The organism is Streptomyces sp. NPDC047869 (genome assembly GCF_040704065.1).
Lineage (GTDB): Bacteria > Actinomycetota > Actinomycetes > Streptomycetales > Streptomycetaceae > Streptomyces.
In genome coordinates this window covers 1-56,728 of record NZ_JBEYRK010000038.1, presented here as the reverse complement: position 1 = coordinate 56,728, position 56,728 = coordinate 1, and the positions used below count along the sequence as shown (strand labels likewise).

Genomic DNA, 56,728 nt, shown 5'->3' with positions numbered 1-56,728 from the left:
CGGGGCGGGCGCCGGCTGGGGCTGTACATGGGCGCCGGGCACCCACACCGCCAGGAGCAGCACGAGCACCCGCAGCCAGGTACGGCTGCGGGGGATGCGCGCGGTCCTGCTCACACCGGGTCTGTGCCCGCCCGGCCACCCCGCCGCATCGCGCCGCGCCCGGGATACGCCCGTTCGGCGTACCGCCGGCCTCACACCGTGCGCGGGACCTGACGGGCCATGCCCCGGACGCGGATCGCGGTGACGATCTCCACGATGCCTACGATCACCAGCCACCAGCCGGCGACCAGGGTCAGCACGGCGACCGAGGTGAAGGGCGAGTCGATCAGCACGATGCCGGCGACGAAGGTGACGATCCCGAGGAAGATCTGCCAGCCCCGGGCATGCATACGGGAGTCGGAGGCGGCGGCCAGGGTCTGGGTGATGCCCCGGATCAGCCAGGCGATGCCGATCCACAGGGCGAGCAGCAGGGACGACTGCATCGGCCCGCGGAAGCAGAACAGGCCCAGCAGGATCGACAGGGCGCCGCTGATGAAGGCGAGCACGCGCAGCGAGGTCCGCTGGTGGGTGCCGAAGGCGGCGGCGAGCTGGAAGACGCCGCTGATGACGAGGTAGAGCCCGAACAGCACCCCGGCGACGAGCAGGGAGGGCCCCGGCCAGATCAGCACCAGGATGCCGAGGATCAGCGAGGCGATCCCGGTGCCGAGGACGGCCTGCCAGGCGGCCCGGGAGAGGGCGTGCAGGGGGCCTTCGAGGGGCGGTTCGGGCTCGTGGTGTCCCTGTGGGGCATGGCCCCCGTGGACGCTCCGGTCGTCGTACTCACGGTCCCAGGAGGGGCCGCCGCTGGGTGCCTCGGTCATGGTTCATGCTCGACTCGTCCCGGGCGGCCCCGCCACCCGGGCGGGACCATCCGGCTGACGTCTACTTCGAGGTCTGCTTCCCGGTGGTCTTCGCCGCCTTGGCGGCCTTGGCCGCCGCCTTCGCCTCCTGCTTGTGCGCCCGTACCTTCGCCAGCGACTCGGGCCCGGTGATGTCGGCGACGGACCGGAAGGACCTCTCCTCCCCGTACGCCCCCGCCGCCTCCCGCCAGCCGGTGGGCCGCACGCCCAGCTGCTTGCCGAGCAGCGCCAGGAAGATCTGCGCCTTCTGCCTGCCGAACCCGGGCAGGTCCTCCAGCCGCTTCAGCAGCGCGGCCCCGTCGCCGGCGTCCCGCCAGACGGCCTCGGCGTCACCGTCGTAGTGCTCGACCAGGTACTGGCACAGCTGCTGGATCCGCTTGGCCATCGAGCCGGGGTAGCGGTGCACGGCGGGCTTCTCCGAGAGCAGCGCGGCGAACGCCTCCGGGTCCATGGCCGCGATCTCGTGGGCGTCCAGGTCCCGGGCGCCCATCCGGCCCGCGATGGTCGCCGGGCCCTTGAACGCCCACTCCATCGGGACCTGCTGGTCCAGCAGCATCCCGGTCAGCGCGGCGAGCGGGCTGCGCCCGAGCAGCGCGTCGGCCTCGGGGTCCTGGGCGAGGTGCACAGTCGCGTCCATGGCTCGATGGTGCCCCGGCGCCGCGCCCGGCGCAGCCGGGCGGCGCCGGGCGCGGTCACATCTCCACGTGCTCCGCGGCCGCCGCCGTCCCGCTCACCCCGGTGGCCTCCGCCGCCGCGCCCTGCAAGGGGGCCAACACCGCCGCCGTCCAGGACGACTTCAACGGCGACGGGTACCGCGACCTGGTCGTCGCAGCGCCCTACGCAGCCAATGGGACAACGGGACTCCTCGACTTGGTGAACGCTGCCCCACTGGACCCGTGGACCCCGCGGAAGGTTGCCCTCCCAGGCCCGCCGGGCGTCGCGTACGATTCGCAGCAACTTAGGCAAGGCTTACCTAAAGCAAAGAGGTGCTCCGAGGTGACCAGCGAGATCCACCGCGATGCCTGGGGCATCCCCCATCTGCGGGCCGCCGACGCCCGCTCCCTGGCCCGCGCCCAGGGCCGGGTGACCGCCCTGGACCGCGCCTGGCAGCTCGAGGTCGAGCGGCACCGGGCCCGGGGCACCTCGGCCTCCTTCCTGGGCGCGGCCGCCCTCCCCTGGGACGTGTTCGCCCGCCGCGCCCGCCTCGACGACACCGCCCGGCGCTGCTTCGGCGCGCTGGAGAGCCGGGACCCCGAGACGTCGGACTGGGTCCGGGCGTACGTCGACGGCGTCAACGAGGGCCTGGCGGACGGCGCCCGCCGGGCACCCGAGTTCGCGCGGTCCGGCCTCGCCCCGGGCCGCTGGGAGCCCTGGACCCCGCTCGGGGTCTGGCTCGCCACGCACATCCTGTTCGCCGGTTTCCCGGCCAAGCTGTGGCGCGAGGAGGCGATACGGCACCTCGGCCCGGAAGCGGCCGGCCTGTTCGCCACCGACGGCCCCGGCACCGCCGGCAGCAACGGCTGGCTCCTGTCCGGCGACCGCACCGACACCGGGCGGCCCATCGTCGCCGGTGACCCGCACCGCTTCATCGAGGACCCGGGCGTCTACCAGCAGATCCGCCTGTCCTGCCCGGAGTTCGACGTCGTCGGCCTCGCCGTCCCCGGCGTCCCCGGCATCGCCCACTTCGGCCACACCGGCACCGTCGCCTGGGCCATCACCAACGCCATGGCCGACTACCAGGACGTCTACCGGGAGCGGCTGCGGCGCACCGGCGCGGGCGTGGAGGCCCTCGGCCCCGACGGGGTCTGGCGCCGGGCACTGCGGCACACGGAGACCGTGGAGGTCGCCGGGGAGGCCCCGGTCGGGATCGAGGTGCTGGAGACCGAGCGGGGACCGGTGATCGCCGGCGGCCCGGAGGGTCTGGAGGCGGGCGTCACGGCCGACCCGCCGAACGGCCGGAACGCCGCCGACGACACCGGCCCGGCCGGGCCGCCCACGCCCACCGCCCTCGCCCTGCGCTACCCGCCCCGCGTCACGGAGGACCTCGGCTTCGGCTGCCTCCTCCCCCTGCTGCGTGCCCGCCGGGTCGGCGACGTCGACCGGGCGCTCGACGGCTGGGCCGAGCCGGTCAACGTCGTGCAGGCCGCCGACACCGAGGGCGGTCTGCTGCACCGGGTCGCCGGCCGCGTCCCCGTGCGCGCGGCGGAGAACCGGGTCCGGGTGGTCCCCGCCTGGCGCCCGGGCCACGAGTGGCGCGGCTGGCACGAGACGCCGTACGCCTCCCTGACCGACGGCATCGCCGTGATGGCCAACCAGCGCGGCCCGGCCGCCCCCCTCGGCGTCGAGTTCGCGCCGCCGCACCGCGCCGACCGCATCCGCGCCCTGCTCCAGGAGCGCCCCACCTGGTCCGCCGCCGACCTGCACACCGTCCACACCGACACCCACCTCGCCTCGGCCGGCCCGCTCCTCGACCGCGTCGCCGCCCTCGACGGCCTCACCCCCGAGGCGGCCCGCCTCCGCGACCGGCTGCTGGCCTGGGACCGCCGCATGGACGCCGGCAGCACCGGCGCCGCGGCCTACGCCGCGGTCCGCACGGCGGTCGTCCGCGGGCTCGCCGCCCACCCGGCGTTCGCCGCCCTCACCGAACCGCCCGCCTACCCCGAGGTCCTGCTCCCCTGGCTGGCCCTCGTCCCGCGTATCGGCCACGCCCTCGAACACCTGCTGACGGCCGAGGAGATGTACGGCGTCGACCGGGACGCCGTCGTACGGGACGCCCTGACGGCGACCGCCGCCGCGGAGCCGGCCGGCACCTGGTCGGACACCCACCGGCTCGCCCCCTGGAAGGCGCTGCCGGGGGAGGCGCCGTACCCGGAACCGGGCCTGGCCGGCGACCACGACTGCGTGCTGTGCACCTCGGCCGTCCCCGGCCTCACCGACCTCGCCGCCCGCGGCCCGGCCGCCCGCTACGTCTGGGACCTCGCCCGCCGCGAGGACAGCCGCTGGGTGGTCCCCTTCGGCGCCGACGGCGTCCCCGGCGCACCGCACCACCGCGACCAGCTCCCCCTTTGGCTCGAGGGGGAACTCGCCCCGGTCGTCACCGACTGGGCCCTGCTCACCCCCGAAGACACCCAGGAGAACGATGTCTGACCTGTTCGAACGGCACATCGACGGCTACGGCACCGTCCGCGTCCGCCCCCTCGACCCGGCGGGCGACGCGCGGCTGCTGCACACCTGGGTGAGCGAGGAGCGCGCCGCGTTCTGGGGCATGGCCGGCCTGACCCGCGCCCAAGTGGCCGAGATCTACGCCCACATGGCGACCCTCGACACCCACCACGCCCACCTCGTCACCAAGGACGGTGAACCGGCCGCCCTGCTGCAGACCTACGAACCCGGCGCCGACCGGGTCGGCGAGACCTACGAAGTCCGCCCCGGCGACATCGGCGTCCACGTTCTCCTCGCCCCCGCCGGACCCGCCGGCCGGCGCCCCGGCTGGACCTCGGCCCTGCTGACCGGGGTCACGGCGTACGCCCTGCTGGGGCTCGGCCGCCGCCGGATCGTGGTCGACCCGGACGTCCGCAACACCAGGGCGGTCGAACGCTTCCGGCGCGAGGGCTTCGAGCAGGGCCCCGCCGTCGTTCTGCCCGAGGTTGACGTCCCCGATGTGTACCTGCCCGAGAAGCACGCCCAACTGGCCTTCCTGGAGCGGGAGGCGGCCTTCCCGGACGATCCGGCCTGACACGCCGCCCGGGCGAGTACCGTGCGTCCGGACACACCGGGCGGCCGGTGCGGTGAGCACGGTGGCCGATCGCCGCGTACGTATGCGGAGGGCTGACGTGCCCGGGGCGCATGCGGCCGCCCGGGCCGGTGGACGGAGGGGTGAGGTGCGCGACGCACACCGGTGGCTGCGGCGGCTGACCGTGCTCGGCACGGGCCTGCTCCTGCTCCTGCTCGGCACCGCGGTCCCCGCCTCGGCCCACGCGGCCCTGCGCGGGACCGACCCCGCCGACGGCACCGTCCTGAAGTCCGCCCCGCGCCGGGTGACGCTGACCTTCACGGAGTCCGTCGGCCTGCTCACCGACTCGTTCCGCGTCTACGACCCGGAGAACCACCGCCTGCGCACCGGCGAGGCCGACCACGCCCCCGGCCGCTCCGACACGGCCCGCGTCCCGCTGCCCGCCGGGCTCGCCACCGGTACCTACACGGTGACCTGGCGGGTGGTCTCGGCGGACAGCCACCCGGTGTCCGGCGCCCTCACCTTCTCGGTGGGCAAGCGCACGGCCGCACCGGCCGCCCTGCTCCCGGACCGCGCGGAGAACCGGGCGACGACGAGCCTTTACGACATCGCGCGCTACCTCGCCTACCTGTCCGTGGCGCTCCTGCTCGGCACGGTGGCGTTCGTGGCGTACTGCCGCCCGCCCGGCCGGGCCCGGCTGTACCGTCCGGCACTGGCCGCCTGGTGGGTCCTGCTCGCCTCGACCGCCGCCCTCTTCCTGCTGAGGGCGCCCTACGAGGAAGGCACCTCTCCCGCACGGGCGTTCGCGCTGTCCTCGCTCACCCGTACGGCCACGACCCGGCCCGGTGAGCTCCTGCTCGCCCGCATGACCCTGCTGCTCCTGGCGGCGGCCTGCGTCGCGCTCCTGCGCGGGGGCCTGCGGCGGCGTGTCCCCCGCCGGGCCCTGCCGGCCCCGGCCGCGCTCGTCTCCGTCGCCCTCGCCCTGACCTGGGCGGCGGCCGAACACGCCTCGGCGGGGCCGCAGGTACCCGTCGCCGTCGTCTCCGCCGCGCTGCACCTGCTGGCCATGGCCGCCTGGCTGGGCGGCCTCGCCGCCCTGCTGCTGATACTGCGCCGGGACGCCGCGGCGGAGCCCGGTCCCGCGGGGGCGCCGGAGCCGGTGGCGCGGACCGTCGCCCGCTTCTCCCGTCTGGCCTTCGCCTCGGTGACGGTCCTCGCGGTGACCGGCGTCTACCAGTCCTGGCGGGGCCTGGGCTCCCTGGAGGCGCTCACCGGCACGACGTACGGACACATCCTGCTGGCCAAGCTGGCGGCGGTTGCGCTGCTCCTCGCGGCCGCCTCCCGCTCCCGGCGCTGGACGGCCCGCCTGGTCGCTCCGGCCCCGGCGGCTCACCCGGCCCGCGTCCCCGAGCCGGCCACCGGCCCGCCGCTGCCCGCCGAACCCCGGCCGGATCCCGGACCGGACATCCCCTCCGTTCCCGAGCCGCACCACCTGCGCCGCCCGGTACTGGCCGAACTCGCCACCGGTGTCGTCGTCCTCGTCCTGACCACCCTCCTGACCAGCACCCTGCCGGGACGGGCGGCGGCCGAGGCGGCGCGGTCCGAGGCGGCCGCACCGGCCGGCATCCCGGCCGCCTCGGTCACCACGATCCCGTTCGACGTCGGCACCCCCGGCGGCCACGGCAAGGTGCAGATCACCCTCGACCCCGGCCGGGTCGGCACGAACTCCGTCCAGGCGGTGGTCTACGGCCCCGACGGCGGCCTGGCCTCCGTCCCCGAACTCCGTCTCGCGATGACCCTCCCCGCCCAGCGGGTCGGCCCCCTGGACGCCAAGGTCACCGACCGCGGCGGCTACTGGGCGGCCGACTCCTTCGCCCTGCCGATCCCCGGAGCGTGGACCATGAGGGTGACGGTGCGGGTGTCGGACGTGGACCAGGTGACCGTGTCGAAGACCGTACGGGTGGTGCGGTGACGGTCCCGGGGGAGAGGGCGAGATGGAGCACGGCGAGCGAGTGGTCATCGAGGACGTGGAGTTCGAAGCCGCGCTGACCGTCCGGTCGGACATCGGCCTGCTGGCCCTGCACGGCTCCAAGGAGGGCGGCACGGCGGAACTGGCCCACGAGGTGGCGGCCCGCACCGGAGCGACCGCACTGGTCTTCACCCAGCCCGCCGGCACTCCGGTCCACATCCCCTCGCACCGGATGTCCGAGGCCCCCTGCGAGGCCCTGCGGAAGTTCCTCTCCCATGTGTCCCTGACCGTCTCCCTGCACGGCCACCTGCGGCCCGACGCCCCCCGCTCGGTCTTCCTGGGCGGCGCCAACCGCGCGGCGGCACTGCTCCTCGGGCGCCCGCTCGCCCTGCTCGCCCCGGCCTTCGACACCGTGACGGATCTGGAGCTCATCCCGGCCGGCCTGCGGGGCCTCAACCCGCGCAACCCCGTGAACCTGACCCGCACGGGAGGCGTCCAGGTGGAACTGCCGCTGGCCGCCCGGACCTCGTGCCCGGAGAAGGTCCAGGGAGCGCCCGAGACACCCCCGCGAGCGGTGGCGGACGCCCTGGCCGCCGGGGTCGGGGAGCTGACGGCGCGGCGGCCGGGCTGACCGGCCGCGCGAGCACTCGGCCCGGCTCACAGCTCCAGGTCGTCGAACTGTTTGAGGAGGAAGTCGACCGGCACGTGTCCGGCGGCGGAGGCCGCGCCGTCGTGCAGCAGCTGCTCCGTCCAGATGACCTTGCCGCGGCTGGTGTACCGGGTGCCCCAGCGCTGGGCGAACTGCGCGACCAGGAACAGGCCCCGGCCGCCCTCGTCCGTCGTCGCCGCCCGCCGCAGCCGTGGCGAGGTACTGCTGCCGTCCGACACCTCGCAGGTCAGACAGCGTCCGTGCAGCAGCCGTACGGTGATGGGCGGAGAGCCGTACCGGATCGCGTTCGTGACCAGCTCGCTGAGGATCAGCTCCGTGGTGAACCCGATCTCCTCCAGCCCCCACTCCCGCAGCGTCTCCCGGCAGCGCGCCCGCGCCGCCGGGACCAGCGCCGGGTCCGCCGGCACGTCCCACTCGGCCACCCGCGAGGGCGGGAACCGCCGGGTGCGGGCCGCCAGCAGCGCGATGTCGTCGGAGGAATGGGCCGGCTTCAGGGTGTCGATCACCGTCCGGCAGGCCTCCTCCGGAGTGCGGTCCCCGAACCCGTCCAGCGCCCGGCGCAGCCGCTCCATGCCGACGTCGATGTCCTGGCCGCGGTCCTCCACCAGGCCGTCCGTGTACAGCAGGAGCTGTGAGCCCTCCGGCAGGGACAGCTCGGCGGTCTCGAAGGGGTAGCCGCCCAGGCCGAGCGGCGCCGACGCCGGTACGCCCGGGCAGGCGACCGCGCCGTCGGGGGTCACGAGCACCGGTTCCGGGTGCCCGGCGCGGGCCATGGTGCAGGCGCCCGTCACGGAGTCGTAGACCGCGTACAGACAGGTCGCCCCGGTCACCACCCCTGCCTCCAGGCCCTCCGCGGCCTCGGGCGCGCCCTCCTCGTTGTCCATGCGGGCGACCATGTCGTCCAGGTTCCCGAGCACCTCGTCCACGGGCAGGTCCAGGGTGGCGAAGTTGTGCACCGCGGTGCGCAGCCGGCCCATCGTCGCCGCCGCGTGCAGTCCGCGGCCGACGACGTCACCCATCACCAGGGCCACCCGGGCGCCGGGCAGCGGGATGACGTCGAACCAGTCGCCGCCCACCCCGCCCTCCGCGGGCAGATACCGCCAGGCGACCTCCAGCGCGTCCTGCTCCGGCTGCCCGCGCGGCAGCAGACTGCGCTGCAGCGTCACCGCCATCGCGTGCTCCCGGGTGAACCGGCGGGCGTTGTCGATCGCGACCGCGGCCCGCGCGGCCAGCTCCTCGGCGAAGGAGAGGTCGTCCGGCTCGAACGGCTTCGACTCGCGCCGCCGGTAGAAGTTCGCCACGCCCAGCGGCACGCCCCGCGCCCGCAGCGGCACGGTCACCAGCGAACGCAGCCCGCACTCCAGGGCCCGCCGGGCTCGCTCCGGGTCCTGCTCCCACCAGCCGGGGGCCTTCCGCAGATCCGCCTCCAGCATGCCGTGCCCCTCCTGCAGCGTCCGCATCTGCGGGGCCAGGGGCGAGAAGTCGATCACATCGCCGACTGGGTACACCGGCACCTTCCGCCGCTCGCCGGCGATCGCCGCGCGCCGCAGATGCCGCCAGCCCTCCGCCGTCGGCTCCCACCCGCGCAGCACCGCGTCGAGCAGGTCCACCGTCACCAGGTCGGCGAACCGCGGCACCGCCACATCGGCCAGCTCCTGGGCCGTACGCTCCACGTCCAGCGTCGTACCGACCCTCACCCCGGCGTCGTACAGCAGGTTCAGCCGCTGCCCCGCGATCTCGGCCCGGCCGGTGATCGCCGCCAGCTCCGTGGTGTCCCGCAGCGTCACCACGCTGCCCCCGCGTCCGGTCCGCGGGTACGTGGGCCGCTTGTTCACCGCCAGCAGCCGGTCCCCCGCGAGATGCACCGCGTCGGTGACCGCCTCGGGTGAGGCCAGCAGCCGCTGTACCGGCTCCGGCAGGTCCAGCTCACGCACCGGACGCCCCCGCGCGTCGTCCGGCAGGCCGAGCAGCCGCATCGCCTCCTCGTTGGCCAGCAGCAGCCGGCCCTCGGCGTCGGTGATCAGCACGCCCTCCCGCACCGCGTGCAGCACCGCCTCGTGGTGCTCGTACAGCTCCGCCAGCTCACCGGGGGCCAGGCCGCGGGTCTGCTGCAGCAGCCGCCGGGACACCAGGGCCGTCCCGGTCACGGCCAGCGCCAGAGCGGCGGCGCCCGCGCCCAGGGTGATCGGGAGCTCCGGCAACCACAGCGCCGCCACGTTCCGGACCGTGATCCCGGCGGAGACCAGCCCGACGACCTTGCCCCGCGCGTCGGTCACCGGGACCACCGCCTGCACGGCCGTCCCCCTGCCCGTCGGCAGCGGCGGCCCGCCGGCCTGCTCGACGACCGTCTTCCCCCGCAGCGCCGGCCCGATGGTGCCGACGAACTTCTTCCCGATCTCGCTCGGGTACGGATAGGTGTAGCGAATGCCCTCCGTGTTCATGGCCACCACGAAGTCGACGCCCGAGCGCTTGCGGGCCGCCTCGGTCCGCGGCTGGAGCACCGCCGTCGGATCCCGGCTCTGCAGCGCCCTGGCCACACCGGGGGCACTGGCGAACGTCTCGGCCGCGACGACCGACTCCCGGCGTCCCTCCCGCAGCGCGTTCTGCGCCGCCTGGAGCACCACGGCCGCCACCGCGGCCAGCACCAGCAGCACCACGACCACGATCTGCAGCAGGAGCACCTGCCCGGCCACGGTGCGCAGGTCCAGCAGGGAGGTACGACCCCTCCGCCGGCGCCCGGCGGACCAGTGCTCCGTCGAGCCCGGAGGCTGCCCGGAAAATACCTCCATATCCCCTTGATAGCACCACTGGCCGCCCCGAGAGCGGGCGAGGCCGCCCTGCTCCGGCCGGACCGCTCGTCACAGTGGGCTGTACCGGCGTCCTCGTGATGCCGTGCCTCCCCGCCCGGTCCTCAGCGGGGTACGGTCAAGGTCCCCGCAGAGCCGGCCCGGTGTGACGGCGCCGTCCGGTGCCGCTGCCGAAGGGCGGGAAAGGGGTCTCGGATGAGCCGGGCGAGCAGCGCGCGGCCCGCGTCGGCCCGGCGGATGTGGCCGCTGTACGCGGCCGGGTTCACCACGGCCTTCGGCGCGCACGGGATCGCCGCGAGCCTCGGCAGTGACACCGAGGGTGCGGTCACCTCTCTGCTGGCACTGGGAGGACTGCTCGCCCTCTACGACGGCGCCGAGGTCGTCCTCAAGCCGGTGTTCGGCACCCTCGCCGACCGGATCGGCGCCCGTCCGGTCCTGCTCGGCGGGCTCGTGGCCTTCGCCGCCGCGTCCGCGCTGTACGCGGTGGTGGACAGCCCAGGCCGGCTGTGGGCGGCGCGCCTCGGGCAGGGCGCCGCGGCCTCCGCGTTCTCGCCGTCCGCCGCCGCGCTCGTCGCCCGGCTGAACCCGGCGGTCGGGCACGGCCGCGCGTTCGGCGGCTACGGCTTCTGCAAGTCCGTCGGCTACACGCTGGGTCCGCTGCTCGGCGGCGTCCTGGTCCGGGTCGGCGGGCTGCGGCTGCTCTTCGCCGTCCTCGCCGTCCTGGGCGCGGTGGTCGCCGTCTGGGCCGCGGCCGCCGTACCCGTCGTGGCCCCGCTGCCCAGGGCCCGGCAGACGGTACTGGACCTGGCCCGGCGGCTGACCGACCCGGCGTTCCTCGTCCCGACGTCCGCGCTGGCCGCGGCGACCGCCGCGCTGTCGGCCGGGGTGGGATTCCTGCCGGTCTCCGGCCGGGCCGCCGGGCTCGGCCCGGTGGCCACCGGTGCCGCCGTGTCGGTGCTGGCCGCGTGCGCGGCGGTCGTCCAGCCGAAGGCCGGACGGGCTCTGGACGAGGGACATCTCACCGCGCGGAGCGGACTCACGGCGGGTCTGCTGCTGGCGGCCGCCGGCTTGGGCTGCGCCATGCTGCCCGGCCTGGCCGGCGTGCTGTCCGCGGCGGCCCTGATCGGCGCCGGCACCGGCCTGATCACCCCGCTGGGCTTCGCCGCCCTGGCCTCCTCGACCCCGGCGGAACGTCTGGGCCAGACCATGGGCGCCGCCGAACTGGGCCGTGAACTCGGCGACGCGGGAGGCCCGCTGCTGGTCGCGGTGGTCGCCTCGTGGACCACCCTCACCCACGGCTACGCGGCCCTGGGCGCCCTGCTCGCCCTCGGCGCGGCGCTGGGCCCCGCCCGTCGCCGTGGCCGGGGGGAGCGGCGGCCCCGGAGCGGTTGAGGCGGGCCCCGGCTCGCTCGTCCTGTGCCGTACCGGTGCCGATTCGCCCGCTGGCCGTGCCGCTCGTCCGTGCCGCTGAGTCGGACCGCCGCAGTGGCCCCAAAAATCGAACACGTGATTGAATTCGGTCATGCGAACGTTTCCCGACGACCTCGCGCAGGCTCAAAAGGAGTGGAGCGCCACGTACCGGCAGCTCGCCGGACATCCTGGCCGCACCGATCTGCGCCGGCGTCTGTACCGGCTGTCGACCCAGACGTTCTTCCATCCGTACTGGCAGTGCAGGCGTCCCGGCCCCGCGGCGTGGTGGGAACTGCGTGAACTGGGGCGGGCGGACGGGCCCGTGAACGAGCGGCTTCACCGATGACGCGCTGGAACGCGGGCCCTGATGTCCCGGACGAGTCCGAAGGCGCGTCCTCCGGGCCGATCCGTGTGACCGTGCATCCGCCGTCGCCCTCAGGAGGCCGACGCGTGCGCGTGGACGGGGAATTCCTCGGCCTGGCCCACAACATGGCCGACATCGTCGAGTTCCTCCGCCGGGCCGGACTGGAGATCGACCCGGCGGACGTGGCCGCGGCCCCGTGGATCGACTGGCGCGGAGCGGGGCCGCAGTGGTGGGGCCCGGAGACGGCCGGCTGACGGCTGCCGGCCGTCGGGTGTGCTCACAGGCGAGGTCGGGAGGATGCCAATCGCTCAGGCCGGCAGTGCGGCCTCCAGTTCTGCCGGTTCCACCGCGTCGAGCTCGACCGCCGTGGCCTCGGCCGAGTCCCGGATCGAAGCCGGGCGGCCTGCGCCCGGTACCGGGATGACCGACGGAGAGGTGTCGCCGCCGCAGCGGGCCAGGGCGCGGGCGATGAGGAGTTCGTTGTGGCCGCGCTCGTCGGCGTGCCAGTGGTGGCTGTCGGCGGTGTCGATGAGCGTGACGCCGGCGTCGAGGGCGGCGTGGACGGTCGCGCGTCGGCCGCGCGGGAGAAGGTGAAGCCCAGTCGCTTGGCGCGGGTGTTCCTCGCCGTGCTGCGCGACTGCGACCACCCCTCGGTCGTGACGCTGGTCCAGGCCCTTCGGGAGCAGGTGGCGGCGGCCGGCGGGAGATGACCTTCAGGAGCCGCCCGGCTTCGGAGACGACGACTGAGACGGAAAACGTCGAAGGCCCCACTGCGAGCAGTGGGGCCTTCGACATCGTGCCCGGTGAGGCACTGGCGGAGGATACGAGATTCGAACTCGTGAGGGGTTGCCCCCAACACGCTGTCACAGTGACCGACAGGTCCGCTGGCCGTCGGCCCCAGCGAGTGTCAGTCCTGGTGCCTGGCGGCGTCGATCTCGGTGATCAGCGCCACGATGCGGGTCTTGATCTCGTCGCGGATGGGCCGGACGGCCTCGACACCCTTGCCGGCCGGGTCCTCCAGGGCCCAGTCGAGGTACTTCTTGCCCGGGAAGATCGGGCAGGCGTCGCCGCAGCCCATGGTGATGACGTAGTCGGACGCCTGGACGGCCTCGGTGGTGAGGATCTTCGGCTTGGCCTCGGAGATGTCGACGCCGATTTCCTTCATGGCCTCGACCGCGGCGGGGTTGACCTGGTCGCCGGGGATGGAACCGGCGGAGCGGACCTCGATCCGGTCGCCCGCGAGGTCGGAGAGGAATCCGGCGGCCATCTGCGAGCGCCCGGCGTTGTGGACGCAGACGAACAGTACGGAGGCGAGCGGGCTGGAGGACATCGGTTCTTCCTTCATGAGCGGACCGAGCGGGCCTCTTCGGACCGTCGCCGTCGGTACGTGGGATACGGCTCCCTTGGATCAGCCTGCACTGGTATCAGTCCAGGCTGATGTGAAAGTATCAGCCCATGCTGACGTCAGTCGATACTGATCTGATTCGGGTGCTGGCCGACCCGCTCAGGCTCCAGATCGTCACCTTGCTCGCCAAGGAGACGCTCTGCACCACGCACCTGATCGAGGAGACGGGGGCCAAGCAGACCAACCTCTCCAACCACCTCAAAGTGCTGCGCGAGGCCGGGGTGGTGGAGACGGAGCCATGCGGCCGGTTCACCTACTACCGGCTCAGGCCCGACGTCATCGCTTCGCTGGCGGGTCAGTTCGCCGACCTTGCGGAGACCGCGCGAGCCACCGCCGAGAACAACACCAAGCGGTCCTGCCCCTGAGTCGGCCTCCGTCCCGGCGCAGCGTCCCGTCACCATTCGCACGCATCGAGGAGACCTGTTGAGCGCCACCGAGGCCGCTGAGCACGAAAGAGCAGAAGAGTCCCCCATAGCCCCGGCCGACCGGCCTCAGCCTGCCCCAGGTGCCACCCCGCCCCAGATCCCTCCGCTGCTCGCCAGGGCGGCGGCCGAGCTGGTCGGCACGGCGGCACTCGTGGCGGTCGTGGTCGGCTCCGGCATCCAGGCCACCGAACTGACCAAGGATGTCGGCCTCCAGCTGCTGGCCAACTCCACGGCCACCGTCTTCGGCCTCGGCGTCCTGATCACCCTGCTCGGCCCCATTTCCGGCGCACACTTCAACCCGGCCGTCACCCTGGCCGAGTGGTGGACCGCCCGGCGTGGCGGCGCCGGCGTGAGCCTGCGCGAGCTGGGTGTCTACGTCCCCGCGCAGATCGTCGGCGCGATCGCGGGCTCCATCCTGGCCGATGCGATGTTCGGCGAGCCGCTGGTCAAGTGGTCCACCCACGACCGATCCGACGGGCACCTTCTTCTCGGTGAGGTGGTTGCGACCGCGGGGCTGATCCTGCTGATCTTCGGTCTCGCCCGCACCGACCGGCTTCACTTCGCCTCCGTCGCGGTCGCCTCCTACATTGGCGCCGCGTACTGGTTCACCTCGTCCACGTCCTTCGCCAACCCGGCGGTGACAGTCGGCCGTGCCTTCACCGACACCTTCGCGGGCATCGCTCCCGGCTCGGTCGCGGGCTTCGTCGCCATGCAGCTGATCGGCGCCGTGGTCGGCCTGGCGCTCGTGGCTCTCATCTTCCAGTCGGCCCGGAAGGCTGGTGAGTGACCACGGCGTCTTGACGGGTGGTGATCGGCGGCCGTCTGTGCTCGCCGATCGCCGCAACGGGGCGAGCGTCAGACCGCAGCGGGTGCGAAGGTCAGCAGCTTGCCCATCGCTGCCAGTACCGACGGCTCGACCCGGTAGTACACCCACGTGCCGCGCCGCTCGGAGGTCAGCAACCCGGCTTCCTTGAGCTTCTTCAGATGGTGGGAGACGGTCGGCTGGGAGACGCCGACATCAGAGATGTCGCACACGCACGCTTCCCCGCCCTCATGGGAAGCCACGGCGGAGAACAAGCGCAGCCGGACCGGGTCGCCCAACGCCTTGAACATCCGCGCGGCCGTCTCGGCCTCGTCTGCGGTGAAGGGCCGCTCGGTGAGCGGCGGGCAGCACGGCGCCACGGCGTCGGCAGGCTCAGGCTCTATCAGCGGCAGGACCCTCGTATTCGACATCTGTCTATGTTGACACATGTCGAAACCAAGAGGCCAGGGCCGGATGGCACAGCTCGGCCGCCAGGGCTTCCAAGGCTGCCACCGGTGGTCACTTTCGCCTTCGCGTCTTCCTCTGCGGGCTCGGATTCGATGAATGTCTATGTTGACGTTCATCGAATCGGGTGCCATGCTGGCGGCGCAACACATCGACAAACGTCGAAACAAGCAAGGAGTCGCCGTGAACGCGCCCGTCACCACCGAGCTGCCCGTCGTCGTCATCGGAGCCGGACCTACCGGTCTGGCCGCCGCCGCCCATCTGGTTCAGCGCGGTATCGAGCCGCTGGTGCTGGAAGCCGGTCCGGCCGCCGGTGCGGCTGTGCGCGAGTGGTCGCACGTGCGGCTGTTCTCCACGTGGGGCGAAGTGGTTGACCCCGCCGCCGAAAAGCTCCTCGCCCCCACCGGCTGGAGCAAGCCGGACGCGGGCACCTACCCGTCGGGCGGGGACTGGGCCGACCTCTACCTGAAGCCCATCGCGGACGCGCTCGGCGACAAGGTCCGCACCGGCGCCCGGGTGACCGGCGTCTCGCGCACCGGCCGCGACCGGATCGTCGACGCCGACCGCGAAGCACAGCCCTTCGTCGTCCACGTCGAGCACACCGACGGCCGGGAAGAGCGCCTGTTCGCCCGCGCCGTCATCGACGCATCCGGCACCTGGACCCTCCCCAGCCCCGCCGGCGGCAGCGGCCTTCCGGCCCTCGGCGAGCGGGCAGCCGCCGAGCACATCACCTACCGCGTCCCCGACCTCAAGGACCCTGCCGTACGCGCCGGGTACACGGGCAAGCGCACCGCCGTCATCGGCTCCGGAGCCTCCGCCTTCACCGCGCTCGCCTACCTCGCCGACCTGGCCAAGACCGACGGCACCACGGAAACGAAGGCCGTGTGGATCCTGCGCCGAGGCATCTCCGGGTCGACCTTCGGCGGCGGCACCGCCGACCAGCTCCCGGCCCGCGGCGCGCTCGGCCTGGCGGCTAAGGCAGCAGTGGACGACGGGCACGCGGACGCGGTCACAGGCTTCCGCACCGAGGTGATCGAGCGCGACGGGAACGGCCGCCTGGTCCTGGTCGCCGAGGACGGCCGCCGCCTGGAGCCGGTGGACGAGGTAATCGTGCTAACCGGCTTCCGCCCCGACCTGTCCTTCCTGTCGGAGATCCGCCTCGGCCTGGACGAACGCCTCCAGGCCCCGACCGCGCTCGCCCCGCTGATCGACCCCAACCAGCACTCCTGCGGCACCGTCTACCCGCACGGCCACCAGGAGCTGGCCCACCCGGAACAGGGCGTCTACCTGGTCGGCATGAAGTCCTACGGCCGCGCCCCGACGTTCCTCGCGATGACCGGCTATGAGCAGGTCCGCTCCGTCGTGGCCGCCATCGCCGGCGACCTCGAGTCCGCCAACCGCGTCGAACTCACCCTCCCGGAAACCGGGGTGTGCGGCGGAGCGGGCCTCTTCGACGCCCCCGAAGCAGACCAGACCGGCGGCGGATGCTGCGCCCCGGCACCCCAGCTGATCCAGCTCGGCGCGAACGCCCGCGCCGAAGAAGCTGCCGCGGGCGGCTGCTGCGGCTCGTGAGCAGTCTCAACACCCGCCGCCGCGGGGTCGCGACCGGATCGGGGGACCGGTCGCGGCCCCGCGCGGTTCTGCCTGCCCTCTGCCTCACCCAGATCACCAGCTGGGGCATCGTCTACTACGCCTTCCCCGTCCTCGACCCACAGATCAACGCTGAGACGGGCTGGTCCACCAGCGCGACCACCGCAGCGTTTTCCTGCGCCCTGATCGTCTCCGCGCTCGCTGGTATCCGCGTCGGCCGTGTACTCGACCGGCGCGGCCCGCGTACGGTCATGACCGCCGGATCGGTACTAGGGGCGGTCAGCCTCGTCGTAGTCGCCGTGGCCCCGAACCCCTGGCTCTTCGTGACCGGTTGGGCCTTGGCCGGGCTTGCGATGGCCTCCACCTTCTACCAGCCTGCATTCGCTGCACTCACACGCCTTCACACGCCACACGGGCCCAACGGCTCGCACTGCGCTGCTCATCGCTCTCGGGGGCGTCACGACCGCCGCCTTCGCCGCCGTGCCCGGCCCTTACGCGTTGGTGCTGGTCGTGTCCGTCGCGGCCGACATGGTCCGCGGAAACCTGACCCTGCTCCAAGCGACCGCCATCACCGACAGATGGGGCGCCACTCACTACGGCCGCTTGTCCGGACTGCTCGCAGCACCCGCAACCACGGCCGCAGCCCTGGCCCCCCTCGTCGGAGCCGCCCTCGCACCACTCCTCGGCGGATACATCCACCTGTTCGCGCTACTCTCCGTCGCTTCTCTGATCGCGGCGCTGCTCGCGCCCCGGACACGTTCGCATGGGGCCTGACGGCCATCGTCCGGCGTCGTCGATGCAGAGGGCTTTTGATCCGTAGCTCTATGTGGATCGGTCAGAGACGGTCATTGCAGTTGCTGCGCAGTCCCGCACGGTGGCTGCCGGACGCTTGTGGTTGCTGTACTTCCCTGCTGTACGGGGCAAGGCAGCCACCCTACCTTTGTTCCTTTATGTAGCGATTGGCGATATCTTGTCAGGTGAGTGGTCTGTTCGTCGTCCGACGAACGCCACGCGGCGGTGGGGCTCGCCGTACCCGAACCGCGGCATTCGGTGCCGCCAACAGTCCCTACTCGTGAAGTGATCTGTTGCCCCGTTCGTGGGCCCGCGCGAGTAGGAGGGTTACGGCATGAGAAGGAAGCGCATCGTAGCCCGCGCCATCTGTCAGTTCCGTGGGCGAGCGCAGGGGTGTGTGTCCGGCGCAAACGCTGCGGAGCGCGGCTGTCAGGCCGCGTGCGTGACAGCCAGGAGGGCACCATGATGCCGACGGAGAAGGCCCTGCAACTGACGATCTTCATCGAGGAATGCGACACCTGGCATCACAGGCCGCTGTACGCCGAGATCGTGCATCGGGCCCATGAGGCGGGGCTGGCTGGGGCGACCGTCCTTCGCGGTGTGGAGGGATTCGGGGCTTCCTCGGTGATGCACGGTTTCCGGCTGCTGTCGATCAAGCAGGATCTACCGCTGGCCATCGTGATCATCGACGACGAGGAGCGAATCCGCCGTTTCCTGCCGACACTGCGGGAACTGATCGACGAAGGACTCGTGATCGTCGAGGACGTCGAGGTCGTGCCTTGTGCAGTACCGCGGCAGGCGCAGGGCGGAGTAAGGGCCTGAAGGCGATGTCGGCAGTGTTCCGGCGTCCGGCGCCGACTGCCGGCTACCCGAATACTGCCTGGGCGAAGGTCAGACCGAGGAATACGGCCCCGAGTCCGGCGATGACCGAGGCCACCACGTTGGCCACCGCGAGAAACCGTGCTCCAGTCTCGGCCAGACTCAGCGTCTCGTAGGAGAACGTGGAATACGTGGTCAGGGCCCCGCATAGGCCTGTGCCCAGAAAGAGCTGCACGTCTTGCGGCGCAGCCCCGGCCAGGGCCGCACCGGTCAGCGCGCCCAGGATCACCGACCCGGTGACGTTCGCGGCGAAGGTGCCCCACGGAAAGGCGGTGTCGTGGCGGGCCTGGACCGTCCGGTCGATGAGGTACCGCATAGGGGCGCCGATGACGCCGCCCAGTGCGACGAGCAGGAACCTCATGTGCTCGCGGCTTCCCGACCTTTGTAGTGGACCACTTCGACCTCTTGTACGGTGACCAGGCCTTCGATGCCCAGCTCCTCCAACTGTGGCATGAAGGACCGGATCCTTTCCTCCTCATCGACGATGACGACCGTCGTCGGCAGGTCGTCGGCCATGGACAGCAGCCTTGTCGTATGCACGACTGAAGTCGCCCCAAAACCCTCCACGCCGCGGAACACCGTCGCCCCGGCCAGCCCCGCTTCGCGCGCGCGGTGCACAATCTCCGTGAACAGGGGCTTGTGATGCCACATGTCGGTGTCATCGACAAAGATCGTCATGCGCAGCGCGCGTCCGCTGAGTCTCATTTCGATCCCCTCATCACCAGGACAACACGGCGGGCGATGACCACGCCGATCTTCACGGCGACCATTGCGAAGACCACGGTCGCCACCAGGTAGGCCAAGGCGATGCCGGCCCTGTCCTCGCGCACCAAGCGCTCAATGTCGGCGCAGTAGGTGGAGAAGGTCGTGAAGCCACCAAGGACCCCCGTGGCAAAGAACGGGCGCAGCAACGGATGAGCGGTCCACCCCTCGGTGATCGCCACCAGGAACACGCCGATGATCAGGCACCCGACAGCGTTCACGCCCAGCGTCGTCCACGGGAAATCCGCCTTGTCCGTCGGCCACACCAACGCAGCCGCATAGCGGGCACAGGCTCCTACCGCTCCGCCCGCGGCGACAACTGTGAGCACCTGCAATTGCCTGTGACGAGCGTCCCGGCGCTGCCTCGCCTCTTCCGCGGCGGAGATTTCCACCGCGGTCGCCGCAGGATGCTGGGCTCGTTGATCACTCACGTCGTCTTCCCCCACACGCCGCTGCACATGGCCCTTGTGGGGCTACTTCTGCCCGTAACCAGCACTGACAGCGGTTGCTCAAGCGCTGCACCGCCGCCCGGCCATCAGGCCGCTTCCCGGACAAATTCCACCTTAAGCCTTGGGTCAGGTGGTGCAGCAGGGCGCCGATCACGACAACCTTGAAAACCGTCGTGCCGCGAGTTGAACGCGGTCGTAGGCGGGAGGCCGGGGCTCTCCTGCGCAGGCGCCGAGGACACACCGCCCGCCTGGGCCACCACATAACTACTCACCGACGTGATCCGCTCCGCCGCCCGACTCGCCGAGACACCCGGCCCCGTCCTCGACGGCCAGGCCTACACCTTCAGCTTCGGTGAACAGCTCGACATCCGCCCCATCCGCTCCGCCGACTTCGCGGGCACCTCGGAACTGTCCAGCCGCGCCGTGGCCGCCTACATCGCCAAGTACGCCACCAAGGGCGCCGAGACCGCAGGCACTTTGGACCGCCCCATCCGCAACCCCATCACGGACCTGATCGGCTCCGGCGTCACCGACCACGCCCGGCGCATGATCCATGACGGTCGAAGAGGCCGCGCGACGGCTCCGGATCGGCCGTACGACGTGCTTCCGGCTCGTCATGTCCGGCGAGATCGAGTCCGTGACCGTGGGGCGGCTGCGGCGGGTTCCGGTCGACGCCCTCTCTGTGTACGTGGCGGAGCTGCGGCGCCCGGCTGCCGCTGCGTAGGGGGAGGGGACACGGGAGAGCAGAAGCGCACCCGTCAACCCAACGGGGCCTCGTCCATCTACCTCGGCAAGGACGGCAAGTGGCACGGCCGGGTGACGGTCGGCGTCCGCGACGACGGCAAGCCCGACCGCCGTCACGTCGAGCGGAAGACCGAGGCCGAGGTGACCAGGGCCGTCCGGGAGATGGAGCGGGCGCGGGACGACAAGAAGCTCAGGAAGCCGGGGCAGAGCTGAACCCTCCAAGCCTGGCTTGAGCACTGGGTCGAGAACATCGCCAAGCCGTACGTCTCCGAGAACACGTACGACGGGTACGAGGTCGACGTGCGCGTGCACCTGGTGCCCGGCCTCGGTGCCCACAAGCTCGACCGCTTGGAGCCCGAGCACCTGGAGCGCTGCTACCGGAAGATGCAGGGGTCCGGGAGCTCCGCCGGCACCGCACACCACGTCCACCGGACGATCCGGGTCGCCCTCGGTGAGGCGGTGCGGCGGGGGCACGTCCCGACCAACGCGGCCGGAGATCGCCAAGGCGCCCCGGCTCGAAGAGGAGGACATCGAGCCGTACACGATCGAAGAGGTTCAGAGCCTGCTCGTCGAAGCGGCCAGGCTCCGTAACAGCGCGCGATGGGTCGTTGCCCTGGCACTCGGCCTGCGGCAAGGGGAAGCGCTCGGGCTGCACTGGGAGGACGTCGACCTCGACGCGGGATACGTCCGCATCCGCAAGAACCGGCTGCGCCCCAAGTACGCGCACGGCTGCGGCGCCTACCCGTGCGGCCGGAAGGCGGGCTAGCGCCCGAAGCGGGAGCAGGCCCGGCGCGAGCACAAGTCCACCAAGTCCCGAGCCGGACGGCGCACCATCGGCCTGCCTGATCCTCTGATCAAGATCCTGCGCCAGCACCGGGAGGCCCAAGAACGGGAGCGGATCGCGCCTGGCGCCGACTGGGAGGGCAAGGGGTACGTCTTCGCCTCGCCGACCGGCGGCCCGCTGAGCCCGAACACCGACTTTCACGTCTGGAAGCGCCTGCTTCGGGATGCCGGTGTCCGGAATGGCCGTCTGCACGACGCTCGCCACACCGCAGCGACCGTCCTCCTGATCCTCGGTGTCCCGGACTTCGTGATCGACTCGATCACGGGCTGGGAGCCCGGGGGAGCGGCCCGCATGCGGGCCCGGTACATGCATGTGACGGGAGTCATGCTCCGCAAGGTCGCCCAGCAGGTAGGTGACGCGCTCTGGACGCCTCCCGGCTCCGGGGAAAAACCCGATGGAGACGGAAACTGAGACGGACAACGACGAAGGGCCCCACCGCAAGCGGTGGGGCCCTTCGACATCGTGCCCGGTGAGGCACTGGCGGAGGATACGAGATTCGAACTCGTGAGGGGTTGCCCCCAACACGCTTTCCAAGCGTGCGCCCTAGGCCTCTAGGCGAATCCTCCGCCAGGAACATTACATGACCGAGGGGAGTGCTCGCGAACTCGTTCTCGCAGGCCGCCATCGGGTACTGTGGGCGCAGCCCCTCACGCGGCGCTATCTGACTGAACTCCCCCAGGGCCGGAAGGCAGCAAGGGTAGGTTGGCTCTGGCGGGTGCGTGGGGGGCGCTTGCGTTCGCGGGGCGGGGCCGGGTCCGGGCGGGAGCCTCGGGCGGGGTGGGTTGTCGGTGGGCGCCTATAACCTCGTATGCGTGTCGTCTCTCGCGCTGTACCGCCGCTATCGCCCGGAGACCTTTGGCGAGGTCATCGGGCAGGAGCATGTCACCGACCCGCTGCAGCAGGCGCTGCGGAACAACCGGGTCAATCACGCGTACCTGTTCAGCGGGCCGCGTGGCTGCGGGAAGACCACCAGCGCGCGCATCCTGGCCCGCTGCCTGAACTGTGAGCAGGGCCCCACCCCGACGCCGTGCGGCGAGTGCCAGTCGTGCCGGGACCTGGCCAGGAACGGGCCGGGGTCGATCGACGTCATCGAGATCGACGCGGCGTCCCACGGCGGTGTGGACGACGCCCGTGAGCTGCGCGAGAAGGCCTTCTTCGGGCCCGCGAGCAGCCGGTACAAGATCTACATCATCGATGAGGCCCACATGGTCTCCCCGCAGGGCTTCAACGCGCTGCTGAAGGTCGTGGAGGAGCCCCCGGAGCACCTCAAGTTCATCTTCGCCACCACCGAGCCCGAGAAGGTCATCGGGACCATCCGGTCGCGGACCCATCACTACCCCTTCCGGCTCGTCCCGCCGGGAACCCTGCGGGACTACCTGGCCGAGGTGTGCGGCCGGGAGGCCATCCCGGTCGAGGAAGGCGTGCTGCCGCTCGTCGTGCGGGCCGGCGCCGGGTCCGTACGTGACTCGATGTCCGTCATGGACCAGCTCCTCGCCGGCGCGGGAGAGCAGGGTGTGACGTATGCCACGGCCACCTCCCTGCTCGGCTACACCGAGGGGTCGCTGCTCGACTCCGTCGTCGAGGCCTTCGCCACCGGTGACGGGGCCGCCGCCTTCGAGGTCGTCGACCGGATCATCGAGGGCGGCAACGACCCGCGCCGGTTCGTCGCCGACCTGCTGGAGCGGCTGCGGGACCTGGTGATCCTGGCGGCGGTCCCGGACGCCGTCGAGAAGGGGCTCATCGACGCCCCGGCCGATGTGCTGGAGCGTATGCAGGCACAGGCCTCCACCTTCGGCGCCGCCGAGCTGAGCCGCGCCGCCGACCTCGTCAACGACGGCCTCACCGAGATGCGCGGCGCCAACTCCCCGCGCCTGCAGCTCGAACTGATCTGCGCCCGGGTGATGCTCCCCGCCGCCTACGGCGACGAGCGCTCCCTCCTGGCCCGTCTCGACCGGCTGGAGCGCGGCGTCGGCTTCTCGGGCGGCGGCGGTGCGCCCGCCATGGGGTACGTCCCCGGTCCCGACGCCCACGCCGGCATGGCCCCCGGTGGCGCGCCGGTGGCGCCCGGCGGCGGTCCCGCCGCGGCCCGCGCGGCCGTACGGGGACCGGGCGGACAGCCCGCCGGGGCCGGTGTCCCCGGTGGCTCGGGGGCCGGGGAGCCCCCGGCCCCCGCACCCGCCCCCGCTCCCGCTCCGGTGGCACCCCCCGTTCCGGCGGCTCCCGCACCCGTGGCGCAGGCCCCTGCGCCCGCCCCCGCCGCCCCCGAACCTTCGGCCCCTGCCCCTGCCCCTGCCGCTGCCCCGGCCCCCGGCGCCTGGCCGACCGCCGCCGCGGCCGGTGGCGGGCGGAGGCCCGGCGGGTGGCCCACGGCGGCCGCGACGGGCGCGCAGCAGGGTGGCGCCGCTCCGGCCCGCTCCCAGCCGCAGCGCCCGGAGCAGCCCGCTCCGGCGGCTCCCGCGGCGAGCGCCCCGGCCCCGGCGGCCCCCCAGGCCGGCGGGCCCGACCCGCGCATGCTCTGGCCCAACATCCTCGAGGCCGTCAAGAACCGCCGTCGCTTCACCTGGATCCTGCTCAGCCAGAACGCCCAGGTGGCCGGCTTCGACGGCACCACCCTCCAGGTCGGCTTCGTCAACGCCGGGGCCCGGGACAACTTCGCGAGCAGCGGCAGCGAGGACGTGCTGCGACAGGCGCTGACCGAGCAGTTCGGCGTGCAGTGGAAGATCGAGGCGGTCGTCGACCCCTCGGGCGGCTCCGCATCCCCGCCGCCCGGCGGCGCGCCGGGCTTCGGCGGAGGCGGCGGAGCCGGTGGCGCGGGCTACGGCGGCGCACCCGCCGGCGGCTACGGCGCCCCGGCCGCCCCCCGGCCCGCGGCACCCCAGCCGGGCCCGCCCGCGCCCGCCCCGCCCCAGGGCGGCGCTCCGGCCGCCCCGCCGCAGGCCGCCCCCGCTCCACAGCCGGCCCGGGCCCCCGAGCCGCCCCCCGTCGCGCCCGAGGACGACATCCCCGAGGAGGACGACCCCGACCTCGACGAGTCCGCCCTGTCCGGCCAAGGCCTGATCGTGCGGGAGCTGGGGGCGACGGTGGTGGAGGAGATCACCCACGAGTAGCGGGGCCGCCCGGACAGCGGGTCCGGCCCGCCGTTCGTAGGAACCCACAGGAAACCCGCCCGGCGGACTTCGGCAACCTTGCCATTAGGCTGAGCACCGTGAAGGTCCTCGTCATCGGCAGCGGTGCCCGCGAACACGCCCTGTGCCGCTCCCTGTCCCTCGACCCCGACATCACCGCCCTGCACTGCGCACCCGGCAACGCCGGCATCGCCGAGGTGGCCGAGCTGCACCAGGTCGACGCGCTCGACGGCAAGGCCGTGGCCGCGCTGGCCGGTGACCTCGGGGCCGACCTCGTCGTCGTGGGCCCGGAGGCCCCCCTGGTCGCCGGTGTTGCCGACGCGGTGCGCGAGGCGGGCATCCCGGTGTTCGGCCCCTCCGGAGAGGCCGCGCGGCTCGAGGGTTCCAAGGCCTTCGCCAAGGACGTGATGGCGGCGGCCGGGGTGCCGACCGCTCGGTCGTACGTCTGCACCACGGAGGCCGAGGCGGCCGAGGCCCTGGACGCCTTCGGGGCGCCCTACGTCGTCAAGGACGACGGCCTCGCCGCCGGCAAGGGCGTCGTGGTCACCTCCGACCTCGCCGCCGCCAAGGAGCACGCGGCGGCCTGCGAGAGGGTGGTCATCGAGGAGTTCCTCGACGGCCCCGAGGTGTCGCTGTTCGCCATCACCGACGGCCGGACCGTCGTACCGCTCCAGCCCGCCCAGGACTTCAAGCGCGCCCTGGACGGCGACGAGGGCCCCAACACCGGTGGCATGGGCGCCTACTCGCCGCTGCCGTGGGCGGACCCCAAGCTGGTCGAAGAGGTGCTGGAGACGGTGCTGCGGCCGACCGTGGACGAGATGCGGCGCCGGGGCACCCCGTTCTCCGGGCTGCTGTACGCCGGTCTCGCGATCACCTCGCGCGGCGTGCGCGTCATCGAGTTCAACGCCCGCTTCGGCGACCCCGAGACCCAGGTCGTGCTGGCCCGTCTGCGGACCCCGCTGGCCGGCGTGCTGCTCGCCGCCGCGAACGGGACCCTGGCCGACCTCGAGCCGCTGCGCTGGAGCGAGGACGCGGCCGTCACCGTCGTCGTCGCCTCGCACAACTACCCCGGCACCCCGCGCACCGGCGACCCCATCACCGGTCTGCACGAGGTGGCCGCCGAGGACGCCCCGCACGCCTACGTCCTGCACGCCGGGACGAAGCGGGACGGTGACGCGGTGGTCAGCGCGGGCGGGCGGGTGCTCTCGGTCACGGCGACCGGCGAGGACCTGGCCGGGGCACGCGAGCGGGCGTACCGGGCGGTGGACCGCATCAGCCTCGACGGCTCCCAGCACCGCACGGACATCGCGGCACGGGCGGCGGGCGCCTGACCGGCCCTCCCCGATCCTCCCGCACACCCCAGGCCCCGGACCCCGAATCCGGGGCCTGATCCTTGCTGCCTGTCACCCACCTCTGACCAAAGCCATTCCATCGAGTGAGCAATCCCCCATACGGCTGACTAGGGCCGGAGCCCCAACTATGGTGCGGCGCAAGCGCTCCGGCACTTGGCCCACCGGCATTGCGATGTCAGTGACGGGTGCCACAGTGGGGGAGTGAGCAACGCCAGGACAGCGCGGGATCGGCAGGGAGGGGGTGAGGTCCGATCATGACCGGAACCGGAGTTGAGGCGGGCGCGCAGGCCGCGCGCTCGTGGGCCCTGGCCGTGCTGCGCGTCCGCGGCCGGGCGCTGGGCGTGGCCCTGCTGCCCGCGGCCGTCGAGGTGGTCCTGCTGACGGGCGGAGCCACCGGCCGGCTCACCGGTCCGGGCTGGGACACCGCCCGCTGGTCCGTGGGCGTGCCGGCCGCGCTCGTACTGCTGGCCGCGGCCGGTGTCGCGCTGGTGGTGGCCCGTGCCCGGCCGGCCGTCAGTCCGACGGTCCCGGTCGCCGAGGAAACGGCCCCCGACCTGTACCGGCTGGTGCGCGACCTCGCGGACCGGCTCGACGTGCCCGCGCCCTCGGCCATAGCGCTCACCCCGGACTGCGACAGCTGGCTGGAGGACCGGGCCCACCCGGCCCACGGCCCGCCCCCGCGGCCGGCGCACGACGAAGCGGCGGGACCCGGCCCCGGACCGGGCCTCGACGGCCGGCGGCGGGACGCCACCGCCCCGGTCCTCGTCATCGGTTCCCCGTTCCTGTGGTGGATGCGCGTCGGTGAACTGCGCGCGGTCCTCGCCCCGGTGGTCGCCGGTACGGGCCCCTCCGCGCACCCGGACATAGCCGCCGCCCGCCGCTTCGTACGCGGTCTCGACGCCGCGGTGGCGGTCGCCTCGACGCCCGGCCGCTGCGCGCTGACCCGGGTCGTGTGCGCGGCCCTCGGCTGGGCCGCCCGGCTGATGCTGCGCGGTTGCCGCGAGCACGCGGCCCTGATGGAGCGCGGGGTCGCCGCGGCCGCCGCCGAGCGTGCGCAGACCGTGGACTACGGGCTGCGGATCGTCGCCCAGGAGCAGGTCGGCCTCGCCTACGCGGGCTGGGACCGGCTGCTGACCAAGGTGGCGCTGCCCGCCTGGCGCATGGGCCGCTGGCCCTCCCGGCTGGACGCGGGTGTCGTGTCCGCCCTGACCGAGCTGTCCCGGCGCGACCGCCTGGCCGAGGGCTTCGCCTCCCGCCTCGGTGAGCGCCCCGCCTGCGACCTCCTGGAGGAGCCCGGCGCGGTGGACGAGGCCGCCTCCCTGCTCGCCGCGCGCCTGTTCCACGGCGGCCCGGCCGAGACCGGCTCCGACTGGGCGCCGGTGGACTGGCAGGCGTACCCGGAGGAGGTCGTCGACCGCACCTGGCGCGCCCACGCGGCACGGCTGCACCGGGTCCTGGACTCCCTCGGCGTCCGGCCCGCGCCCACCGCTCCCGGCCAGGGCGGCCCCACGCTGGCCCGGGTCCTGGACCACCTCACGGAACACGGCCGTCCGCCCATCGGCTCCGCGTCCGGCCCCGCCGGGAGCCTGGACGGCGGCCGGGCGACGGCGCGGGAACCGGTCGCCGACGACGAGCCCCACGCCCCCTTGGACCACCCCGGCCCGGCCGTCGACCGGGCCGCCGCCGCGGACACACCCGCCGCGCAGGCGGGCACCGCCACCGCCGACGTGGACGCCGCCCCGACCGGCCGCTCCGCCCCGCCCGCCGAGCCGGCCACCGCCGCCGAGGACGACGCCCCCGCCGCCGAGGACGACGACACCGACCCCGGCACCGAGCGCGGCGCGGTCCTCGCCGCCGGACTGAGTGCCGAGCTGGCCCGGGAGGAGGCCGTGGCGCCGAAGGGCGCGACCGCCGCCGGGCTGTTTCCGGACAGCTCGCTCTGGGACGACGGTGCCCTGCCGCTGTTCCCGCTCCAGCCCCCGCGCACCGGACGCGACCTGCTAGCCGATCACGTCACGGCGATGGTCTGCTGTGCCGCCGTGGACACGGCCGGCGCGGCCCCCGCCCTCGACTGGCTGGACGGCCCCTCCCTGCTGCTGGACGGCGAGCGGGCCGCCGACCTCGGGCCCAAGGTGCTGCGCCTGATCGAGGAGGGCGACCCCGGCCCGCTGCGCGACTGGCTGAGCGTGTCCGGGATACGCCCGGAGAAGCCGGTGCGGCTCGTCTGACCCCCCGCCCGGCGCCGCTCGGCACTTCGCCGGGCGCCCTACCGGAACCGGCGCTGTAACGGAGGGTGGACTTCCAGTTCAGGTCAATTCGCAACGAACAGTGACCAGATCCGTGCGTTATGTGATGTGCTGGGACCGACCGCGCACATGGCAGAGGCATGCGACATACGACAGCACGACCGAGCAGCACGCACCACGCTGGCAACGGGGGCATGAGGGAGGGGAGCGTCCATGGCCTCGGACCACATCCGCCGCTGGGAGTCCGGAGCGCTCGCGCACGCCGTCACGGACCCCTTCGGCCTCGGGCCGGTTCCCTGGCTGCGCGGCAGTGAGACGTACTTCGACGACACCGGGCACGTCGTGCCCTGGTACGTCGACCCGAGCCCGCAGCAGCCCGCCGGCGAGCGGCCGCGCGTCCCCGCGCCGCGCACGGCCGGGCCGGGCCCCCGCTCGGCCGACGACGTGCACCGCCAGATCAAGGGCTTCACCTCCACCGGGGCGGTCGCGCCCGGCGAGGCGATCGACTTCCACATCACGGTCGACCCGCCGCAGCAGTTCGGCGTCGACATCTACCGGATCGGTCACTACGGCGGCGACGGCGCCTCGAAGATCACCACGAGCCCCCGGCTCTCCGGCATCGTCCAGTCCCCGCCGCTGGCCGCCGACCGGACGGTGTCCTGCCACCACTGGTGGCTCTCCTGGCGCCTCCAGGTGCCCTCGCACTGGACCGTCGGCGCCTACGTGGCCGTCCTCACCACCGCCGACGGCTACCGCTCCCACGTGCCCTTCACGGTCCGCGACAACCACCCGGCCGACCTGCTCCTGCTGCTGCCCGACATCACCTGGCAGGCGTACAACCTCTATCCGGAGGACGGCCGTACCGGCGCCAGCCTGTACCACGCCTGGGACGAGAAGGGCTGTCTGCTCGGTGAGGCGGACGCGGCCACCACGGTCTCCTTCGACCGCCCGTACGCGGGGGCCGGACTGCCCCTGCACGTCGGCCACGCCTACGACTTCATCCGCTGGGCCGAGCGCTACGGCTACGACCTCGCCTACGCCGACGCCCGCGACCTGCACGCCGGCCGTGTCGACCCCACCCGGTACCGGGGGCTGGTCTTCCCCGGCCACGACGAGTACTGGTCGGTGCCGATGCGCCGGGCCGTGGAGAACGCCCGCGATCACGGCACCTCCCTAGTCTTCCTGTCCGCGAACACCATGTACTGGCAGGTGGAGCTGGGCCCGTCGGCGTCCGGCGTCCCCGACCGGCTGCTGACCTGCCGCAAGCGCAAGGGCCCCGGAAAGCCGGTGCTGTGGCGCGAGGTCGACCGGCCCGAGCAGCAGCTCGTCGGCATCCAGTACGCGGGCCGCGTCCCCGAGCCGCACCCGCTCATCGTCCGCAACGCGGGCCACTGGCTCTGGGACGCGACCGGGGCGCACGAGGGCGACGAGATCGAGGGCCTGGTGGCGGGCGAGGCGGACCGTTACTTCCCGCGCACCCCACTGCCCGAGCACGACGAGCGCATCCTGCTCGCCCACTCCCCCTACACCGACGGCGACGGCGTACAGCGGCACCAGGAGACCTCCCTCTACCGGGCCCCCTCCGGCGCCTGGGTGTTCGCCTCCGGCACCTTCGCCTGGTCGCCGTCCCTGGACCGCCCCGGCCATGTGGACCCCCGCATCCAGCGGGCCACGGCGAACCTGCTGGACCGCATCTGCAAACGGGACTGACCCTGGGCGCACCCCGATCACCCGCATACGGGAGAATCGAGGCACTTGGACAGAACCACGGGGAGGAACCGTGTCCGGATTCGTAGAAAAGCCCGAGCCGATTCAGGTTCCGGGCCTGGTGCACCTGCACACCGGCAAGGTGCGCGAGCTGTACCAGAACGAGGCGGGCGACCTCGTGATGGTCGCCAGCGACCGCATGTCCGCCTACGACTGGGTGCTGCCCACGGAGATCCCCGACAAGGGCCGTGTCCTCACCCGGCTCTCCCTGTGGTGGTTCGACCAGTTGCGTGACCTGGCGCCGAACCATGTGATCAGCACCGAGCTCCCCGAGCACGCCCCCGCCGACTGGGCGGGACGCACGCTGGTCTGCAAGTCCCTGCGGATGGTCCCGGTCGAGTGCGTGGCCCGCGGCTACCTCACCGGCTCGGGCCTCGCCGAGTACGACCAGTCCCGCACCGTCTGCGGGCTGGCCCTGCCCGAGGGCCTGGTGGATGGCTCGGAGCTGCCCGCCCCGATCTTCACCCCGGCCACCAAGGCCGAGGTCGGCGAGCACGACGAGAACGTCTCCTACGAGGAGGTCGCCCGGCAGGTCGGCGCGGACACCGCCGCCCAGCTCCGGCAGGCCACGCTCGCCGTGTACTCCCGCGCCCGGGACATCGCCCGCGACCGCGGAATCATCCTGGCCGACACCAAGTTCGAGTTCGGCTTCGACGGCGACACCCTGGTCCTCGCCGACGAGGTGCTCACCCCGGACTCCTCCCGCTTCTGGCCGGCCGACCAGTGGCAGCCCGGCCGCGCGCAGCCGTCGTACGACAAGCAGTACATCCGGGACTGGCTGACCTCCGCCGAGTCCGGCTGGGACCGCCGGAGCGAGCAGCCTCCGCCGGCGTTGCCCCAGCGGGTGGTCGACGCGACCCGGCAGAAGTACGTGGACGCGTACGAGCGGCTGACCGGCACCGCCTGGTCCTGACGCCCTGGCCCCCGGAGAAGCTCCGGGGGCATGCGAAAAGCCCCCGGCCGGAACCGGGGGCTTCTCCATGGAGCGGACGACGAGGCTCGAACTCGCGACCTCAACCTTGGCAAGGTTGCGCTCTACCAACTGAGCTACGTCCGCACTGCGCCGTGGCGCGAGAGCAACTATACCCAACCTCGTGGGTGCGCGGGACGCACTGCCGCACGGCGGTCCCGGCACCGGACCGCGTCGCGTCCGGGGAAGGCCGGTCCCGGACGACCGGAGAGTCTCCGGCGGGGGCCAACTCCACGTCGGCGCAGTGCTTTCCGGGGTGCGTGATGCGGATGGTGCCCGTGAGCCCTCGCGCACCGTCGACGCCCGGCACCGGCCGTGCGGATGTGGCGACCCTCACATGTCCGGTGCCCGCGGAGAGCGTTCGGGAAGGGCCGGGCGCACGAAAAAGCCCCGGTCCAGAAGACCGGGGCTTTTTTCCCGAGCGGACGACGAGGCTCGAACTCGCGACCTCAACCTTGGCAAGGTTGCGCTCTACCAACTGAGCTACGTCCGCACTGCTCCCGACCGGCTCCCACCGATCGGTGCGAGCACCAGCCTACCTGATCCACAAGAGTGGTCGGTGTGACCGGTGCCAGAGCGGGTGACAGGAATTGCACACTGCGCCTTCCCCCTGGAAGGGGGATGTTCTACTACTGAACTACACCCGCACGATCCTCGGGATCCGGCCCTTCGGCCTCGCCCCTCGGCGTGTCCCAGACATTAGCTGATCAGCAGGGGGGTAGCGCAAGTCGGCTCCCGGCGCGGCCAAGTGCACGGCCCTCAGGGTCCGCTGACGGACCCTGAGGGCTCGCCCCTTCGCGGGTCCTCACTGCGCGGCGCTGAACGCCTCGTAGACCTTCTTCGGGATGCGCCCGCGCGCCGGCACGTCCATCTTGTTCGCCTGGGCCCAGGCACGGACGGCAGCCGGGTCGGGGGCGACCTCCGTCTGCTTGTACGCCTTGCCGGAACGCGAGCGCTTGCGGCCCGCCTCCACGTAGGGCGCGAGCGCTTTGCGCAGTTCTCCGGCGTTGGTTTCGTTCAGGTCGATCTCGTACGACTTGCCGTCGAGTCCGAAGGCGATCGTCTCCGCCGCTTCCGAGCCGTCGATGTCGTCAAAGAGAGTGACCACGACCTTTTGCGCCACGAATATCGGTCCCTTCGTGCGGCACGTCGATACAGCTCATCCGGCGATGACGTGCCGAGTATCGGCTATTGCCAATTCATTTGTACAGTGCCCGGCAATGCAAAGTGAAGCCCGACTAAATCCGCCCGCGTGTCCCCCGTGCAATAGATGTCGTGGGCGGGTCTGTGGAACTTTTCCAGAACTTTTCGCGAGGGGGCGCGCCTGTCACCCGATCGTGATGCGGCTCACGTAGTTTCCTACAACTCTACCCGCGTAGAAATTTTGTGCGGGTAGTCTGAAGGAACCTGCTCAGCACCACACACCGGGAGTGCCAGTGGCACGCGTCGTAGTCGACGTCATGCTCAAGCCGGAGATCCTCGACCCCCAGGGCCAGGCGGTCCAGCGTGCGCTGCCGCGCCTGGGTTTCGAAGGGATCTCGGACGTCCGTCAGGGAAAGCGTTTCGAACTGGAAGTTGACGGGCCGGTCGACGAGGCCGTGCTCGCCCGCATCCACGATCTTGCGGAATCCTTCCTCGCCAACACGGTGATCGAGGACTTCATCGTCAAGGTGGAAGAGGGTGCGGAAGTCGCGGAGGCGGCCAAGTGACCGCTCGTATTGGCGTCGTCACTTTCCCGGGAAGTCTTGACGACCGGGACACCCAGCGCGCGATCCGCCTCGCGGGTGCCGAACCGGTCGCGCTGTGGCACAAGGACAAGGACCTCAAGCAGGTCGACGCCGTTGTGCTGCCCGGCGGTTTCTCCTACGGCGACTATCTGCGGGCCGGCGCCATCTCCCGCTTCTCGCCGGTGATGGAGACGGTCATCGAGCAGGCGAAGGCCGGACTTCCGGTCCTCGGCATCTGCAACGGCTTCCAGGTCCTCACCGAGGCCCACCTCCTGCCGGGCGGCATGCTGGGCAACGACCACCTCCACTTCATCTGCCGCGACCAGAAGCTGCGGGTGGAGAACGCGGAGACCTCGTGGACCGGCGACTACCGCCAGGGCCAGGAGATCCACATCCCGCTGAAGAACATGGACGGCCGGTACGTCGCCGACCGGTACACGCTCGACAAGCTGGAGGCGGAGGGCCGGGTCGCGTTCCGGTACCTGGACTTCAACCCCAACGGCTCGCTCAACGACATCGCCGGCATCACCAACGAGGCCGGGAACGTCGTCGGCCTCATGCCGCACCCCGAGCACGCCGTCGAGCCGCTGATCGGTTCGGGCCGCACCGACGGCCTTCCCTTCTTCACCTCGATCCTCAAGAAGCTGGTCAACGCATGAGCCGGACGCCTCTGGACACGGTCGAGCACGCGGCCGCGACCCCCGACGTCGAGCTGCCCTGGGCCGAACTCGGCCTGAAGAAGGACGAGTACGAGCGCGTGGTGGAGATCCTCGGCCGCCGCCCGACCGGCGCCGAACTCGCCATGTACTCGGTCATGTGGTCCGAGCACTGCTCGTACAAGTCCTCCAAGGTCCACCTGCGCCAGTTCGGCGAGAAGGCCCCCCAGTCGGACGCGCTGCTCGTCGGCATCGGCGAGAACGCCGGTGTGGTGGACGTCGGCCAGGGATACGCGGTCACCTTCAAGGTCGAGTCGCACAACCACCCGTCGTACGTCGAGCCCTACCAGGGCGCGGCCACGGGTGTCGGCGGCATCGTCCGCGACATCATCGCGATGGGCGCGCGCCCGGTGGCCGTGGTCGACCCGCTGCGCTTCGGCGCGGCCGACCACCCCGACACCAAGCGCGTGCTGCCCGGCGTCGTCGCCGGCATCGGCGGCTACGGCAACTGCCTGGGCCTGCCCAACATCGGCGGCGAGGTCGTCTTCGACGCCTGCTACCAGGGCAACCCGCTGGTCAACGCCGGCGCCATCGGTGTGATGCGGCACGAGGACATTCACCTCGCCAAGGCCTCCGGCGCGGGCAACAAGGTCATCCTGTACGGCGCCCGTACCGGCGGCGACGGCATCGGCGGCGCGTCCATCCTCGCCTCCGAGACCTTCGACGACGCCAAGCCGTCGAAGCGGCCCGCCGTCCAGGTCGGCGACCCCTTCCAGGAGAAGCTCCTCATCGAGTGCACCCTGGAGGCGTTCAAGGAGAAGCTGGTCGTCGGCATCCAGGACCTCGGCGCGGCCGGCCTGTCCTGTGCCACGTCCGAGCTCGCCTCCAACGGCTCCGGCGGCATGCGCGTCACCCTGGACGACGTACCGCTGCGCGACTCCACGCTCTCGCCCGAGGAGATCCTCATGAGCGAGTCGCAGGAACGCATGTGCGCGGTGGTCGAGCCGGAGAAGGTCGACCGGTTCCTCGAGATCTGCGACAAGTGGGACGTCATCGCCACCGTCATCGGCGAGGTCACCGACGGCGACCGGCTGGAGATCTTCTGGCACGGCGGCAAGATCGTCGACGTCGACCCGCGCACGGTCGCCCACGAGGGTCCGACCTACGAGCGCCCCTACGCCCGCCCGTCCTGGCAGGACGAGCTCCAGGCGGACGACGCGAACAAGCTGCCGCGGCCGGCGACGGGCGAGGAGCTGAAGGACCAGGTCCTGAAGCTGGTGTCCTCCCCCAACCAGGCCTCCAAGAAGTGGATCACCTCGCAGTACGACCACTTCGTGCAGGGCAACACCGTCCTCGCCCAGCCCGAGGACTCCGGCATGATCCGCATCGACGAGGAGACCGGCCTCGGCGTCGCCATCGCGACGGACGGCAACGGCCGGTACGCCAAGCTGGACCCGTACACGGGCGCCCAGCTCGCCCTCGCCGAGGCCTACCGCAACGTGGCGACGACCGGCGCCAGGCCGCTCGCCGTCTCCGACTGCCTGAACTTCGGCTCGCCCGAGGACCCGGCGGTGATGTGGCAGTTCGCGGAGGCCATCCGCGGGCTCGCGGACGGCTGCCTCCAGCTCGGCACGCCGGTGACCGGCGGCAACGTCTCGCTCTACAACCAGACCGGTGAGGCGGCCATCCACCCGACGCCGGTGGTCGCCGTCCTCGGCGTCATCGACGACGTGGCCCGCCGCACCCCGGTCGCCTTCCAGGAGGACGGCCAGCTCCTGTACCTCCTCGGCGACACGCGTGAGGAGTTCGGCGGCTCGGCCTGGTCCCAGGTGGTCCACGACCACCTCGGCGGCCTGCCCCCGAAGGTCGACCTGGAGCGCGAGCGGCTGCTGGCCGAGATCCTGATCTCCGCCTCCCGCGACGGCATGGTCGACTCCGCGCACGACCTGTCCGACGGCGGTCTGGTCCAGGCGGTCGTGGAGTCGGCGCTGCTCGGCGGCAAGGGCGCCCGGCTGGTCGTCCCGGACGGCCTGGACGCCTTCACCTTCCTGTTCTCGGAGTCGGCCGGCCGCGCCGTCGTCGCCGTGCCGCGCTCGGAGGAGGTCCGCTTCAACGACATGTGCGGCGCACGCGGCCTGCCGGCCACCCGCATCGGTGTCGTGGACGGCGACTCCGTCGAGGTCCAGGGCGAGTTCGCGCTCTCCCTCACCGAACTGCGCGAGGCCCACGAGGCGACGATCCCGGCCCTGCTGGCGTAACCCTCACCCGCGCACCGCGCACACAGGCCCCGTCCCGCGTCCCGGACGGGGCCTCGTGCGTCCACCGGTGCCGAGCCCGCCGGGCCGCCCTCCGCGCACTGCCCCACGCCGGCGAGGGCGCGGCCCGCCGTGACCGCCCGGCTGCGGCGGCCACCGCCCTGTCCGAGCCCGCCCGTCCGGCACAGCGGCCCCGCACGGGGCCGGCTGTCCCCGGGCAGTGGCCGGGAGCGGGCAGAGCGGCATCACCGCGGCCACCGCGCCGGAACACCGTGTCCACCGCGGAGACGCACAGCGCCACGCCCCACGCGCGGCCGTCGCGGCGCGCCGAGGGCGAGGGCCCCGACCGGGCCGCCGCCCACGCCCCGGACGCGCCCGGCCGCCCCACCCCGCCGTGGCGAGCCGGGCACGGGGAAACCGGCTGATCCCGGGCCCCCGCGCGGCATAGGGTCACTGCCATGTCTCCGGCCAAGAGGCGCGCCCGCGCCTACGACCCCGCCAGAACCCGTGCCGCGGTCCTCGCCCAGCTCGGCAACGTACGGGAGGCCGTCCGGGGCCTCGGCCCCGAGCAGCTCGCCCTGCCCACCCGGCTCGGCACCTGGACCGTGCGGGAACTGGTCGCGCACATCGGCATGGCCGTCACCGCGGTCCAGCGGTCCGCGGAGCTGCCGGCCCCGCCGAAACAGGACGTCCCGGTGGCCGAGTGGCCCTTCGCCACCACCGCGAACTCCGCCGCGATCGACGAGTTCACCCGTGGCCTGGTCACCGAGCGGCCCGACCTGGACGCCTACCTCGCCGAGGCCGACGCAGGCCTGCGCGCCCTGCTAGACGCCCACCCCGGCGGCCGGCTCCTGCGGACCAACGCGGGCGCCCTCCCGCTGGACGACTACCTCGTCACCCGCGCCGTCGAACTCGTCGTGCACACCGACGACCTGAACGCCGCCGTGCCCGGCCTGGAGGTGCCCCACGACCGCCAGGCGCTGGCCGCGGCCACCCGGCTCCTCGCCGACGCCCTCGCCGTGAAGGCGCCCGGCGCCTCCACCGAGGTGCGGGTGCCGCCGTACGCCGTGGTGCAGTGCGTCGAGGGGCCCCGGCACACCCGGGGCACCCCGCCCAGCGTCGTGGAGACCGACCCGCTGACCTGGATCCGGCTGGCCACCGGCCGGCTGGACTTCGCGGCCGCCGTGGCCGAGGCGCTGGTCAGCGCCAGCGGAGAGCGGGCCGACATCGGGGAACTGCTGCCGCTCATGGCATGACGGAACCGGCGGCCGGGGCGCCGCGTCGAATCCGTATGAACCGGTACAAGCAGCGCATGTCCCTGACGGCGGCCGCCGTGCTCGTCCCGCTCACGGTGGCCTGTGGCAGCACCCCCGCCGGGCAGGCGAACAGCGGCTCGGCGGGCGCGCGGCAGCCCGTGACCGGCGTCGACTGGCGGGTCGACGGCCTCACCGCCGACGGCACCACCCTGCGGGCGCCCGCCACCGCGCGCCTGCGGATCGGCACCGACGGACAGGCGGGCGGCAACCTCGGCTGCAACGGCTTCGGCGCCCGGGCCACCGTGCACGGCGACCGGATCACGTTCGGCGACATCCGGTCCACCAAGATGGCCTGCGACGAGGACCGCATGACCTTCGAGCGCGCCTTCGCCCGTTTCCTCACCACCGGCACGATCACCGCCAGGACCGCCGACGGGAAGCTGACGCTCACCGACGGCGACGGCGACCGGCTGCACCTCAGCCGCGGCGCACCCGAATGATGTGCGACACCTCACTCACGAACCTCGCCGACGGCCTTGGACCACTGCTCGGGGGAGCGGGCCCACACCCGATTCCGGCCCCGCATCACCCAGCTGACCTGCGAAGAGCGACAAACCACCAAGGTGATCGGCGAACGCCGCTCCGAGGCCGCCGCGCATCCCCAATTCGGACCAGTGGTCGACCTCGCCTACACTCGGAGCCGTGCCACGTGGTGACGGTCGACTCAATCACGATCTGCTTCCCGGCGAGAAGGGCCCCCAGGACGCTTGCGGCGTCTTCGGTGTCTGGGCTCCGGGTGAAGAGGTCGCAAAGCTCACGTACTTCGGGCTCTACGCCCTCCAGCACCGGGGTCAGGAATCCGCGGGAATCGCGGTCAGCAACGGCTCCCAGATCCTCGTCTTCAAGGACATGGGCCTGGTCTCCCAGGTCTTCGACGAGACCTCGCTCGGTTCGCTCCAGGGTCACATCGCGGTCGGACACGCCCGCTACTCGACCACCGGCGCATCCGTGTGGGAGAACGCCCAGCCGACGTTCCGTGCCACCGCGCACGGCTCCATCGCGCTCGGCCACAACGGCAACCTGGTCAACACGGCGCAGCTCGCCGAGATGGTCGCCGACCTGCCCAAGGACAACAACGGCCGCTCCACCCGGGTCGCGGCCACCAACGACACCGACCTGCTGACGGCCCTCCTGGCCGCCCAGGTCGACGAGGACGGCAAGCCGCTGACCATCGAGGAGGCCGCCCACGCGGTCCTCCCACGGGTCAAGGGCGCCTTCAGCCTCGTCTTCATGGACGAGCACACCCTCTACGCCGCCCGTGACCCGCAGGGCATCCGCCCGCTGGTCCTCGGCCGGCTGGAGCGCGGCTGGGTGGTCGCCTCCGAGTCCGCCGCCCTCGACATCTGCGGCGCCAGCTTCGTGCGCGAGATCGAGCCGGGCGAGTTCGTCGCCATCGACGAGAACGGCCTGCGCACCTCCCGGTTCGCGGAAGCGAAGCCCAAGGGCTGTGTCTTCGAGTACGTGTACCTGGCCCGCCCGGACACCGACATCGCCGGCCGGAACGTGTACCTCTCCCGCGTGGAGATGGGCCGCCGCCTCGCCAAGGAGGCCCCGGCCGAGGCCGACCTGGTCATAGCGACCCCGGAGTCGGGCACGCCGGCCGCCATCGGCTACGCGGAGGCCTCCGGCATCCCGTTCGGCGCCGGCCTGGTGAAGAACGCCTACGTCGGCCGGACCTTCATCCAGCCCTCGCAGACCATCCGCCAGCTCGGCATCCGCCTGAAGCTGAATCCCCTGAAGGAAGTCATCAAGGGCAAGCGGCTGGTCGTCGTCGACGACTCGATCGTGCGCGGCAACACCCAGCGGGCCCTGGTCCGCATGCTGCGCGAGGCGGGTGCGGCCGAGGTCCACATCCGGATCTCCTCCCCGCCCGTGAAGTGGCCCTGCTTCTTCGGCATCGACTTCGCCACGCGCGCGGAGCTGATCGCCAACGGGATGACCATCGACGAGATCGGCACCTCGCTCGGCGCCGACTCGCTGGCGTACATCTCCATCGACGGCATGATCGAGGCGACCACGATCGCCAAGCCGAACCTGTGCCGCGCCTGCTTCGACGGCGAGTACCCGATGGACCTGCCGGACCCCGAGCTGCTCGGCAAGCAGCTGCTGGAGACCGAGCTCGCGGCCGGCCCGGCCGCCACGGCCGCCTCCGACGCGATCCGGCGCCCGTAACACCCCTGCAGTACGACACGAAAGCTCTCACAGTCATGTCTGAGACAACTGGTGCCAGCTACGCAGCGGCGGGCGTCGACATCGAGGCGGGCGACCGCGCCGTGGAACTCATGAAGGAGTGGGTGAAGAAGACCCGGCGCCCCGAGGTGCTGGGCGGCATCGGCGGCTTCGCCGGACTCTTCGACGCCTCCGCCCTCAAGCGCTACGAGCGCCCGCTGCTCGCCTCCGCCACCGACGGCGTCGGCACGAAGGTCGACATCGCGCGCCGGCTGGGCGTCTACGACACCATCGGCCACGACCTGGTCGCCATGGTCATGGACGACATCGTGGTGTGCGGTGCCGAGCCGCTGTTCATGACGGACTACATCTGCGTGGGCAAGGTCCACCCCGAGCGCGTCGCGGCCATCGTCAAGGGCATCGCGGAGGGCTGTGTACTGGCCGGCTGCGCCCTGGTGGGCGGCGAGACGGCGGAGCACCCGGGCCTGCTGGGCGAGGACGACTTCGACGTCGCCGGCGCCGGAACCGGCGTCGTGGAGGCGGACCGGCTGCTGGGCCCGGATCGTATCCGCAAGGGTGACACCGTGATCGCCATGGCGTCCTCCGGGCTTCACTCCAACGGGTACTCCCTGGTCCGCCATGTGCTGCTGGACCGTGCCGGCCTGGCTCTCGAGTCCGAGGTGGCCGAACTAGGCCGCACCCTCGGCGAGGAACTGCTGGAGCCGACCAAGATCTACTCGCTGGACTGCCTGGCGCTGACCCGCACCACCGAGGTGCACGCGTACAGCCACGTCACCGGCGGCGGGCTCGCGGCCAACCTGGCCCGGGTCGTCCCCGACGCGCTGCACGCCGTGGTCGACCGCTCCAGCTGGACCCCGGGCGCGGTGTTCGACCTCGTCGGCAGGACCGGTGACGTCGAGCGCCTGGAGCTGGAGAAGACGCTGAACATGGGCGTCGGCATGATCGCGATCGTCCCCGAGGAGTCCACGGACGTGGCCCTCGCGACCCTGGCCGACCGCGGGGTCGACGCATGGGTCGCGGGTGAGATCACCGACCGCGGCGACAAGGAGACCGGCGCCGAGCTGGTCGGGGACTACGCGGTCTGAACCCGTGGACAGCACAGAAGCCGGTCGGTGGCTGTGCCACCGACCGGATACGTGCTCAGTGCAAGGTCAAGCGCCGCGACGATGTTGTGAGGGACCCTCGTCCTCGTCCTCGTCGTCCTCATAGAGGTCGGCGTAGCGCGAGTACAGGTCGTCGTCTTCGTCCTCATCGTCCTCGAACGGCTCGCCGTTCGGCGGCTGGCTCGAAGTTGATGCGCCCAGTTCATTGGCCAGACGTGACAGGTCAGTCCCACCGCTGTTGTACTTCAGCTGGCGGGCGACCTTCGTCTGCTTGGCCTTGGCCCGGCCGCGCCCCATGGCTCGACCCCCTCGGTGACGGGGCTCGACGGCCCCAGAGTCTGACACGCGTTCATGATCGGAACGGGCCCTCCGTGGAGAGGCCGGTCCGTAGGGCTTCCACGGTACCTGAGCCCGCGCCCATACGGTACGTCGCCCGCAGCACGCGCGTGTGCACAGGACCCTCGAGGTGCCCCGTCCTCGCTGGTCAATGGCGATTTTAACCACTTATCGGGGTACGACCCGCCGACGGAAGTGAGAGTTCTCTCCAAGTTCCCGTCGGCGGGTACCGCTCACCTGTGCGATCGGACGTCCGATCGCGGTGACCGGAGGCCGGTGGCGGCCCGGGTCAGCGGGCCGCGCGGGCCTCGGCCATCCGCTGCTCGGCGATCCGGTCGGCCGCCGCGGCCGGCGGAATCCCGTCGGCCTTCGCACGTGCGAAGATCGCCAGGGTGGTGTCGAAGATCTTCGCCGCCTTCGCCTTGCACCGGTCGAAGTCGAACCCGTGCAGCTCGTCCGCCACCTGGATCACGCCGCCGGCGTTCACCACGTAGTCCGGCGCGTAGAGGATCCCGCGGTCGGCGAGGTCCTTCTCCACGCCCGGGTGGGCGAGCTGGTTGTTGGCGGCGCCGCAGACCACTGTCGCGGTGAGCACCGGCACGGAGAGGTCGTTCAGCGCGCCGCCGAGGGCACAGGGCGCGTAGATGTCGAGCCCCTCGAGACGGATCAGCGCCTCGGTGTCGGCGACCGCCGTCACCTCGGGGTGCTGGTCGAGGACGCGCTGGACGGCCTCCTCGCGCACGTCCGTGATCACGACCTCGGCGCCCTCGTCCAGCAGGTGCCGGACCAGGTGGTGGCCGACCTTGCCGACGCCGGCGATGCCGACCTTGCGGCCGCGCAGCACGGGGTCGCCCCACAGGTGCTGGGCGGAGGCGCGCATGCCCTGGTAGACGCCGAAGGCGGTGAGCACGGAGGAGTCGCCGGCGCCGCCGTTCTCGGGGGAGCGGCCGGTGGTCCAGCGGCACTCGCGGGCCACGACGTCCATGTCGGCGACGTACGTGCCGACGTCGCACGCGGTGACGTAGCGGCCACCGAGCGAGGCGACCATGCGACCGTAGGCGAGCAGCAGCTCCTCGGTCTTGTCGCGCTCCGGGTCGCCGATGATCACGGCCTTGCCGCCGCCGTGGTCCAGACCGGCCATGGCGTTCTTGTACGACATACCGCGCGCGAGGTTGAGGGCGTCGGCGACGGCCTCGGCCTCGGTGGCGTAGGGGTAGAAGCGCGTACCGCCGAGGGCCGGGCCCAGGGCAGTGGAGTGGAGGGCGATCACGGCCTTGAGACCGCTGGCGCGGTCCTGGCAGAGCACGACCTGCTCATGGCCGCCCTGGTCCGACTGGAACAGGGTGTGCAGGACATCAGCAGGCGCGCCGGTTACGTCGGTCACTGTGGTGACTCCTGTGTAAGTAGCGGCGAGTGGGGTGCGGCCCCGTACGGGTGGCGGGGTCGTGGCATGAGCGTAGAGCCTCGGGTCCCTCACCATCCGCGCAGTGTTCAGGATCACTCTCCGGAGCCGTGTACGCACGTATCACCGTGAAACGATTTGGTGTGGTTTCGAGCCGGGCCCGATGGGGAGGGAGCAGGCGTGCCCAAGGTGTCTGCCGTGGTCGTCCCGTATGCCGCCTATCTGCGCGTGTACGAGCCGCTGACCGCCTTCCCGGAGCCCGAGCGCACCCACTGGGCCCGTTACGCCCGGCGCCCGGACCGTCCCTCCTACCAGGACGAACTGCGCCGCTCGCTCGCCGACTTGCTGCCCACCCCGCCGGTCCCGGTACCGGTGCACGAGAGCGGCGACGCCTTCGTACTGGAGAGCGACGGGGTGCTCTGCGTCTGCCCCTGGCGGACCCGGCTGCGCGGCTGGCTGGCCCTGGCGGGCCTCGGTGAGGAACTGCCCCCGCCGGTGCTGGACGCGGTGCTGCCGCCGGTGGTGCGCCGCCAGGCCGCCCAGGACTACGAGCGCTGGCTGGCCCGCAACCCCGACGCCCGCCCCTGGATCCGCACCGCGACCTGGCAGATCCCGCTGAACTGGTTCGTGCTGGTCGGCGACGAGGAGCGGCGGTACGACAAGGCGTCCGGCGAGGTGCCGCCGATGCTGCGCTACCGCACCCCGATGGTGCAGGCCCGGCGGCGGGTGGCCCGGGCGCTGCGCACGCTGAAGGACACCATCGAGGAAGGGCCGCTGATCGACAGCCTGGTGGACGTCGGCCGCTGGCTGGAGGAGTTCCACCCGCGCTCGGTGGTCGAGCTGGACTACGGCGGGCTGGTGCACGCGGTGCCGGCCGGTGACCTGGCGGACGACCACTCGGCGGCGGACGTGGCCGACGGCATCGAGGCGCTGCGCCGCGGCGACGGGACGGCCGCCGGTGAGGCGTACGGCCGGCTGGTGGAGCGGTGGCGGACGGTACGGGACCGGCGCTCCGCGAACTGAGTGACGTACGTCACGGTCCGAATCGCCCCGAAGGGCGTACGGTCATGGCCACTTGAACCACCTGGCGGGATGTTGGTCCCGATCCGGGCTTATGTCCCAAGGGTGATGGACAGCACTTACAAGTGCCTTGCCCTGGTTGCCACCCCTCATGCCAAAATAGGACAAGGAGTCCGGGGAGGGCTCCTCCGCTCAACTATGCTCCATCATGGGCGGATTCTCCGCATTGCACGCTATAGGGGGTCTGGTGACTCCTGATCGCCGCTGTGACTGATCGTCACAGTGGCGTGACTGTCCGCTATGGCATGGTCCATCGGCTTCCGTCGCTGATGAACACCTGGGAGGGCAATTCCATCGGTTTGGCCGACGCGGCTGGACAGATGGTGTAGTTGTAGTGCCGAGGACAAGCCGTTCGTCCTATAACCGACTCGACCCGCGTGCACCATTTCGGGCAACGCGGGTCAAGGTGCAGAATTTAGAGGAAAGAACCGAGAAGGTTCGGTTCTCCCGAGGAGGCCGCTCATGACCGCTCGCACCCCTGATGCCGAGCCGCTGCTGACCCCGGCTGAGGTCGCCACCATGTTCCGTGTCGACCCCAAGACGGTCACGCGGTGGGCGAAGGCCGGCAAGCTCACATCGATCCGTACGCTCGGCGGGCACCGCCGCTACCGCGAAGCCGAGGTCCGCGCACTGCTCGCGGGCATCCCGCAGCAGCGCAGCGAGGCCTGAACAACTGAAAACCGGGCGAAACGGTCGGTCCCCCACTGGCCGCGAAGCCCGAAACCCTAGCTCCAAGCGACGCGGGACCTGCCCCAACAGGGCCCACGCCCAGGCCGAAGAGAACGTTGTTGGCAGCGACACAGGGTGCGTCGTAGATCGCGCTGGACTCCGCCGGGTCCAGCGCGATCTTTTTTGCGCCCTGGTCGACGGCCCGGTGCGGCGGTTGTGAGCGTCCTTGTCGGACTCTGGGGAGGGCTGTCGGATCGGCTGTGCCCGCCCTCCGGGAGCGGTGCAATTGCACATATTAAATTGACCAGTTGTATGAGGGGGGTAAGTTCCGCAGTTTTGAAAACTCATGCGGTGACTCCCGTCACACGCCAGGGTCCTTGTTGTCCGCGGCTCGCGTGCGCTATTGGGGCATCGCGAACTCCAGCACCCCCCGCACGTACGGGTGTTGGGCCGGCCCGATGGCGATCACGCGCTGCGCGGCCGCTCGTCCTCGACGGACTCCTCGTCCGCCTCCAGGGAATACGGGCCTGCGTCCATCACCAGCCGCAGCAGGCGATGACAGACGGGGCAGTGACGGGTGAGATGCCCGTAGGACGACGCGGCCGACAGATGCGCCCTCAGCAGCGCCCGCGTCTCGTGCCTGGCCGATGCCGCCATACGCCACCTCCAGGGGCCGCCGAGCGGAGAACACGCCCTGCATTCTGGGTACCGAGCGAAGGTGGCGCCGTCAAGGGCGCGAACAGCCGCGCCGACCCCACGGGGACGGTCGGAGCAGGAGCAGACGACACAAAAAGAAGGGCCCCTCACGGGGCCCTTCCTCAACTGCGGTCCTGACGGGATTTGAACCCGCGGCCTCCACCTTGACAGGGTGGCGAGCACTCCAAACTGCTCCACAGGACCAGGTTTCGCGGCACTCGATGTTGCGCTGTGCTGCGAGAAGGACTGTACAGGAGGGTGAGCCCCCTGGTCGAACTCACCCACCGTACCCGTCCGGCTACGGCGCCGCCGCGTCGATCGCCTTCACGATCCGCTTGTCCGAGACCGGATACGCCGTACCCAGCGCATGGGCGAAGTAACTGACCCGCAACTCCTCGATCATCCAGCGGATGTCCAGCACCTGCCGCGGCACCGGCCGCCCCTGGGGAAGCTGCTCCAGCAGCCAGGCGTACTCGTCCTGCATCTCGTGGACCTTCTCCATACGGGTGGTGTCCCGCTGGACGCCCGAGGGCATCTGCTGCAGACGCCGGTCCGCGGCCACCAGGTAGCGCATCAGGTCCGGCAGCCGCCGTATCCCCGCCCACGTCACGAAACCGGGCTTCACCAGCGCGTCGAGCTGCTTGCGGACGTCCGTCAGGTTCGCCAGCAGCGCGGGACTGCTCACAGCCTTCAGACGGCGCTCACAGGCCTGCCAGGCCGCCAGTACCTGCTGCACCTGCCCGACCGTACGAACCGTCGTGTCGACGATCTCCGCGCGCACCTTGTCGTACAGCTTCCGGTACGACTCCTCGTCCCACACCGGCCCGCCGAAGTCCGCGATCAGCTTGTCCGCCGCCGCCATAGCGCAGTCGTCGAAGAGCGCCTGCACCGAACCGTGCGGATTGGCGGACAGCGCGAGCTTCTGGGCGTTCGTGAGGCGATCACTCGCGAACTTCGCCGGATTCACCGGGATGTTGCGCAGGATCAGCCGGCGAGTGCCCTTCCACATCGCCTCGGCCTGCTCCGCCTCCGTGTCGAACAGCCGCACCGACACCGTGTCACCGTCGTCCACCAGCGCCGGATAAGCCTTCACCGGCTGCCCCGCCCGGCGCGTCTCGAAGACCCGGGACAGCGTGCCGATCGACCAGTCGGTGAGACCCGCCCGCTCCAGGGACTCCCCGCCCTGCCGAGAAGCGGAGGCAGCCGCCGCCTGCGACAGCGCCTCACGCGCCTTCGGCTTCAGCCGCAGCCGCAACGCCTCCAGATCCTTGTCCTCGGCGATCTTCCGACGCCGCTCGTCGACGATACGGAAAGTGACCCGCAGATGATCCGGAACCTTCGACCAGTCGAAGTCCTCCGCGTCGAAGGGCACCCCGACCATGCGCCTCAGCTCACGCGCCATCGTCACCGTCAACGGCTCCTGCAACGGAACCGCCCGCTCCAGGAACGCCCTCGCATAGTTCGGCGCGGGCACGTAATTGCGGCGGACCGGCTTCGGAAGGGAACGGATCAACTCCGTCACCACCTCCTCCCGCAGACCCGGGATCTGCCAGTCGAAGCCCTCGTCGGTGACCTGGTTGAGCACCTGCAGCGGAATGTGCACGGTCACACCGTCCGCGTCCGCACCCGGCTCGAACTGGTACGTCACCCGGAACTTCAGCGGCCCCTGACGCCAGGAGTCCGGATAGTCCGCCTTGGTGACCGCCTCCGCCGACTCCCGGATGAGCATCGCCCGCTCGAAGTCCAGGAACTCCGGCGCCTCATGCCGCTTCCGCTTCCACCAGGAATCGAAATGGGCACCGGACACCACATGTTCGGGCACCCGCTGGTCGTAGAAGTCGAACAGCGTCTCGTCGTCCACGACGATGTCCCGGCGCCGCGCCCGGTGCTCCAGCTCCTCGACCTCGCTGAGCAGCCTGCGGTTGTCGGCGAAGAACTTGTGATGCGTACGCCAGTCACCCTCCACCAGCGCGTTGCGGATGAAAAGCTCGCGCGACACCTCCGGATCGATCCGGCCGTAGTTCACCTTCCGCTGCGCGACGATCGGCACGCCGTACAGCGTCACCTTCTCGAACGCCATCACCGCCGCCTGGTCCTTCTCCCAGTGCGGCTCGCTGTACGTCCGCTTCAGCAGATGACCCGCGAGCGGCTCCACCCACTCCGGCTCGATCTTCGCGTTCACCCGCGCCCACAGCCGGCTCGTCTCCACCAGCTCCGCCGACATCACGAACCGCGGCTGCTTGCGGAACAGCGCCGAACCCGGGAACACCGCGAACTTGGCGTTGCGCGCGCCCAGATACTCGTTCTTGTTGCCGTCCTTCACGTCCTTCATCCCGACGTGGGACAGAAGACCGGCCAGCAGGGAGACATGGATCCGGTCGGCCGGCGCCTCCTCCTCGTTGAGATGGATACCCATCTGCTTGGCCACCGTGCGGAGCTGGGTGTAGATGTCCTGCCACTCACGGATCCGCAAGAAGTTCAGGTACTCCTGCTTGCACATCCGCCGGAACGAACTGGAACCCCGCTCCTTCTGCTGCTCACGCACATACCGCCACAGATTCAAATACGCGAGGAAGTCGCTGGTCTCATCCTTGAACCGGGCATGCTGCTGGTCCGCCTGGGCCTGCTTCTCCGCCGGACGCTCCCGCGGATCCTGGATCGACAGCGCCGCCGCGATCACCATCACCTCACGGACACAGCCGTTCCTGTCGGCCTCCAGCACCATCCGGGCCAGCCGCGGGTCGACCGGCAACTGGGCCAGCTTCCGGCCGGTGTCCGTCAGCCGCTTGCGCGGATCCTTCTGAGCCGGATCCAGCGCGCCCAGCTCCTGCAGCAGCTGCACACCGTCGCGGATGTTGCGATGGTCCGGCGGATCGATGAACGGGAACCTCTCGATGTCCCCGAGACCGGCCGCGGTCATCTGCAGGATGACGCTCGCCAGATTCGTCCGCAGAATCTCCGCGTCCGTGAACTCCGGCCGCGCGAGGAAGTCGTCCTCGCCGTACAACCGGATGCAGATGCCGTCCGACGTACGGCCGCAACGGCCCTTGCGCTGATTGGCGCTCGCCTGCGACACCGGCTCGATCGGCAGCCGCTGCACCTTCGTACGGTGGCTGTACCGCGAGATCCGGGCAAAACCCGGATCGATGACGTACTTGATCCCCGGCACCGTCAGCGACGTCTCCGCGACGTTCGTCGCCAGCACGATCCGGCGGCCCGTGTGCGGCTGGAAGACCCGGTGCTGCTCGGCGTGCGAAAGCCGCGCATACAACGGCAGGATCTCCGTGAACCGGTAATTCTTCCTGGTGAGGGCATCGGCGGTGTCCCGGATCTCACGCTCGCCGGACAGGAAGACAAGAATGTCCCCCTTCCCCTCCGCCATCAGCTCCTCGACGGCATCGGTGATCGCGGTGATCTGATCCCGGTCCGCGTCGTCGGAATCCTCCTCCAGCAGCGGCCGGTACCGCACCTCCACCGGATACGTCCGCCCACTCACCTCGACGATCGGCGCATCACCGAAATGCCGGGAGAAACGCTCCGGATCGATGGTGGCCGAGGTGATGACGACCTTCAGATCCGGCCTGCGCGGCAACAACTGCGCGAGGTAACCCAGCAGGAAGTCGATGTTCAGCGACCGCTCATGAGCCTCGTCGATGATGATCGTGTCGTAGGCGCGCAGCTCCCGGTCCGTCTGGATCTCCGCCAGCAGGATGCCGTCCGTCATCAGCTTGATGAACGTGGCGTCCGGATTCACCTGATCGGTGAAACGCACCTTCCAGCCCACAGCCTCCCCGAGCGGCGTCCGCAGCTCCTCCGCCACCCGCTCGGCGACCGTACGCGCGGCGATCCGGCGCGGCTGCGTGTGCCCGATCATGCCGCGCACACCACGACCCAGCTCCAGACAGATCTTCGGGATCTGGGTCGTCTTGCCCGAACCCGTCTCACCCGCCACGATCACCACCTGGTGATCGCGAATGGCGGCCGCGATCTCGTCCTTCTTCTGACTGACCGGCAGCTGCTCCGGATAGCCGACGGCAGGCACACGGGAGCGCCGCTCGTCCATCCGGACCTCGGCCCTGCCGACATCACCCTCGATCTCGGCGAGGACGGCGGCACGGGCCTCCGGCTTACGAATCTTGCGCGCGCCCTCGAGCCGCCGGCCGAGCCGGTGCGCGTCGCGCAGCGAGAGCTCGGTCAGACGGGGAGCGAGGGTGCCGAGGGCGGAGGCGGGATGCGTAGACATACGCGGTCCAGGATCTCACCTCACGGAAATCCCTGGCGAACGATTTGCACGCGGGCCGCGCCCGCGCCCCCGCACACCGCGCCCGGCCCGCCCCACGGGCAGGCGCCGTCAAGCCGTCGGCGCAGGACCCGATGACCTAGCGTGGGCGACATGTCCGATTCGCCGCACGGTGCCCACGGCCGGCCGCCCACCCGGACCGAGCACTGGGCCGCCTTCCGCGAATCACCCTTCCTGCCCGCCACCGTCCTGCTGCTCATCCTCGCCGCCGCGGCCGGACTCTTCGCCGGCTCCTACACCTACGCGATGGCCAACCCCACCCCGCACGCCATCCCCACCGCAGTCATCGGCCCCCACGGCGAACCGGCCGCCCGGCGGTTCATCGACGGCATGGAGCAGGCCCTGGACGCCTCCCTCGAACTCCAGCCCTACGACACCCGGCAGGACGCCGTGCGGGCCGTCGACGAACAGAAGGTGTTCGCGGTCGTCGAGGCACCCGCCGACGGCCGGACGATCGTCCTCGACGTCTCCGCGGCGTCCGGAGCGGCCGTCGCCCAGCTCCTCGGAGAAGCGGCGGTCAAAGTGAGCGAAACCACCGGCACCACCGTGACGGTACGCGACCTCAAGCCCCTGCAACCGGGCGATCCACGCGGCCTCGCCATCTTCTACATCTCACTCGCCGCCGTGATCATCGGCTTCGTCGGCTCCATCCAGATGAGCGTGCACGCACGGGGCCTGAACCCACTGGAACGCATCGCCTTCACCGCCGCCTACGCCCTGCTCGGCGGCTTCACCATCGCCGCCGTGGTGGACTGGCTGCTCGGCGCACTGGACCTGCCGTTCGTGGAGTCCTGGCTGATCCTGGCCCTGACGATGTTCGCCTCCGGCATGGTGTTCACGATGTTCAACACCCTGGTCGGCCGCTGGGCCATGCTGCCCACCTGGGGACTGATGGTCCTCCTCGGCAACCCCTCGTCCGGCGGCGCCGTCTCCTGGCCCCTCCTGCCCTCCCCGCTCGGCGTCATCGGCCGCTGGCTGCCACCAGGAGCCTCCGTGAACGCCCAGCACACCGCCGTCTACTTCCCCGGCCACCAGCACGCCTTCCCGTTCCTGGTACTGGCGGGCTGGGCCGTCGTCTCCGGCGCGGTCTTCCTGACCTGGCGCCACCGCCACCCGGGCGGCCGCTAGGAAACAGGCGGATCGGCGGCCGCCGCCCTGTCCCCAGCCGCCCTCTCCCCCCGGCCCGCACCGTCCCCGAGGGCGATCGACCGCGCCGTGTTGGACACGGCCTTGATCCCCAGATAAGCGGTGGTCATGCTGCTCACCGCGGTGAACGCGGCGGTCAGCACACCGACGATCACGGCCTCGTCCCCGCCCAGCCGCCACACCCCGAAGGCGGCCACCCCGGCGATCGCGACATTGCTCACCACAACGGCCAGCAACCCGTACCGGGCCCGGTACTTCTCCACCTCGACATCCCGCACCACACGCGCCTCGTCCCGGCCCATCATTCCCCCGTCCCCCACGAACCGTCCCCAGCAGCGAGAACGTAGCGCCCCTGACCGGCCGACGCCACCGGCCCGGAGAAGCCGCACACGCCGAGCCGTAAAGGACCAGACGTTCGAACGATCACCTGCTCCGGTGACCGGCGCGCAGTTCGCCGGACCGAACGAGCGGCCGCACCTAGAGTCCCTGTTCGTGAAGCTGACAGTGCGGGTGAAGCTCCTGCCCACGCCCGGCCAGGCACAAGCCCTGGAAGCCACGCTGCACGCCTGCAACGAGGCCGCCGACCACGTCTCCGCGACGGCATTCACCACCGGCACCACACGCAACCGTGAACTGCGAACCCTCACCTACACCCACATCAAGCACACCTGGGGTCTCGGCGCCCAGGCCGCCCAGCACGTGATCAAGAAGACCAGCGACGCCTACGCCGCCCTCAGAGGCAACCTGAGAGCCGGAAACCTCGGCCGGCCCGGATCCAAGCGCCACACGGCGGCCACCGGCAAACCGATCGCCTTCCGCCCCGACGCCGCGCAGCCCTACGACGACCGCATGCTCTCCTGGCAGACCGAACCGCGGACCGTCTCCATCTGGACCATCGCCGGCCGCCTGAAACATCTCGCCTACACAGGCCACCAAGGACAGCTCGAACTGCTCGCCCGGTACCGCCAGGGCGAATCCGATCTTCAGCACCGAAACGGCCAGTGGTACCTCCTGGCAACGCTCGAGCTACCCGAAGGAACTCAAAACCCTGCCCCGCGAGCGTTCATCGGCGTCGACCTCGGCATCGCCAACATCGCGACCACCTCCACAGGCCGCCGGCACAGCGGCAGGCGCCTCAACCGCACCCGCGAGAACGACACCGCCCTGCGCGCCCGCCTCCAGAAGCGCGGCACACGATCCGCGAAGCGGCGGGCCAGGCGCCACGCCGGCAAGGAGGCCCGGCGCACCCGCGACATCAACCACAAGATCAGCAAGCACATCGTGGCGGAGGCACAACGCACCGGCCGCGGCATCGCTCTGGAAGACCTGAGCGGCATCCGCGAACGGGTACGGCTGAGGAAGCCCCAACGCGTCACGATCAACTCCTGGGCCTTCGGCCAGCTCGGCGCCTTCATCGAGTACAAGGCCCGCCGTGCCGGGGTGCCCGTGGTCCACGTGGACCCCGCGTACACCAGCCAGGAGTGCTCCCGCTGCCACCACACCGACAAGCGCAACCGGCCTCACCAGGCCGTCTTCACCTGCACGTCCTGCGGCTTCGTCGAGCACGCGGACGTCAACGCGTCCCACGTCATCGGCCTGCGCGGCTGGTGGCTGTGGGTCCGCGGGGCCGAGTCACAGGCCCCTGCCCTGACGCTGATCGCGTAGGGCTGGATGCGCCGCTCCCGCCGAAGCCGTCGACGGGAGCGAGCTGCAAGCCGGGAAGCGGGGCTTCCGGGCAGCGGACGCGATCGCTCGTACGAGCGTGATCCATGAGTCATACGAAGGAGCTTCCTCATCTGCGCACGGGAAGGCGCCAGCCGCTGCTGCACGCCAACGACGGCCCGCCGGTGCGCGGAGATGAGAACGGCCCCACCGAAGAATTTCGGTGGGGCCGCATGCCCTGATCAGGGCGGCTGTGGCTGGGGCCGGGGTCGAACCGGCGACCTTCCGCTTTTCAGGCGGACGCTCGTACCAACTGAGCTACCCAGCCACGAGGCTTCCGAGGAAGCCTCAGCGGTCCTGACGGGATTTGAACCCGCGGCCTCCACCTTGACAGGGTGGCGAGCACTCCAAACTGCTCCACAGGACCAAGCTTGCGTGCAACAGTGTCGCACACGGTATTGCGTGCCCCCAACGGGATTCGAACCCGTGCTACCGCCTTGAAAGGGCGGCGTCCTAGGCCGCTAGACGATGAGGGCTATCGGCCCGCCTGCGCGCTTCTCAGCGCGTCGGGGACGTGAGAAGCATATGGGATGGCGGCGGGGTTCGCCAAAACGGTTTACGGGGAGGCCGGGGAGGCGGTGTCCGGGCCGGGGGTGGTGCGGGGGCGGCGGTGGTCGAGGACGTCCTCCGGGAGGTGGCGGCTCACTTCCGCCGTGGTCAGGCCGAGGCCGCCGAGCTTGATCTCGTCCCACGCCTGCAGGCGGTGGCTGTCGCGGTCGACGTAGAGGATCGAGGCCTCGATGGGATCGGGGTACTTGCCCTCCACCGCGCGCAGGCCGCTGCCTCCGGTCGAGCCCTCCATGCGCAGCCGGGTGCCGTACTTCAGCAGCTCGGTGCCCTCGTGGTGCAGGTGGCCGCAGAGCACCAGGGGCACCTGGCCGTCCGTCTCCCTGGCCGCCACGGGTTCGTGGGCGACGGCCACGTCGACCGGGGTGCCGGCCGTCCGCTGGTCGCGCAGGGCCGAGGCCAGGCGGTCGCCGGCGAGCCGTTCGGCCGCGTCGCCGCCGGTGGCCGCCGAGCGGTCGGGGGTGTACTGGGGGTCGCCGATCCCGGCGAAGCGCAGGCCGGCCACGGTGCGTGCGCGGCCGTCGTCCAGGACGTGGACGTTCTTCATGCGTTCCAGGTAGCGCTGGGTGGTGCGCGAGTCGTGGTTGCCGCGGACCCAGACGTAGGGGGCGCCCAGGTCGGCGATGGGGTCGAGGAAGCCGTTCTCCGCCGCCGTGCCGTGATCCATGGTGTCGCCGGAGTCGACGATCACGTCGACCTTGTACTGCTTCACCAGCGAGGCGATGATCTTCCAGCTCGCCGGGTTGAGGTGGATGTCGGAGACGTGCAGGACGCGGAGGGTGGCCGGGTCCGGCTGGTAGGCGGGGAGGGTGGACGTGACGTCGTAGAGCTTGGTGACGTTGGTGACCAGGCGGGCCAGTTCCTGCTGGTAGACGTCGAATTCGGTGACGATGCTGCGTGCGTTGCCGACCACGGACGGGGCTGAGGACAGCAGTCCGGAGAACCGGGGTTCGAGGACGGACTTGGGGTTCCAGGTGGCGTAGGCGCAGGCGCCGGAGGCCGCGAGCAGGGTGAGGGCGAGTCCGCCGGCCGTGACGGCTCGGCGGGGGCGGCGGTACACGGCGAGGCCGAGGGCGGTGGCGCCGGTGACGACGGCGACGCCGGAGCGCAGGGCGAGGTCGAGGGTGCCGTGTTCGACGTCCCGGGCGACCTCGTCCTGGAGGCCGGAGATGCGTTCGGGGTGGTCGACGAGTGCCTGGGCGCGGGGCGGGTCGAGCTGGTCGACGTTGACGTCCAGGCGGACGGGGGCGATGTGGCTGTCCAGGGTCAACGCGCCGAGCGGGGAGACGTTGATCTTCGTGCCGCCGGTGAGGGAGGGGCGCAGCGCCATGGTGGTGTCCATCGGGCCGACCGGGGCTCGTACGTTGCCGACGACGAGCAGGCCGAGCCAGGCGCCGGCGAGGACGACGGCGGTGAGGCCGAGGGCGTTCAGCCAGGGCCGGGGGCGGGTGGCCAGTTCGAGGTCGGGGAGGGGGCGGGGGGTGCGGGTGCGGTCGGGTTTGCGGTGGAGCCTGCGGTTCAGGGCTGCGACGGGGACGCGGACCATTGGGGCCGTATGCCCGTGCTCCGGTGTGGATATGCGGGGTTCGGCTCTCTCGTGCGGCGGTTCCGTGCCGGACAATGACCGTGTGCTGGAGATGACGCGCGAGGAGTTCGAGGAACTGGTCGCCGAGGCGCTCGACCGGATTCCTCCGGAGTTGATGCGGCTGATGGACAACGTCGCGGTGTTCGTCGAGGACGAACCGCCGGCCGATGATCCGGAGCTGCTCGGGTTGTACGAGGGGACGCCGCTGACGGAGCGGGGGGAGTGGTACGCGGGGGTGCTGCCGGACCGGATCACGGTGTACCGGGGGCCGACGTTGCGGATGTGCGGGTCGCGGGAGGACGTCGTGGCCGAGACGGAGGTCACGGTGGTGCATGAGATCGCGCACCACTTCGGTATCGATGACGCCCGGCTGCACGCGCTCGGTTACGGGTGAGCGGGTGGGGCGGGTTCGGTCGTGGTGCGTGTCTTCTTGTGGGCGGCGGGAGTTGGTGAGGTTGACTTCCTTTTCCGCCTTCGGAGGTGGCCGCCGTGCGCCGCTTGTACGTTCCCGTCCGTCTGGCCGTCACGGTGCTGGCGGTGTCCGTGGCCGCGGGGTGTGTGAGCGTCGGTGAGGACGACGGCGGGGCCCGGCCCGCGCATTCGGCGGGGCAGCGTGGGGGTGAGGCGCCGGATGGTGTCGCTGGGGGTGGCGGGGGTGGTTTCGGGTACGGCGGTCCGGGGGGTGACGGAAAGCACGAGCACGGGGGGAAGGTGAAGCCCGGGAAGTCGGCGTCGGCGTCGGTGTCGCCGTCCGGGGAGGATCGTGAGCCGTCGGAGTCCGCGCGGCCGGGGAAGAGCTCGCAGCCGGGGGATCCGGCGCCGACGAAGGCCGAGCCGTCGCCTCCGGTGACCTCGGCTCCGCCTGAGCCTCCGGTGTCGACGCCGCCCGGGCCGACGTCGGAGCCGCCGTCGGCGGAGCCGTCCTCGTCGGCTCATGAGGAGGCGAGGGCGCAGTTGGTGCGGCGGGAGCCGGCGCCGGCGGCGGGCGTGCCGGCGTGAGGTGAGGGGCTGGGGGCGCTGCTGACCTGGGGCTGTGGGGTCCGGTTTGCCTTTGGGGGTGGTGGGTGCGTATGGTGGTAGATCGTTTGATCCCATTTGCCCGGCGCCACCACAGAGCGCGCCGTGTGGCGCGTACTCTCCCTTGCCGTGGCGGACCGCATTGAGGCGGTCGTATGCGAATCACGGAGTTGACGGGCGCGTGCCGAAGAGACTCCGGAAGGTTTCGCATTCGCATGTCCGTGTCCAGTACTGATCAGATCGTCATGCCCGAGAACGAGAACGTCAAGGACGAACTCGTGGACGGGACGACCGAGATCACCGAGGTCCCCGAGACCACTGACACCCCTCAGTCCCCCCAGATCACCTTCGCCGACCTCGGTCTCCCCGAGGGCGTCGTGCGCAAGCTCGCGCAGAACGGCGTGACCACTCCCTTCCCGATCCAGGCCGCGACCATCCCGGACGCCCTGGCCGGCAAGGACATCCTCGGCCGTGGCCGCACCGGTTCCGGCAAGACCCTCTCCTTCGGTCTGCCGACGCTGGCCACGCTGGCCGGCGGCCGCACCCAGAAGCACAAGCCCCGCGCCGTCATCCTGACCCCGACGCGTGAGCTGGCCATGCAGGTGGCCGACGCCCTCCAGCCGTACGGCGACGTCCTCGGCCTGAAGATGAAGGTCGTCTGCGGCGGTACGTCGATGGGCAACCAGATCTACGCCCTGGAGCGCGGTGTCGACATCCTCGTCGCCACTCCGGGCCGGCTGCGCGACATCATCAACCGCGGTGCCTGCTCGCTCGAGGACACCCAGATCGCCGTCCTCGACGAGGCCGACCAGATGTCCGACCTGGGCTTCCTGCCCGAGGTCACCGAGCTGCTCGACCAGGTTCCGGCGGGCGGCCAGCGCATGCTGTTCTCCGCGACCATGGAGAACGAGATCAAGACGCTCGTCGACCGCTACCTGAACGACCCGGTCAGCCACGAGGTGGACGCGGCCCAGGGTGCGGTGACGACCATGTCGCACCACATCCTCATCGTGAAGCCGAAGGACAAGGCGCCGGTCACGGCCGCGATCGCCTCCCGCAAGGGCCGCACGATCATCTTCGTCCGTACCCAGCTGGGTGCGGACCGGGTCGCGGAGCAGCTCCGTGAGGCCGGTGCGAAGGCCGACGCGCTGCACGGCGGCATGACCCAGGGCGCCCGGACCCGGACGCTGGCCGACTTCAAGGACGGTTACGTCAACGTCCTGGTCGCGACGGACGTCGCGGCGCGCGGCATCCACGTGGACGGCATCGACCTGGTGCTGAACGTGGACCCGGCCGGCGACCACAAGGACTACCTGCACCGGGCCGGCCGTACGGCGCGTGCGGGCCGTACCGGCACGGTGGTCTCCCTGTCGCTGCCGCACCAGCGGCGCCAGATCTTCCGGCTGATGGAGGACGCGGGCGTCGACGCCGCGCGCCACATCATCCAGGGCGCCGGCGCCTTCGACCCGGAGGTCGCCGAGATCACCGGTGCCCGGTCGATGACCGAGGTCCAGGCCGAGTCCGCGAACAACGCGGCCCAGCAGGCCGAGCGCGATCTGGCCCAGCTCACCAAGCAGCTCGAGCGCGCCCAGCGCCGGGCCGCCGAGCTGCGCGAGGAGGCCGACCGGCTGGTCGCGCGGGTCGCCCGGGAGCGTGGCGAGGACCCGGAGACCGCGGTGGCCGAGGCCCAGGCGGCCGCGGCGGAGGCCGTGGTCGAGGCCGCGGCGCAGCAGCCGGCGGAGCGCGAGACGGAGCGTGAGGACCGTCCGGCGGCTTCGGCGCCGTACGAGCGCGGTGACCGTGGTGGTCGTGGTTTCGAGCGTCGTGACGACCGCGGTGACCGTGGTGGTCGTGGTTTCGAGCGTCGTGACGACCGCGGTGACCGCGGTGGCCGTGGCTTTGAGCGTCGTGACGACCGTGGCGACCGTGGTGGCCGTGGCTTTGAGCGTCGTGACGACCGTGGCGGTCGTGGCTTCGAGCGCCGGGACGACCGCGGTGACCGTGGTGGCCGTGGTTTCGAGCGTCGTGACGACCGCCGTCCGTTCGACCGTGACCGCGACCGTGGTTTCGAGCGTCGTGACGACCGCGGTGACCGTGGTGGCCGTGGCTTCGAGCGCCGCGACGACCGCCGTCCCTCCGACCGCCGTGACGAGCGGGGCGGCTTCCGCCGTGACGACCGCGGTGGTCACCGGGGCAGCGACCGCCCGTTCAACCGTGACCGCCGTGACGACCGTCCGGGTTTCCGTTCGGCCGGTCACGACCGCCCCTACGGCCGTCGTGACGACCACCGTGGCACCGGTTCCTTCGGCCGCCGCGACGACAAGCCGCGCTGGAAGCGCAACGGCTGACATCGGATGACCGGCTGACCGCCGGTCTCCACCGCCGAAACGGCCGCGGGCCCCGGACATTCTCCGGACCCATGACGCGCCCGCCGCGGCGAGGGCGGTGAGGACGACGGTGGCACCCGCGCGGGAGAAGGTCCGTGGAAGTGT

46 protein-coding genes, 8 tRNA genes, 1 other RNA gene and 5 pseudogenes (1 of these 60 cut by a window edge) are annotated in these 56,728 nt (G+C 71.6%); 35 read left to right on the top strand and 25 right to left on the bottom strand.

All coding sequences use genetic code 11. The features are described from left to right. The 3 genes from AB0924_RS33705 to AB0924_RS33695 all read right to left on the bottom strand — a co-directional run. Positions 1–114: the start of a hypothetical protein gene (locus AB0924_RS33705; RefSeq protein WP_366913496.1), read on the bottom strand. It extends 207 nt beyond the left edge of the window; 114 of the gene's 321 nt are visible here — the first part of the coding sequence; the start codon lies at positions 112–114; its stop codon lies beyond the left edge, outside the window. A gap of 77 nt (positions 115–191) precedes the next feature. Beyond that, entirely contained in the window at positions 192–860 is a 669-nt protein-coding gene (locus tag AB0924_RS33700; RefSeq protein WP_366913495.1) for an HdeD family acid-resistance protein, read from the bottom strand. 61 nt (positions 861–921) lie between these two features. Beyond that, positions 922–1,536 carry an HhH-GPD-type base excision DNA repair protein gene (locus tag AB0924_RS33695; RefSeq protein ID WP_358939355.1) on the bottom strand — a complete coding sequence of 205 codons (615 nt, stop codon included), beginning with the start codon at positions 1,534–1,536 and terminating at the stop codon, positions 922–924. 101 nt (positions 1,537–1,637) lie between these two features. On the opposite strand from AB0924_RS33695, the pseudogene AB0924_RS33690 reads away from it, so the two are divergent. The 5 genes and pseudogenes from AB0924_RS33690 to AB0924_RS33670 form a co-directional block, all read left to right on the top strand. Beyond that, a pseudogene (locus tag AB0924_RS33690) lies at positions 1,638–1,736 on the top strand (FG-GAP repeat protein); the annotation flags it as partial. A gap of 159 nt (positions 1,737–1,895) precedes the next feature. Then, positions 1,896–4,046: a penicillin acylase family protein gene (locus AB0924_RS33685; RefSeq protein ID WP_366913512.1), complete on the top strand. Its 2,151-nt coding sequence runs from the start codon at positions 1,896–1,898 to the stop codon at positions 4,044–4,046. After that, a complete protein-coding gene (locus tag AB0924_RS33680) occupies positions 4,039–4,635 on the top strand; it encodes a GNAT family N-acetyltransferase (protein WP_358939357.1) in 597 nt (198 codons plus the stop codon). Before AB0924_RS33685 ends, AB0924_RS33680 begins: the two co-directional genes overlap by 8 nt. A gap of 145 nt (positions 4,636–4,780) precedes the next feature. After that, positions 4,781–6,604, top strand: a complete 1,824-nt coding sequence (locus AB0924_RS33675) for a copper resistance CopC family protein (protein ID WP_366913494.1) — start codon at positions 4,781–4,783, stop codon at positions 6,602–6,604. 22 nt (positions 6,605–6,626) lie between these two features. Then, positions 6,627–7,232, top strand: coding sequence for a poly-gamma-glutamate hydrolase family protein (locus tag AB0924_RS33670; protein WP_366913493.1), 606 nt, complete (start codon positions 6,627–6,629; stop codon positions 7,230–7,232). Between the two features lie 26 nt (positions 7,233–7,258). Here the strand turns inward: AB0924_RS33670 and AB0924_RS33665 are convergent, their stop codons facing one another. After that, positions 7,259–10,060 carry a SpoIIE family protein phosphatase gene (locus AB0924_RS33665; protein WP_366913492.1) on the bottom strand — a complete coding sequence of 934 codons (2,802 nt, stop codon included), beginning with the start codon at positions 10,058–10,060 and terminating at the stop codon, positions 7,259–7,261. Positions 10,061–10,273: 213 nt separating this feature from the next. Between AB0924_RS33665 and AB0924_RS33660 the strand changes: the two genes are divergently transcribed. The 3 genes from AB0924_RS33660 to AB0924_RS33650 all read left to right on the top strand — a co-directional run bounded on the left by AB0924_RS33660 (position 10,274) and on the right by AB0924_RS33650 (position 12,106). Beyond that, the gene (locus AB0924_RS33660) at positions 10,274–11,470 is read left to right on the top strand and encodes an MFS transporter (protein ID WP_366913491.1); all 1,197 of its coding nucleotides are present in this window, start codon (positions 10,274–10,276) and stop codon (positions 11,468–11,470) included. Between the two features lie 130 nt (positions 11,471–11,600). Continuing rightward, positions 11,601–11,834: a hypothetical protein gene (locus AB0924_RS33655; protein ID WP_366913490.1), complete on the top strand. Its 234-nt coding sequence runs from the start codon at positions 11,601–11,603 to the stop codon at positions 11,832–11,834. Between the two features lie 65 nt (positions 11,835–11,899). Further along, complete coding sequence (locus AB0924_RS33650; protein WP_358939389.1) at positions 11,900–12,106, top strand: hypothetical protein; 207 nt, start codon at positions 11,900–11,902, stop codon at positions 12,104–12,106. A 198-nt stretch (positions 12,107–12,304) separates the two neighbouring features. Here the strand turns inward: AB0924_RS33650 and AB0924_RS33645 are convergent. Together AB0924_RS33645 and AB0924_RS33640 are read right to left on the bottom strand one after the other, a co-directional pair. Next, positions 12,305–12,421: pseudogene (locus AB0924_RS33645) on the bottom strand (aldo/keto reductase); the annotation flags it as partial. Positions 12,422–12,759: 338 nt separating this feature from the next. Further along, positions 12,760–13,182 (bottom strand): arsenate reductase ArsC, encoded by a 423-nt coding sequence (locus AB0924_RS33640; RefSeq protein WP_358939369.1) that lies wholly within the window; start codon positions 13,180–13,182, stop codon positions 12,760–12,762. Between the two features lie 125 nt (positions 13,183–13,307). Here AB0924_RS33640 and AB0924_RS33635 point away from each other — a divergent pair, with 125 nt between their 5' ends. Together AB0924_RS33635 and AB0924_RS33630 are read left to right on the top strand one after the other, a co-directional pair. Beyond that, positions 13,308–13,622, top strand: a complete 315-nt coding sequence (locus AB0924_RS33635; RefSeq protein ID WP_358939372.1) for a metalloregulator ArsR/SmtB family transcription factor — start codon at positions 13,308–13,310, stop codon at positions 13,620–13,622. A gap of 106 nt (positions 13,623–13,728) precedes the next feature. Further along, positions 13,729–14,469, top strand: a complete 741-nt coding sequence (locus AB0924_RS33630) for an MIP/aquaporin family protein (protein ID WP_358939391.1) — start codon at positions 13,729–13,731, stop codon at positions 14,467–14,469. Positions 14,470–14,537: 68 nt separating this feature from the next. Here the strand turns inward: AB0924_RS33630 and AB0924_RS33625 are convergent, their stop codons facing one another. Continuing rightward, positions 14,538–14,915 (bottom strand): metalloregulator ArsR/SmtB family transcription factor, encoded by a 378-nt coding sequence (locus AB0924_RS33625; RefSeq protein WP_358939374.1) that lies wholly within the window; start codon positions 14,913–14,915, stop codon positions 14,538–14,540. Positions 14,916–15,132: 217 nt separating this feature from the next. Between AB0924_RS33625 and AB0924_RS33620 the strand changes: the two genes are divergently transcribed. From AB0924_RS33620 to AB0924_RS33610, 3 genes and pseudogenes are all read left to right on the top strand, one after another. Then, positions 15,133–16,521, top strand: coding sequence for an FAD-dependent oxidoreductase (locus AB0924_RS33620; protein WP_358939376.1), 1,389 nt, complete (start codon positions 15,133–15,135; stop codon positions 16,519–16,521). After that, a pseudogene (locus AB0924_RS33615) lies at positions 16,518–17,313 on the top strand (MFS transporter). The gene AB0924_RS33620 and the pseudogene AB0924_RS33615 overlap by 4 nt, the downstream one beginning before the upstream one ends. Before the next feature lie 480 nt (positions 17,314–17,793). After that, on the top strand, positions 17,794–18,153 hold the full coding sequence (locus AB0924_RS33610) for a DUF190 domain-containing protein (RefSeq protein WP_366913489.1): 360 nt from the start codon (positions 17,794–17,796) through the stop codon (positions 18,151–18,153). A gap of 43 nt (positions 18,154–18,196) precedes the next feature. Here the strand turns inward: AB0924_RS33610 and crcB (AB0924_RS33605) are convergent, their stop codons facing one another. Genes crcB (AB0924_RS33605) through crcB (AB0924_RS33595) form a run of 3 tightly spaced genes read right to left on the bottom strand, consistent with a single transcriptional unit; the run spans position 18,197 to position 19,358 of the window. Beyond that, a complete protein-coding gene (gene crcB / locus AB0924_RS33605) occupies positions 18,197–18,571 on the bottom strand; it encodes a fluoride efflux transporter CrcB (protein ID WP_358939510.1) in 375 nt (124 codons plus the stop codon). Continuing rightward, positions 18,568–18,915, bottom strand: coding sequence for a DUF190 domain-containing protein (locus tag AB0924_RS33600; RefSeq protein WP_366913488.1), 348 nt, complete (start codon positions 18,913–18,915; stop codon positions 18,568–18,570). The genes crcB (AB0924_RS33605) and AB0924_RS33600 overlap by 4 nt, the downstream gene beginning before the upstream one ends. Continuing rightward, entirely contained in the window at positions 18,912–19,358 is a 447-nt protein-coding gene (gene crcB, locus AB0924_RS33595) for a fluoride efflux transporter CrcB (RefSeq protein ID WP_366913511.1), read from the bottom strand. Before crcB (AB0924_RS33595) ends, AB0924_RS33600 begins: the two co-directional genes overlap by 4 nt. A gap of 288 nt (positions 19,359–19,646) precedes the next feature. On the opposite strand from crcB (AB0924_RS33595), the pseudogene AB0924_RS33590 reads away from it, so the two are divergent. From AB0924_RS33590 to AB0924_RS33580, 3 genes and pseudogenes are all read left to right on the top strand, one after another. Next, positions 19,647–19,973 (top strand): annotated as a pseudogene (locus AB0924_RS33590) (replication initiator); the annotation flags it as partial. 1 nt (position 19,974) lies between these two features. Next, positions 19,975–20,145 carry an excisionase family DNA-binding protein gene (locus AB0924_RS33585; RefSeq protein ID WP_366913510.1) on the top strand — a complete coding sequence of 57 codons (171 nt, stop codon included), beginning with the start codon at positions 19,975–19,977 and terminating at the stop codon, positions 20,143–20,145. A gap of 56 nt (positions 20,146–20,201) precedes the next feature. Beyond that, positions 20,202–21,420: pseudogene (locus AB0924_RS33580) on the top strand (tyrosine-type recombinase/integrase). Between the two features lie 67 nt (positions 21,421–21,487). On the opposite strand, the gene AB0924_RS33575 reads toward AB0924_RS33580, so the two are convergent. Beyond that, a tRNA-Ser gene (locus AB0924_RS33575) sits at positions 21,488–21,575 on the bottom strand. A gap of 72 nt (positions 21,576–21,647) precedes the next feature. On the opposite strand from AB0924_RS33575, the gene ffs reads away from it, so the two are divergent. The 6 genes from ffs (at position 21,648) to AB0924_RS33545 (ending at position 30,412) form a co-directional block, all read left to right on the top strand. Continuing rightward, an RNA gene (ffs, locus tag AB0924_RS33570) (signal recognition particle sRNA small type) lies at positions 21,648–21,746 on the top strand. A 75-nt stretch (positions 21,747–21,821) separates the two neighbouring features. After that, positions 21,822–24,116: a DNA polymerase III subunit gamma and tau gene (locus AB0924_RS33565; RefSeq protein WP_366913487.1), complete on the top strand. Its 2,295-nt coding sequence runs from the start codon at positions 21,822–21,824 to the stop codon at positions 24,114–24,116. Positions 24,117–24,214: 98 nt separating this feature from the next. Next, positions 24,215–25,465: a phosphoribosylamine--glycine ligase gene (gene purD, locus AB0924_RS33560; RefSeq protein ID WP_366913486.1), complete on the top strand. Its 1,251-nt coding sequence runs from the start codon at positions 24,215–24,217 to the stop codon at positions 25,463–25,465. Between the two features lie 275 nt (positions 25,466–25,740). Further along, a complete protein-coding gene (locus AB0924_RS33555) occupies positions 25,741–27,714 on the top strand; it encodes a hypothetical protein (protein ID WP_366913485.1) in 1,974 nt (657 codons plus the stop codon). A 231-nt stretch (positions 27,715–27,945) separates the two neighbouring features. Further along, on the top strand, positions 27,946–29,442 hold the full coding sequence (locus AB0924_RS33550) for a N,N-dimethylformamidase beta subunit family domain-containing protein (RefSeq protein ID WP_358939499.1): 1,497 nt from the start codon (positions 27,946–27,948) through the stop codon (positions 29,440–29,442). A gap of 70 nt (positions 29,443–29,512) precedes the next feature. After that, on the top strand, positions 29,513–30,412 hold the full coding sequence (locus AB0924_RS33545; protein WP_366913484.1) for a phosphoribosylaminoimidazolesuccinocarboxamide synthase: 900 nt from the start codon (positions 29,513–29,515) through the stop codon (positions 30,410–30,412). Between the two features lie 68 nt (positions 30,413–30,480). On the opposite strand, the gene AB0924_RS33540 is transcribed toward AB0924_RS33545, so the two are convergent. The 4 genes from AB0924_RS33540 to AB0924_RS33525 all read right to left on the bottom strand — a co-directional run bounded on the left by AB0924_RS33540 (position 30,481) and on the right by AB0924_RS33525 (position 31,592). Further along, positions 30,481–30,556, bottom strand: a tRNA-Gly gene (locus tag AB0924_RS33540). A 333-nt stretch (positions 30,557–30,889) separates the two neighbouring features. Continuing rightward, positions 30,890–30,962 (bottom strand) — tRNA-Gly (locus AB0924_RS33535). Between the two features lie 82 nt (positions 30,963–31,044). Continuing rightward, positions 31,045–31,116, bottom strand: a tRNA-Gly gene (locus tag AB0924_RS33530). A 158-nt stretch (positions 31,117–31,274) separates the two neighbouring features. Next, positions 31,275–31,592, bottom strand: coding sequence for an Lsr2 family protein (locus AB0924_RS33525; protein WP_250404435.1), 318 nt, complete (start codon positions 31,590–31,592; stop codon positions 31,275–31,277). 313 nt (positions 31,593–31,905) lie between these two features. On the opposite strand from AB0924_RS33525, the gene purS reads away from it, so the two are divergent. From purS to purM, 7 genes are all read left to right on the top strand, one after another. Further along, entirely contained in the window at positions 31,906–32,178 is a 273-nt protein-coding gene (gene purS / locus AB0924_RS33520) for a phosphoribosylformylglycinamidine synthase subunit PurS (protein WP_250404436.1), read from the top strand. Then, a complete protein-coding gene (gene purQ, locus AB0924_RS33515) occupies positions 32,175–32,855 on the top strand; it encodes a phosphoribosylformylglycinamidine synthase subunit PurQ (RefSeq protein WP_358939494.1) in 681 nt (226 codons plus the stop codon). The genes purS and purQ overlap by 4 nt, the downstream gene beginning before the upstream one ends. Further along, positions 32,852–35,110: a phosphoribosylformylglycinamidine synthase subunit PurL gene (gene purL, locus AB0924_RS33510; RefSeq protein WP_358939491.1), complete on the top strand. Its 2,259-nt coding sequence runs from the start codon at positions 32,852–32,854 to the stop codon at positions 35,108–35,110. Before purQ ends, purL begins: the two co-directional genes overlap by 4 nt. 455 nt (positions 35,111–35,565) lie before the next feature. Further along, a complete protein-coding gene (locus AB0924_RS33505; RefSeq protein ID WP_358939489.1) occupies positions 35,566–36,363 on the top strand; it encodes a sterol carrier family protein in 798 nt (265 codons plus the stop codon). Positions 36,364–36,419: 56 nt separating this feature from the next. Beyond that, positions 36,420–36,863, top strand: coding sequence for an META domain-containing protein (locus AB0924_RS33500; RefSeq protein WP_366913483.1), 444 nt, complete (start codon positions 36,420–36,422; stop codon positions 36,861–36,863). 202 nt (positions 36,864–37,065) lie between these two features. Further along, positions 37,066–38,595 (top strand): amidophosphoribosyltransferase, encoded by a 1,530-nt coding sequence (gene purF, locus AB0924_RS33495; RefSeq protein ID WP_358939485.1) that lies wholly within the window; start codon positions 37,066–37,068, stop codon positions 38,593–38,595. A 35-nt stretch (positions 38,596–38,630) separates the two neighbouring features. Further along, positions 38,631–39,698, top strand: a complete 1,068-nt coding sequence (gene purM / locus AB0924_RS33490) for a phosphoribosylformylglycinamidine cyclo-ligase (protein ID WP_366913482.1) — start codon at positions 38,631–38,633, stop codon at positions 39,696–39,698. Positions 39,699–39,764: 66 nt separating this feature from the next. Here the strand turns inward: purM and AB0924_RS33485 are convergent, their stop codons facing one another. Together AB0924_RS33485 and AB0924_RS33480 are read right to left on the bottom strand one after the other, a co-directional pair. After that, complete coding sequence (locus tag AB0924_RS33485; protein WP_199211120.1) at positions 39,765–40,013, bottom strand: DUF3073 family protein; 249 nt, start codon at positions 40,011–40,013, stop codon at positions 39,765–39,767. Positions 40,014–40,341: 328 nt separating this feature from the next. Then, the gene (locus AB0924_RS33480) at positions 40,342–41,436 is read right to left on the bottom strand and encodes a Glu/Leu/Phe/Val dehydrogenase dimerization domain-containing protein (protein WP_366913481.1); all 1,095 of its coding nucleotides are present in this window, start codon (positions 41,434–41,436) and stop codon (positions 40,342–40,344) included. Positions 41,437–41,634: 198 nt separating this feature from the next. Between AB0924_RS33480 and AB0924_RS33475 the strand changes: the two genes are divergently transcribed. Beyond that, positions 41,635–42,477, top strand: a complete 843-nt coding sequence (locus tag AB0924_RS33475; protein WP_358939479.1) for a hypothetical protein — start codon at positions 41,635–41,637, stop codon at positions 42,475–42,477. A gap of 519 nt (positions 42,478–42,996) precedes the next feature. After that, positions 42,997–43,203 carry a developmental transcriptional regulator BldC gene (bldC, locus tag AB0924_RS33470; RefSeq protein ID WP_003949541.1) on the top strand — a complete coding sequence of 69 codons (207 nt, stop codon included), beginning with the start codon at positions 42,997–42,999 and terminating at the stop codon, positions 43,201–43,203. A 465-nt stretch (positions 43,204–43,668) separates the two neighbouring features. Here bldC and AB0924_RS33465 read toward each other — a convergent pair whose 3' ends face one another. The 3 genes from AB0924_RS33465 to hrpA form a co-directional block, all read right to left on the bottom strand. Beyond that, positions 43,669–43,860, bottom strand: a complete 192-nt coding sequence (locus AB0924_RS33465) for a DUF6274 family protein (protein ID WP_358939477.1) — start codon at positions 43,858–43,860, stop codon at positions 43,669–43,671. A 168-nt stretch (positions 43,861–44,028) separates the two neighbouring features. Further along, positions 44,029–44,103, bottom strand: a tRNA-Asp gene (locus AB0924_RS33460). Positions 44,104–44,197: 94 nt separating this feature from the next. Further along, positions 44,198–48,142 carry an ATP-dependent RNA helicase HrpA gene (gene hrpA / locus AB0924_RS33455; RefSeq protein ID WP_358939474.1) on the bottom strand — a complete coding sequence of 1,315 codons (3,945 nt, stop codon included), beginning with the start codon at positions 48,140–48,142 and terminating at the stop codon, positions 44,198–44,200. Between the two features lie 150 nt (positions 48,143–48,292). On the opposite strand from hrpA, the gene AB0924_RS33450 reads away from it, so the two are divergent. Next, positions 48,293–49,327, top strand: coding sequence for an ABC transporter permease (locus AB0924_RS33450; RefSeq protein WP_366913480.1), 1,035 nt, complete (start codon positions 48,293–48,295; stop codon positions 49,325–49,327). Here the strand turns inward: AB0924_RS33450 and AB0924_RS33445 are convergent. After that, entirely contained in the window at positions 49,324–49,647 is a 324-nt protein-coding gene (locus AB0924_RS33445; RefSeq protein ID WP_358939514.1) for a hypothetical protein, read from the bottom strand. The genes AB0924_RS33450 and AB0924_RS33445 overlap by 4 nt on opposite strands. Positions 49,648–49,837: 190 nt before the next feature. On the opposite strand from AB0924_RS33445, the gene AB0924_RS33440 reads away from it, so the two are divergent. Continuing rightward, positions 49,838–51,010 (top strand): transposase, encoded by a 1,173-nt coding sequence (locus AB0924_RS33440; RefSeq protein WP_366913479.1) that lies wholly within the window; start codon positions 49,838–49,840, stop codon positions 51,008–51,010. A gap of 251 nt (positions 51,011–51,261) precedes the next feature. On the opposite strand, the gene AB0924_RS33435 is transcribed toward AB0924_RS33440, so the two are convergent. The 4 genes from AB0924_RS33435 to AB0924_RS33420 all read right to left on the bottom strand — a co-directional run bounded on the left by AB0924_RS33435 (position 51,262) and on the right by AB0924_RS33420 (position 53,180). Further along, positions 51,262–51,335, bottom strand: a tRNA-Phe gene (locus tag AB0924_RS33435). A gap of 24 nt (positions 51,336–51,359) precedes the next feature. Then, positions 51,360–51,434 (bottom strand) — tRNA-Asp (locus AB0924_RS33430). Between the two features lie 36 nt (positions 51,435–51,470). Further along, positions 51,471–51,543, bottom strand: a tRNA-Glu gene (locus tag AB0924_RS33425). Between the two features lie 80 nt (positions 51,544–51,623). Continuing rightward, on the bottom strand, positions 51,624–53,180 hold the full coding sequence (locus AB0924_RS33420) for a metallophosphoesterase (protein WP_358939468.1): 1,557 nt from the start codon (positions 53,178–53,180) through the stop codon (positions 51,624–51,626). Positions 53,181–53,262: 82 nt separating this feature from the next. Here AB0924_RS33420 and AB0924_RS33415 point away from each other — a divergent pair, with 82 nt between their 5' ends. Both AB0924_RS33415 and AB0924_RS33410 read left to right on the top strand, forming a co-directional pair. After that, positions 53,263–53,613: a metallopeptidase family protein gene (locus AB0924_RS33415; RefSeq protein ID WP_351661397.1), complete on the top strand. Its 351-nt coding sequence runs from the start codon at positions 53,263–53,265 to the stop codon at positions 53,611–53,613. An 838-nt stretch (positions 53,614–54,451) separates the two neighbouring features. Next, on the top strand, positions 54,452–56,584 hold the full coding sequence (locus AB0924_RS33410; protein WP_366913478.1) for a DEAD/DEAH box helicase: 2,133 nt from the start codon (positions 54,452–54,454) through the stop codon (positions 56,582–56,584). The last annotated feature ends 144 nt before the right edge of the window (positions 56,585–56,728 follow it).

Excerpts from the sequence above, each read along its gene's own strand:
- AB0924_RS33445 (WP_358939514.1), bottom strand. The coding sequence starts at position 49,647 with ATGGGCCGGGACGAGGCGCGTGTGGTGCGGGATGTCGAGGTGGAGAAG.
- AB0924_RS33660 (WP_366913491.1), top strand. The coding sequence starts at position 10,274 with ATGAGCCGGGCGAGCAGCGCGCGGCCCGCGTCGGCCCGGCGGATGTGG.
- AB0924_RS33625 (WP_358939374.1), bottom strand. The coding sequence starts at position 14,915 with ATGTCGAATACGAGGGTCCTGCCGCTGATAGAGCCTGAGCCTGCCGAC.
- AB0924_RS33655 (WP_366913490.1), top strand. The coding sequence starts at position 11,601 with ATGCGAACGTTTCCCGACGACCTCGCGCAGGCTCAAAAGGAGTGGAGC.
- AB0924_RS33610 (WP_366913489.1), top strand. The coding sequence starts at position 17,794 with ATGATGCCGACGGAGAAGGCCCTGCAACTGACGATCTTCATCGAGGAA.
- AB0924_RS33700 (WP_366913495.1), bottom strand. The coding sequence starts at position 860 with ATGACCGAGGCACCCAGCGGCGGCCCCTCCTGGGACCGTGAGTACGAC.
- bldC (WP_003949541.1), top strand. The coding sequence starts at position 42,997 with ATGACCGCTCGCACCCCTGATGCCGAGCCGCTGCTGACCCCGGCTGAG.
- AB0924_RS33420 (WP_358939468.1), bottom strand. The coding sequence starts at position 53,180 with ATGGTCCGCGTCCCCGTCGCAGCCCTGAACCGCAGGCTCCACCGCAAA.
- AB0924_RS33635 (WP_358939372.1), top strand. The coding sequence starts at position 13,308 with ATGCTGACGTCAGTCGATACTGATCTGATTCGGGTGCTGGCCGACCCG.
- purL (WP_358939491.1), top strand. The coding sequence starts at position 32,852 with ATGAGCCGGACGCCTCTGGACACGGTCGAGCACGCGGCCGCGACCCCC.
- AB0924_RS33585 (WP_366913510.1), top strand. The coding sequence starts at position 19,975 with ATGACGGTCGAAGAGGCCGCGCGACGGCTCCGGATCGGCCGTACGACG.
- AB0924_RS33465 (WP_358939477.1), bottom strand. The coding sequence starts at position 43,860 with ATGGCGGCATCGGCCAGGCACGAGACGCGGGCGCTGCTGAGGGCGCAT.
- AB0924_RS33410 (WP_366913478.1), top strand. The coding sequence starts at position 54,452 with ATGTCCGTGTCCAGTACTGATCAGATCGTCATGCCCGAGAACGAGAAC.
- AB0924_RS33505 (WP_358939489.1), top strand. The coding sequence starts at position 35,566 with ATGTCTCCGGCCAAGAGGCGCGCCCGCGCCTACGACCCCGCCAGAACC.
- AB0924_RS33500 (WP_366913483.1), top strand. The coding sequence starts at position 36,420 with ATGTCCCTGACGGCGGCCGCCGTGCTCGTCCCGCTCACGGTGGCCTGT.
- purM (WP_366913482.1), top strand. The coding sequence starts at position 38,631 with ATGTCTGAGACAACTGGTGCCAGCTACGCAGCGGCGGGCGTCGACATC.
- AB0924_RS33555 (WP_366913485.1), top strand. The coding sequence starts at position 25,741 with ATGACCGGAACCGGAGTTGAGGCGGGCGCGCAGGCCGCGCGCTCGTGG.
- AB0924_RS33695 (WP_358939355.1), bottom strand. The coding sequence starts at position 1,536 with ATGGACGCGACTGTGCACCTCGCCCAGGACCCCGAGGCCGACGCGCTG.
- AB0924_RS33450 (WP_366913480.1), top strand. The coding sequence starts at position 48,293 with ATGTCCGATTCGCCGCACGGTGCCCACGGCCGGCCGCCCACCCGGACC.
- hrpA (WP_358939474.1), bottom strand. The coding sequence starts at position 48,142 with ATGTCTACGCATCCCGCCTCCGCCCTCGGCACCCTCGCTCCCCGTCTG.
- crcB (WP_358939510.1), bottom strand. The coding sequence starts at position 18,571 with ATGAGGTTCCTGCTCGTCGCACTGGGCGGCGTCATCGGCGCCCCTATG.
- AB0924_RS33640 (WP_358939369.1), bottom strand. The coding sequence starts at position 13,182 with ATGTCCTCCAGCCCGCTCGCCTCCGTACTGTTCGTCTGCGTCCACAAC.
- AB0924_RS33670 (WP_366913493.1), top strand. The coding sequence starts at position 6,627 with ATGGAGCACGGCGAGCGAGTGGTCATCGAGGACGTGGAGTTCGAAGCC.
- AB0924_RS33600 (WP_366913488.1), bottom strand. The coding sequence starts at position 18,915 with ATGAGACTCAGCGGACGCGCGCTGCGCATGACGATCTTTGTCGATGAC.
- AB0924_RS33550 (WP_358939499.1), top strand. The coding sequence starts at position 27,946 with ATGGCCTCGGACCACATCCGCCGCTGGGAGTCCGGAGCGCTCGCGCAC.
- AB0924_RS33680 (WP_358939357.1), top strand. The coding sequence starts at position 4,039 with ATGTCTGACCTGTTCGAACGGCACATCGACGGCTACGGCACCGTCCGC.
- AB0924_RS33485 (WP_199211120.1), bottom strand. The coding sequence starts at position 40,013 with ATGGGGCGCGGCCGGGCCAAGGCCAAGCAGACGAAGGTCGCCCGCCAG.
- AB0924_RS33665 (WP_366913492.1), bottom strand. The coding sequence starts at position 10,060 with ATGGAGGTATTTTCCGGGCAGCCTCCGGGCTCGACGGAGCACTGGTCC.